Consider the following 57,671-nt stretch of genomic DNA (forward strand, 5'->3'; position numbering starts at 1 on the left):
TGAAAAATGCTGTGTTTGCTGTGTAAGGTGTGTATTTGCCGATTCTGCGTTGGTTATTTTACACAGCAATACACAGCAATACACAGCGCTTACACAGCAACGGAACAGCAGGTGTGTAAAAAGCTCCGCGATATATAGCCTTTTACACAGCATACACAGCAAACACACCGATTTTGAAATCCATTTCAGTTTTTTCGGAAAGGGAAAAATCAAAATTTCCGAAAAAGTTATCAGGCACTGAAGTGCATTTTGGAAGGGAGCAAGCATAGCCTTTGTAAAGACACTTCGGCGGTTTCTGAAGAAACTGTACTTGCTCTTTTGAAGGAGAGCAAGCAACGCCTGTGTCATTACACTTTCGATTTTACAAGAAAAATCTCATCAAAGGCAGCAGACATTACTGGGAGATTCCCAGACCCTTTTCGATGATGTTTATGATATTTTTCAAGGAGGGAAGATATGGCAAACCGTGTAAGGAAACACATGATTAATTTCTATGTTGATGACGATGAACTTGCAGCTATCAGGCTGAAAATGAGCAAAATGAATATGACCAATCAATCGCTGTATATGAGAAAAATGGCTCTTGAAGGTCGTATCATAAAAGTGGACTATTCCGTTTTCAATGATATCGCAAGTTCCATTTCCGGCGTATCAAGAAACATTAATCAGATAGCAAAACGTATCAATGCTACCGATAACATTTATGCAGAGGATATGCAGCAGATAGAACAGACTCAGGAGAATATATGGAAGTTATTGAAAAAGATACTTTCAAAACTTCTCTGAGCAAGCAGACATTGTTGATCGACAAAAACTGGCAGTTGTCCTTTCCATGTAATTCACCAACTGCAAGTATTGACTTTAAAGTGTAAAAGTGGTATAATCAGCGTGGAAAGGTACGCTGTAATATTATCGAGGAGGTAATTATTATGGCCAGTATCACAAAACGAGGCGGCAGTTATCTTATCAAGGTAAGCTGCGGCTATAATTGCAAAGGCAAGCAGATGGTTCAGACTATTACTTGGAAACCTGAACCAGGAATGTCAGCTAAACAAATAGAAAAGGAGGTCAACAGGCAGGCTGTATTATTTGAAGAAGCCTGCAATCAGGGGTATCAGAGTTCGGCAGTAAAGTTTGAAGTGATGGGAGAAGAGTGGTTTAAAAACTATGCAAGGATAAATCTCAGAAAAACTACGGAAGAGAGAATGCGCCGTTTGTGTCCGAGAGTGTATTCTGCAATAGGTCATCTCCGCATGGATAAGATAACGCCGCGACATATTCAGGCGTTTATCAATTCGCTTTCCGAGAAAGGCGCCAATATGCTTAACGGAGAGCCGCTCTCACCTAAAACGATCAGACACTATCACAGCTTTATATCGGAAGTTTTTACGTATGGTGAAAGAATGGGAGTAGTCAGCGAAAATCCGTGCGAGAAAGTGATCCTGCCAAAGATACAATACACTGAAAAGCAGATATACACATCAGAGGACATACAAAGAATACTGGTATTGCTTGAAAAAGAGCCGCTTCAGTTCAGAGTATTTTTCACACTGATGATATACAGTGGCTTCCGCCGCGGCGAAATGCTTGGTCTGGAGTGGAAAGATGTGGATTTCGAGAACAACATCATCAGTATAAGACGCACAAGCAACTATCTTAAACCCATCGGAACATACACCGATACGACAAAAACAAAGCGCTCACAGAGAACGCTGAAATTTCCCGAACAGATCATTGAACTTCTGAAACTTTACAAAGAAGAGCAGGATATGCAGGCGTTGAAGTTCGGTGATAAGTGGATCGACAACGACAGGCTGTTTGTAAAATGGAACGGCGAACCTATGTATAACGGAATACCGTATTCGTGGTTCAAGAGATTCTGTGACCGGAATGATATACCGTTCCACGGGATCCATTCATTCAGGCACACCTTCGCTTCGCTCCTTGTCAATCAGGGAGTGGATATTGTTACGGTATCAGGAGCGTTAGGACATTCAGTAGTTTCAACAACGAGCAATATCTACTGTCATATGCTTGATGAAGCAAGGGCGAAGATCACCGAAGCTATCACTGCATCACTGGATTTTTCGGACAAAAAAACAGAGCCACAAGGTGCTTGACCTATTGGCTCTGAAACGGTATATTGTTCGATTATTTAGTAAAGAACAAACAAAGAACAAATTGCATAAGAGCAAAATGTGAAATCACGGGAATGGCTATATATAGCCATTCCCACAGCTTAAAACTGTAAGAGGTACTCAAAAATGAGACAATTTAGTCGCTGTACTCGTTTAACTCATTATACTCATTTTACACGCATAATGTCTTGGTCTTGATCAATACTATCTTCTGACGACTTTGTATTCTTGAGTTGAATAGTTTGTAGTTCCTCTTCTTTTACTGGTTTTCCCTCGTAAAAGTCCGCTCCATAAACTGGAGCAGTTGGTTTAACCCATTTGCCATCAATATATTCCATGACACGATAATCGCTACTAAGGCCGACAATTCGGTCGTTTTCAAGTTTTACGATACTTTCCATATGAGATTTCATTATTTGGTACTCTTTTGGAATCAAGCTTCGAAATAGTCTGTATCGGCAATATATGAAACTACTTCTTTAACCTTGAAGTTGTACTTTATCATTAGATCAATGAGTTTATTGCCATCAATTAGCGTAACCGGCGTTCCACCCGCACGAGAACTTTCGATCGCGTCTTTAGAGTAATACGACGTCGTTATGAAGATTCCATAGTCTGCTCTATGAGTATCTACTGCGCCGCGTAAGTTGTTTATATCTGCAGAGCCGACTGGATTATCTCTGTATTTTTTGCATTGAATCGCAACGCGAGTAGTTTTTAGACTTTGCTCATCTAGACAATAAGCGAAACCGTCTATTCCTCCGTCTCCTGATTTGTTTATGCCTTTCACGAGATCTATGTCGAACCCCATTCTTTTTAATAAGCCTCGCGAGAATTGCTCGAACCTATATGGATTGAGATTTAGAATAGCTTCGAGGATATCATTGCGCCACCCCTGGCCAACTTCTTTTTCGAGGTCGCTAACGTCTTGTTCTCCAAGATCTTCAATCGTGCTTTCGTCTGCTTTTCTGTTTTTCCTCTCTTCGGCCTTCTTTTCCCAATAAGGTCGTGACTTGGCGTAGATATCCTGCTCGAAATTTATGGCGTTAGCGTCTATGTTAAGTCCGTCTGTAGTTAGCTTAATGGGCATATTGCGCCCATAAGTTAAGATTCCAGCAAGGGAAAGGTTTTTAAGTGCAAAATTGCGCCCAAACCAGTACGGAGTATACTTGTTGCCTTTTTCTGTTATTTTCGTGAAGTTAATTTCGTTTTCGGTGAAGTCCGTATATGACGGTATTAATTTATCTATTTGCGAAACGCCTTCTAGTTCTCCGCCGTTTTCCTGCAAGATTTTAATAATAGGAATAAAAAAGCTTTGCTCGTTCCTCAATGCCCTAATTCTTTCTTCTGATAGCTGATCCATGGATAATATTTACCTCTCAATTACGCTAGCACTTTATATAATTCTATCATGACAGAAAAGAATTAAGGTTTTACTATTTTAGCTCATGCTTGAAAATGTATCCCAATATGCTAGTTTTTAGTTATGGATACTAAATGGATTGTATTCTGGGCACTTTTTATTCCTGTGCTCATCTATAAGCCTATAAAGAAGGCTATTTCTTCTCGTGCGGATTTTAATCATAAACAACGAGCCATTCGATATAGTAAAGGGCTCGACAAAGTATGCTTAATAATTAGAGAAGATGCTCGTCTGTTTTTTGCTATGACTGATAGTAGGTGTAATACGCCTCTTTTTCATATTATTAAAGCTTATACTACTTTTGTTGATTGTTTTTATTCTTCCCTAGTTGAGATTTATGGCGATAGCATTATGGGAATGCCTTCAGCCTTGAAACGATATTTTAATAATTTTGGTGTAAAGGTATATGAACATAAAAATAGCAAGTATCGTTATAAATATTCGGCTCGAATCTACGGGTTTATATTTGGGCTTTTACTAGTAAAGAATTCTACGGTGAAGCGCTGCGGAATTAATAGAAAAAAGGCAATTTCATTTTTATCAAATAAAGTATTTTTAGGTGAATGTAATGAATATGCTACTAAGAGTTTTAACCGATGTTTACTGTATGTATCTGAATTAAACTCATTAGGCGAATCAAATGAAAAGTCCAAATACGAAATAAAAATAGCTGTTTCATTTTTAGGATTAAACGCAAAAGATCTTAATAAATATCATAATCTTGAAAGTGCATTAAGGACTTCTTTTGCGACGGCGACACTTAAGGCATTGAACGAGATTGATACCTCAAGTATTGATGATTTAATAAGCGAAAAGTTCATTAAGTAAAAAGGCTCCGCAAAGAAACGGAGCCTTATTATGGCATCAATAGTCGATTATTTGTCAGTTTTTTCATCAATAGAAATACTCATATCTGAGCCATCCTTGAATTGAAAACTTAGCTGGTTATCGGCGTAAATGGTTATTTTGTCTACAAAAGCATACCAAAGATCTTCGTTGAACTCTTCAATTATTCTATCGTCTGCTTTTAACGCGTCGAGATAAATAGCTATTTTTTCTTGTTGCGCTTTTATTGCGGCTATTTCGGTATTGAGTTCTGAGATTTCCTTTTCGATGGCTTGAAAGCGTAGCTCGGCTTCATTAAACCTTTGGGTATAATCATCTTGGTTTTGTAGTCTGCTAGCATTTGAATCAACCAAATCCTTGAGAGCTTTATATGCTTCGTCGTATTCGGCTTCTTTGAATTCTAGCTTTTTCTCCAAAACCGATGTATCGATTAAGCTATTAATACGCTTTTGCGCCTTACTTATATATGCTTCTTTGTCTTCTATTAAGCAATTGAATACTTCTATAAAAGCAACCTTTAGCTGTTCATCGCGAATATTTGGAGTTTTGCATATATGTTGGCCTTTATACTTTGAATTACAAAACCATATATGGCTTTTATATTTCGTTTTTGAATGCCAAACTTTGCGACCATAATAAGCGCCACAGTCCCCGCAGATGATTTTGTTCGAGAATGGCCCGGTATTCCTTTTGTGCTGATCTTTCCGTTTAGCGATTTCATTCTGCACTAAATCAAATACGGCAGGACTTATAATCGCTGGGTGTGAGCCTTCTATATAATACTGTGGTAATTGTCCGGTATTCTTTCCGCGCTTTTTATTAAGCCAGTCGACTGCATATGTCTTCTGAAGTAGTGCATCGCCTTTATATTTTTCATTCGATAGAATACTTAGTATTGTCCTTACGCGCCAGCACTTACCGTTCATTGGCGTAGGAATACCTTCTCTATCAAGAGTGTTGGCTATTTCGCGATATCCCATTCCCTTTAGGAACATGGAATATATTCTTCGAACAATTATAGCCTCTTCTTCGTTGATTCTAGGTTTACCGTCTTCGCCGCGTTCATATCCAAGAAAGCCTCTATAAGCCATGTATACCTTACCGTCTGCCATACTTTTACGCTTGCCCCAGGTTACATTCTCGCTAATGGAACGGCTTTCCTCCTGTGCTATTGATGACATTATCGTAAGCATGAGCTCGCCTTTAGAGTCCATAGAATAAATGTTCTCTTTCTCAAAATATACCTCGACACCTTTTTCCTTCAATTTCCTAATAGTTACGAGTGAATCTACGGTATTACGGGCAAAGCGAGAGATAGACTTAGTTAGTATGAGATCGATCTTACCGGCAAGAGCATCATCAACCATGCGCTTAAAGCCTTCACGATGTTTAGTATTAGTGCCAGAAATGCCTTCATCCGCATATATACCAGCAAATTCCCATTCTGGGTTGCTCTGAATGTAATTAGTATAGAAATTGACCTGTGTCTCGTAGCTAGACTGTTGCTCTTCCTGCTCAGTGGAGACACGGGCATATGCAGCAACACGTCTTTTACGCACAGTACCGTCCTTTTCCGATAGTAGCAATGACGGTTTCGCTTCAATCTTTCTAACGGTAGCCATACTTAGACCTCCTTTTTCTTTTGCCTATTTTCTATGGCTTTCTGCCTAGCTGCCTCGCGCATTTCTTCAGTCCACGAGCAGCTCCTAGATCGATAACGCCAGGGGATAATATCTTTGCGTCCGTCTTTATAACGTAACTCTATGGTTTGATTATTATTTACAACTATCTTTTCAAGCCGTTCTTTCATAGTTACAAGAGACTCATCTTTCAGCTGTTCGGCTACCAAAGATGTAAGCATATCCTCTCGAATCTGCTTTGAATCGCAATACCCCCTGCCAAAGTCGTTATACGTCTTGCATATCCAGATATATTTGCCGCTATTCTTTCGTCTGCGCAGCTTTTCGCCACAGACACCACAATACAGAATCCCAGAGAATTCGTAATTATCATGAGGTGCCATATGTTTCTTATGAGTGCAGCTGCGTCGACCTATTTCCGCCTGAACCTCTTCGAATGTCTTTTCATCAATAATCGCCTCATGGGCATCGATAACCTCATACATAGGCTTTTCTCCGTTGTTCATTACGGATTTCTTAGAAATATAGTCCTTATGATAGGTCTTTTGGAGCAGCAAGTATCCAGTATAGGCCTTATTCTTGAGCATTTCATATATTACAGCCGGTTGCCATTTCTTATCAAAGCGAGTCGGAACGCCTTCGTCGCGCAGGATTTTAGCAATCTTAGTTACGCCAAGTCCGGATAAGTACATTTCAAATATGCGCTTTACGACCTCTGCTTCTGCCGGAAAAATCTCAAATTTTCCATTTTTAAGCCTGTATCCGTAATGATGGCAAGTGTTGGGTTGTCCATTTTCGAACATTCTCCTAATGCGCCATAGCTGATTTTCGCTCGCAGATCGCGCTTCTTCCTGCGCATACGAAGCTAGGAGCGTAATCATAAACTCGCCCTCAGAGCTTAAAGTATGGATATTTTCTTTTTCAAAATAAACGTCTATGTTTAGGAGCCTTAACTCCCTAATGGCATTCAGGAGCGTCACAGTGTTACGCGCGAAACGGGTTATAGACTTTGTGAGTATCATGTCTATTTTTCCGTCACGGCTATCCTGCAGCATTCGCTGGAAATCAGGACGCTCTTCTTTTGTTCCCGAAATACCTTCGTCTGCATATATCTCGACAAGCTCCCAGTTGGGATGCATAGATATATACTCGTTGTAGTAGCTTATCTGCGCCGACAAGGAATGAATCATAGAATCCTTACCGGTAGAGACACGCGTATATGCTGCAACTTTCTTTTTCGCTATCGTTGGTATAATTCTAGATTCTATAACTTTTATCTTTGACATATCATATCCCTCCTTGTAGTGTGGCGGCCTCCTTAGAGACCGCCACTAATGTACTTATTCGTTGACTTTACGAATACTATCCACGCCGTAAGCCACACCGAGTCCAGAGCCGTTATCCCAAGCAACAAAGATTGTGCCCATGTCATCGATAATTTTTACTGTTCCTTTGAGTCCAGGAGTCAGCTTTGTATACGGATCGTCCATATATACAAGTTCAACTCTAGTTCCTGCTGGATAAGTTTCTTTCAGACGCTTGAGCGCGCTTTCGCTGATATTTCTATCTCGCATAGGTTTCACCTCCTTTTGATCATCATATCTATCACTCTTTTCAGAGGAGAAAGCAAGTCTTCTTTGTATTATTTTTGGTTACTAGAAATAGCATCATAAAGCCTCTGAACATCAAGTCCGCAATCTTTATATCCTTCGGCAATTACACGCGCATAATAAGGTGACGGATGATTGTATGAGAAAGCAGGATTATCGTTCATGATATAGGCCATGCCACTATACAGCTCGCCGTTTATATTTATTTCGATTGTTTCCTTGCGATAAAGATGCGGGTACCCCTCGTAAATATCGAGTGATTTCTCGTCTTTGGGGCGTATTTTCCATACCAGTACCGGAACGCTGCCTCCATTAGCTTTTTCTATAGTTGCGACGGCGGAGCCATATCTGCCATAAAAGCGTAGGCGATAATCTTTTATCTCGCCAACCGCAACGGCAACTGCTGTTCTGCAACGATGCCTCATCTGCGTAACATTCATGTTTGAACCATAGGCAACATAAAGCTTCTCGTTTTTCATATCAGTACCTCCGATTATTCGTCATCTTCGTCATCAACGGACACGATATTTACATATTCGCTAATAATACAAAGCGCTTCTTCATAGCTACTAGATGAGAATACTCTATTCCTCATTTCCTTAGCCTGCGCATTTAGTCCGTGCTTTTTGAGTGTTCTCGAGGCGATGCCTACGAGATTAAAGATATTACCGTCCGCACCAATTAACGGACAATTCGGCTTAGTAGTCATTACGCAATTCCTCCTTTTCAACGCCAAAAATATTACTAACGAAATCCAATATGTCTTCAACATATTCAGGATAATATTCTTCGTACTGTTCGCCGCCACGATATACTATTCTTCCGCAATCTGAACCATAGTCTTCATTGGCCCACTCGTGCGTTATCTCAAGTTCGGGATACAGAGTGGACAGTTTTCGAATAACGGGATGCGGAGCGGCCCAAGCCGTAAGAAAACTCATAGTGCCCGGCATATACGAACCGTATTCCGTACCGTCATATCCATAGGCGTTCCATTTAGTTCCCCAGTTGTCGACGCTCCAGTCATACCAATTGTTTTTGCCAAATTTACGGCGTTCCTTAACCCCGAGATTGCCGCGAAAGATATTGCGCGGCATAGGAATTATCTTGTTAAAGTCTATAGTTCCTAAGCCGTATTTCTTGTTCTTAACAGCTTCATGCATAGCCTCTATTTCGTCTTTATCTCCGACGAAAGTCAGTATATTCGTTACATGATTAGGCATATTTACCCCTCCTCGTTGTTTTCGTTTTTAGGTGGTCGGTGGCTCCTGCAGTTATCTTTTGAGCCATATCTCCAGGCGGCATTGCCGCTGAGATGCTCATAGAGATGAGCGCGGCAGCTTTTGAATTCTTCGCCTATAAAGCCAATCCTGTTGAGATATACGCGCATAGCAAACTTTTCGTTTTCCTCCTGAACCTTCTTGTATCTGGCGCTCTTTTGAGAGAGAGCCTGATGGTCGAGAGCGAGAGCAAATACTATGTATGCGCGGACCTTTCCGGCATGAAGATCGCTGTTGAAGCCCCTAAGTTCAACTGTATGGTTACCGTTGAAGAAACTATGAAGATTGAGGAAATGATATCTACTATCGTGATAGTGGTGCCATCTGCTCTCGGAATACCTGGAGTACCAGATATCTTCAATTTCTGTCATAGTTTTAGGCTTCTTTTGGTTGATCTGTTCAACCAGATACTCGTCCATTTTCTTGCAGTATCTCGCTCTAGCGGGCTTTATTTGCAGAGCCTTATAGAATAAATCGTTACGGCTTGCAACTAAATTGATAAAGTTTACGATACTGCGTGGAGTGTGCGGCTCGCCATCAAGATGGATATGTATGCCGCAAGTGCCATTAGTAAAACCGCCAGCTTTTCTGAGAAGCCTTACCATATTCTGCAAAGTATCAATATCTTCACGATAAGTAAGTATTGGTGTCACAAGCTCAACGGCGTGTAAAGACGAAGCGGAAGTTCTATGCCCATTTACCGTATGCATACATTCGATGCTTGAGTCATTCATGATTTTCCATTTACGTCCATCAGCGGCTTTGATTACATAAGAATCGTAGCCGTCACTCACGCGTTCCGTCGTGCCGTTGACGACCTTTGCGACTACTGTCGCAGCTCTGTTCCTGGTTATACCAGTGAACTCGATTTCTACGCCAAACTTGTTTGACAACATTTCTCTCGCCTCCATTCGAGAACCTTGATCGTGCGTTTATACCCGAAAAAGAGACCTGCGACGTGCGCAGATTTCTCGCTACGCACGTCGTGTGACTATTGATTTTAATGTGCTTCGGATCTTGTCCGATACCTATTTGAAAGCCCCTATTCCTCCTTTCGTGGGCTTTCCGTTGGATTGTTATCGTGCGTTGCCGAATTATCAGCTTCGCACAAGGAGCCGATTAGTGGTTTATATTCCTCGATCAGCATTTTTTTGACCTCGGCATATTGTTCCGGAGTAATCAGCTCCATAGCGAGAAGCTGCTTGGCGAGTGCCTTTTCGATAACATATCCAAGTTCGTGATCGTACTCTTTATTCTTCATATTTCTTTACCTTCTGGCAGTAGCATTTCCTACTGCAATATCTTTTATTTGGGTTGCCTTTGCTAATGAATGTCTTGCCGCAGTTTTCGCAGATTAATTCATACTCCTGCTCCATTTTCTGCTTGTTCCAGTAGCTGACGCGGCAGTGATAGGAACAAAAACCTCTTTTCATACCCCTGTTATTCCTTTGAAATTCTTTACCGCAGTACAAGCAGTAATTCTTGCCGTCGGAATATTTTTGTTTGCGACGGCGACGTCGAGATTTGACAGTATTTATTGAGATGCCGAGTATATCGGCTATTTCTCTATCCGTTGCTCCTTTAGTAATTAGGAGCTCCATTTCATTTGTCATGCTTTTTCCTTTCTACCCGAAGACTTGGGGCATACAAGCCCATAACATCGCCTAGGCTCAATCAGGCCTTTCCGCACTATTGCTAGGCTTTATATTCATAAAGCATCTCATTCGATTACAGAACCTAAGTAAGTCATTTGTTTCGACCATGACAGGTGCAAGCAATTCGCTAACATCTTCTCCATATTCATCAAGTACTGCTAAGACGCGTCTCGCATTTTCGCAATCTTCACGTAACATTTCTAATGTAGAGTTATATTCGTCATATAGCTCAAGAATGAAGATTTCTTCATTTGTCATTATTATTGTCGCCGTTTAGGATGAAGTTTAGATATGCAAGTCTGTCTTCCTCAATCAGCATCACGAGTTCGTAATACTCCTCGCGGTTAGCAATTTCCTGAACGGTACGGGTATCAAACATGTTAGTTTCACCCGAATCGCGGATAGCGATGATTTGTTCTTTGATTTTATCTGTGATAGGCTTTGTACTATCAGCTTTCTTTTTATTCATAAGATCCTTTCGGATTAAAGTTTGTATTGGGCGCAAAAACCTTACCCGCGCCTGCGGAATGCTATGGCTTGTATGCGCCAAGTCTTCGGGATTTTACTTAATAAAGCGTACTTGGATCGCAGCCGTTGATGATAATATCGCCGAGCTCGTCCATTGTTATTACGCGAAATAGTTTGGGTTTGTTTGAAAACTCACTTTTTATCTTTTCTTCAAGCTTATCTTTCCGGCTAATGTCCGGCACTATCCATAGCGTTATAGGGAATACTGCATTATTACGCTGTTCGAGCGAAGTATTATAGTAGCTATGGTAGCGCTCGCATTTGAATATGATAGTTGCCGGAGATTCCGTGCTTAAATCCACCTCAATAAACCATCTGTCTTCGAATCCATCGGAATGAGTAACTATGAACAGATCCGGGTTCAGGGATATTCGCTTGCCAGCGTACATATACTGACGCCAGCACTCAGGCTCAAATTCAACTTCTTTTAGAAATAGCTTGTCGGTATTTCTGCAGAGCTCAACTATCCTCGTATAGCACTCCGCTACTGATAGTGTGTGTCTCATAAAAGAATATGATGGTTCCACGAAGCGTTTCCTGGAAGTGTCTCCCGGAACGTTCATATTCACGAATCTCATTCCACCCTCGGTAAGGTGCCAGACGTATGATGCGGATCCTGCTCGAACTCCACCAATCCTACGTTCAAACGAAGATACTAAGCCGTTTAATCTGAGCTTCTTCATAGCTCTGGTAGTTGCAGACATAGCAGCCTTCTGAGACGCGGATTTATAGAAATGAAGTCGCTGAATCTGATTGGTCATTAGATACCGGCAGCTTGATAGGCTTGCAAGTATATCCTTGTCTTTTGAGGTAAGTGAGTCCCTGAGCATCTCCAGTCTTGATTGACTGAGCCTGATGGTCATATGCCTCGCCTCACTTGTTTTAATTACCGTTGGAATACGGTAGTAGTCGCTTCCGTTGTTGTCTGAATTTGCCGTTTTTGCGGCCATTGTGGGAATATTTGATTGGTCTCGAATATTCGGTCGAAGCTTCATCATATTTTACGGCGTCCTATTGGTGCTTGAGTGGCCTCTGGGGCAGGAGTCTCATCGCTGCGCCTGAGCAATTCGAGGAATTCTTCCTCAACCTCTTCAATAGGTCGACCGTAGGTGGTCTGACTTAACGCTCTCAGCTCAGCCGGATTTTTGAGGCTTGCCGGAGGCGGTAAAGTTTTACCATGAATCCATCCAGTACTCTTACCATCAGACATGACATTTGCATATACTTCATATCTTGGCAGCGTCATGAAATCCAGCGCTTCAAGATTAGGGGCCATAGCTGCAACTTCTTTTGCGTCTGATGAATTCAGTCCGAATATGATTTTGTTTCTTGCGTTCGCATCGATACCGGCTTTAAGCTCAGGTGGAAGCTGCGCTCTATACTGATGCGCCATCGTAATACTTACGCCAAGTCCACGAGCTTGAGCTAATGCATCTGCTAGATCTGTCGGTAGACTTAAGTAATCTTGAAGCTCGTCAATATATAGCGAAATGATATGCCGCTTCTCAGCCGGTATATTCGCGCGAGAAAGGGTTAGTGTCCAGGTTAGGCCAACTATAAGGGAACCGAGTAGTTTGGCGCTTTCTGCGCCGACTGTGCCCTTGTTGAGCGGTACTAGGACTATTTTTCGTTTGTAGAATAAATCGGTGAGCTGAAACTTAGGTTCACTCTGTCCGAGAATAGCTCTTAAGCCCGGACGATATAGGAATTGCCTGATCTTGTTAAGTACGGGTGCTATTTCTTGCTTGCGCTCACTATCGCGCATATTGTCGTAGGAGTTCCAGAATGGCTTTAAAGCAATCTGATCTTTTATCTTATCCGTAAGGCTATGCCTGAAGTTTTCGTCTGTGAGTAGCTGCGGCAGCCAGAGCAGCGAGGATTCTTTTACCTCCGCCAGCGTCAATAGAGCTGCGCTCAGTACGTCTTGACTACGAATACCCCAGTTTTCCGCAAATATCTCCTTAAATACTGCAAGTATTGCGTCTGCAATAAGAACAGGATTACCCGGCAGCGATAATGGATTGAAGCCAACCGGACACGGATCCGACGGATCAATAACCACTACGTCGTTATATCTGCTCTCGGGTATGCGTTCCAGAATGCTATTAACAAGATCTGCTTTCGGATCAATAACTAATACGCTTCGTCCGGCATAAATATCTGAAAGGATCAGATTTTGCATTGCTGTAGATTTACCGGAGCCTGTCGGTCCGAGCAGAATCGTGTGCTCGAGTCCGTCTTTTGGTGATATGCTTAGTTTCTTACTATTAATGCCGTCTTTGCTCATAGCGAATGTTCTATCATTCATGCGATTTGTAGGCTCGCGATACCATGACGGCGGTAATGTAGTTTTCGGATGAAGCCCATTTGTTCCCGGCAGTTCTTCGTCTCCGACTGGCAGCATGAGAAAACTTGCGACTTCTTTAACTGATAGCCGTAATGGAAAATGCCACGGAACATGAGCCATGTTAAGGTTTTGATTCTTTTCGCTGTCGGTATAGATTCTTACGCCGGCAGACTCTAGAGTTCTTAAGGCGCTCAATACGCCGTTAATGTTGCCTCTGGCATATTCGCCGCTTGCGCCAATGCGAATCAATGCCTGAAAGCAATGTTGTTCAGATTTCTCCTTGATTGACTTTCTGGCTTCATTGGTTATTTGCTCGGTGCTACCGAAAATAGTCTGAAGCCAAGAAGCGTGAGGATCGGGAAAAGTCTTAGGTACGATCGTCGGAGCATAAGAACCTCCGAGCACGATTTGGAGTACGGCGCTATCTTCGCCTCGTACATTAGCAAGCGCTGCTAGTCCTGCGCGAACAGTAGACGTCATAACATTTGTGTTTAGCGCCAGAGATGGTTTGGTTATGCTCACTTTGCGAGCTACTCGCATTGGAACGCGTGTATGCGCCGGGAGGGGATATATTGCTATATCCCCGTGAATCTTGATTGCCTCGGCGATTTTATTCATATATTTTCTGTCAGCGCCAATGATATTTTTAACGTATCCTTTGTGGCTGCGAGATTCCCATATGATGGGGCCGCGACCTTCGATAGTCGCAAGATGAGTGAGCATTTCGTAAACATTATCTTCATTGAACGGCCTTTGCCATGCTACTTCTCGCCATTCAATGTTGTCTATGCTATGCTTCGCCATCTACTTCGCCTCCTACCATTTGGTTTCGTTGTGCTTCTTCCAAATTCGGTAAATTAAGATACCTGTCAGTATAAGCGTAGCAATTATGACGAGCACAGGCCAAACCTGTACAATGTAGCAAACGCCTAATCTTATGAGATACGACGCTATCGCGAATATTATCGCAATTTCCAGGAATCTCGTTATTAAACTCTTCGGCTGCTTGTCCATGCATATCAAACCTCCTCATTGTCAACACCAGCCTTTTCGCTATACTTTGGAACAGGATAGCCTGGGATCTCGATATCGGAATCAATTTGATTACCCCAGGCGTCCCATCCGGCTTGATGACGTCTTGCGAACAGTTCAAGATATGGGCCAGGCGAACAGCGCTCAATAATGGCATACTGTTCCTCGGGTTTATGAGAGTGATCTTGTAACGGTGCGAACAGCCAGTTTGGCTGAGCCTTGAATTTTATAGGTGCTTTGCCGCGAGTGCCGAATAATACGGTTTCGCTTGCATTTCTTAGGTAGTTTCCGAGTCCAAGACGAGGCTTGATCCAGAAGAACGGCGACCTATATGTAAATCCCCATGCTTCCATTACCTCGATACCTTCCTTGAGGAGGCCATTGGTAACCCAGAGCCATAAATGTGCGTCTTCTGTGCAGAAGTCAGCTACCGGCATATTTTTAATGTCATCAAGTGTCATTAGGTCGTAATGACTGGCAGCGCCGCGTTTGCCTTGCTGATTTATGTTCCACGGCGGATCTGCCATGATGGTTGAGTATTTGGGCTTTTCTTTATTCAATATCCATCTTCCTTTCGTTTAAGTTGCTTTGCGGCAGAGTAAACCACACTTTTTGCTTGACATAAAGGACTTTTTATTGCGGAATTTTGAGCGATACAACAGGGGTTAACAGATATAGGCCGCTGTTTAATGGCTATCGAAAAACGGTGTTGTTTTTCTGCCGCAAAGATATTGATTTTACATTTTTATCAGTGTTGGCTCTTCGATAGAACCTTCAATTTTATATATATCGTCGTCGCTAGCATCGATGTTTGCAAAGGCTTCAATAAGCCGACCTTCAATTACTGCCTTGAACGATCTTACGGTGAGGCTGTTCTCTGAAGATACTTCATCTATGATGCCTTGCATTACGCCCTTTGATATATAGCCGATACGGACGCCATATTCGAATCCAGTTTCAATTATTTGCTTTGCAAGTATTTTTGCCTTAGCCTCGTTGCTCAGGGGCTTATACTCAACAAAACCATGAAATCTACTGGCAATTTCTGCGAGGGTGCCATATTTAATAAACTCGCGGCGAGCTTGTTCGGTTTGTTTATAGATGCGCTGAGTAATACTTTCTTCTATATCGACCGGCGCTTCTTCTTTCATATAAGCAACCTTAACAGCTCCGTCATCAAAGGAAATATCCTCTACGTCATTAGAAATTGAGAAACCGATGGGGTTCTTTGGGGTATCCTGATTATCGCCGGATAATATATAGTTGCTAGTGAAGAAGAATATGCAGTGCTTAAAGTCGAACTCGCGGCTTCCGTCAGGAAGTCTTGAGCGTGACGCGCATCTGCCTTCATCGAGTATAGCCATGAAAGTCTTTAGGACTTGTGGGTGAGCCTTATCTAGCTCATCAAAAATAAATACAGTGTAGGGATTATCGAGGACGGCCTCGAATACGGGCTTATCTTCGTAGCCGACATATCCGGGCGGAGAACCAATCAGTCTATATACCGTATGGGCTTCCGTGAAAGTATTCAGGTCTGTCCATACCGTTGCATATGTATGGCCGCTTTGCTTCGATAATATGCTCGCTAAACACTTGGCAGTTTCAGATTTACCTATTCCGGGCGGACCATATGCTAGTAGCGACAATGGTTTCTTAGGTCTTTTCTTCTTAGTAAATGCGGCTGTTTGGAAGCAGACCGTATCTACGGCGTCGTCTTGGCCTATAATAGACTTCTTCATTTCCTTGCGTAGACTGCCGAAGGACAATGTTTGCTCAATGGCCTGTTCGGGCGGAATCGTTATGTTGGACCAATCCGCGACTTCTGATTCTTCGTTAGATTCCCCAGAGCCTTCCGGCTCCGGAGAATCCTCCTTGAATTTTCGACAGAGCCTCACGAATGAAGCCCAATCCTTACTTGTGATCTGGTTGTACTTGAATAGCTTATAGAGTGACGGGTTATGTCCGCGATATCTTATGTCTTCATGGCAGTAGATAATATAGCTATCACCATCTGTTCCAATGCTTATTGTTGCTGTATTGGGTGTGCATACTTCCGGTAACTCACAGTCATCAAAAGTATAAACGCCTGGACTAGCAGAGTCGACTGCCGTCTTGAGGTCGTCAAAGTCTTCCTTGGGCGCTATAGAAAAATCCGTAATCTTCATATCAGACCCCTCCTGGTATCTTTGATTCTGTCCTTGCTTTTCAGAAGGTTGCCCTCGCCGCCGCATAACGGGCAGTTATTGTTGGGCTCCTGCGGAATCCATACTGTACTGTCGCAGAACGCAAACTCCTTATCAAAAGCGTCATCAAAAATGTCGTTCTTAATTACGTTATCGAATGGCGTTATATTGATCTGAATGAAGTTGCGATCTGCTACGCGCTCAAGTATCTTGCCGTATCGGCCTCTTTCGCAGCCATACTGGAGAAGCATTAAGCTTATCTGTCCGCATATAGCGTTTACGCGACCGGTAGAGAAGATTGTTGAGCATGAGCTGGTTACATTATTATTAAAGCCATGTCTGTAGGCCTGATATCGAGATTCTGTAGCACATCTATGACAGCTTGCCGTTACGCCTGGGTACGAAAAGAATACTTCGGCGGCATCGCCATTTTTATACATCTGTGCCGATATGAAGGGAGTGCCGAACTTTACTGCAAGTGCTGCGGCTCTTGCCTGAGCATAGAAATCATCAGTAAAAGCAGCGATTAGGTAGTCCTCCGGGTGTTTCAATATACCCTTGCCAACCAAAGAAACAAACTCCTCGTCGGAAATACTATCATTAAGGCGACGCTGAATAGCCTTAACGCTTGCCGATGGATTGACATCAAGGATCTTCTCCTTGGCTACTTCGACTTTACCTTTACCTAAATTGGATATCTCTGCGTACTGGTTAGCGATATTGGTGTCCTGATAGTAATCGTGATCGAATACTACATATTTCGATACGCCACATCGAGCCATGTCTACGTAATATAGCTGAGCTCCGCCGCAACCTAACGCAACAATAGTCTTATTCTTCATTACGTCCATATCGATAGCTTGTTCGATTCTGTCGTATTTATGGCTAGTAATGCGTTCGTGGTCTGACTTTAGTTTAGGCTTAAGCTCCGTCTCGTAGTCTTCTACTACTTCATACAGGACCTCTTCAGTTTTCTTGTGCGATTTTCTTGGATATACTCTGAAAAAGCGCATATCGAGAGAGTTGCCTTTTCTTCTTTGTCCTACGCCAACATCGAAAAACGGAATGTAATATGCATCAATGATTCTTTTCGCATATTCCTCATCTGCGTCCGAATAATAAGGGCAACCATCCGGGTGCGAGTGTACGATTCCTGTAACATACTTATCGCTTGCAATGGCTCTACCGATTTTAGGGCTCATTATTGCTGTATCGGGTGAGTAAGCAGCAGCTGAAGTGTTTGCGCTGAAGTCGTATATGAAGTCGTTGATGATTACTTTGTCGCCTTCGATATTAGATATTGTGTATCCGCCTTGTTCTGGAATCTGGGAACCGAGCGTCGCAATCATCTTCTCGAAGACTTCCTTTTTTATTCGTATTTTGGTTTTTGCCTTAGCTCTGCGGTTAAACATTAGAATCCCTCCTTGTCTCGCAGTTCTCTGCAAACTTCGTCGAAGGGCCGTCCCGTATTTAACATTATCGAAGTGGTATCTGCCCACAACGAAGCTACAGCTTTGGCTTGTTCGAATGTGTTGATTAATCCGCCCCAACAGATATAGTCGTAATCCTCACCGGCATCATGTAGACGATGAGTGGCATGAAAATTTCTTCTGAGACGAAAACCGTAGCGAATATGATTAATAATATATATTCGCCATGTTCGGAGATCTGGGTAATAGCAGAATAGAAATTCATATCTCATTCTTCCGTCACTGCTCAGATACTCCATAGGGATGAATTGCTGTTCCATGCGGAATCCTCCTTTCGGAGGACGCCAAGAAGACGTCCTCCTTGGCTATTTTTTGAGCTCCCTATTATCTGAAAGTTCCAGGAGGCAGCTCGCCCTGTCTGCCGCCTCTGAATGTGCCAGGGGGCAGCTCTCCCTGACGTCCGCCGCAGAAAGTGCCGTTCGGAAGCCAGTAAGTAAATCTTTTCATGACTTCTACTCCTTTCATACAAGACTAGAAGAATAACGCCTATTGATTATGTGGTAGAAATATGATATAATACTCTTACCAGCCTGTTTTAGGCGTTTTTCTTTCCGTGCTTATATCATATCAGTTTTGTCTAAGATAAAAAATGTCAGAAATACTGACAATTTTTGTCAGTATTCAAGGGGGGACACTATGACTGGGCCATTATCGCTATATGGACTCTTTTCGGATTTGATATATAAATATTGCAATACGAGCAGTAGCATGGTTAAGCTAATACTCGAAGTATTGTTGCCTGCCGGCTTAGAGTCGATAAATGTAGATGGATACGACATAATAGAACCTTACCGTCTAGATCCGAACCGCATCTATAAATTTCGAAAATTTGGCGGCGTTCGTATCAATAAGAACATAATTGATGAATATAGAAAAAGTAGCGCCATAGAGCATTGCATCAAGCGATTTAGTAGTTTTTTACCCTCAGACTTAAAAAAGCTATTCGAACTGAGGGATGACGTTTATTCGATTATGCCTATTGATACGTTCTCCGTACTTGGAAGAAAATACCTCGATTATCTCAAAAACCATATATGTAATGACGAGGATGAGAGTAGGAAACAGGCTATAAAGCTAATCTCCTTGTGTTATATTTATTGCGTAGTGGAGCAAGAACCCATTTCCTGGTCCGATGAATATCAAAAAATTGAAGAAACAACTAAACATTGCGCGATTATAAATGCGCCTATTTTTAATAAGCGACATTTCATCGGACGCGAAGAAATAGTTAGTGATATTCAGGCTGCTTTTAATAAAGGTAATCGAGTAAACCTGTATGGCACTTCCGGCTGCGGAAAAACTCAAATTGCACTTAAAATTGCCTCATTATTTGAGGAAAAACAATATGTTGTAGTTTGGTGCAATGCCTCAAGCGAAAGCACTTTATTACAGTCATACACATCTTTCCTTCACTCCGTTGGACGTGGTGAAGAAAAAATGAGCGCATATAGAATCGTTTTGCTTGTTAAGAATTGGTGTAAAGAAGTTAAAAACTGGCTTTTTATATTTGATAACTATATAAGCTATTCATTTGGAAATACTTTAAACTTCGAAGCCTTAATTCCAGACGGAAATGACGGAAGAATCTTATCAACATCACTAAAGTATGAGGATAGCCTCGAAACCGAAAACATTAAAATTTCGGCCTTTACGGATGAGGAATCAGCTAAATTTCTAAATACTCTTCTCCGTAGACCTATTTCTAGCGAGGATTGCTCATTATTATCTTTACGAATGGCTAACCATCCTCTAGCTTTGGCACAAGCAGTTGCTTATATTAATAAGAATAAGGATTTAAATATCGAACAATATATCGCCTTACTTAATGAGCAAGGACTTTCGTTTCATAGAAAGTCCGGAATTAGTTCCCATGAGGAAGCCGTATATTCTTCATTATTCCTATCTCTGAAACTAATTGGAGAACACTATGGCACTATCGGCGATTATGCTTTTTTCTTCATGTTTGTTCTTTCGTTCTTCCCAGATTTTGGCATAACGGGTTTATTGTTGAATAGATGCTTTTATAGGCCATACGTTTTTAGCGGTGATAACTATGATTTGATAGACGGATATATTTCTCCATATTTTTATTCTAAAGCTGGACCTCTAGCTATTGATGCTAATGCAAAAAGAATTTTCGATAAGGTATTATTACCTCTCTATGATAAAAAAGAGTTCTATGAAATAATTGAGCTTTTATCTGATTTTGCATTATGTGAGGCCATCCATGAAGAGGGATTTTGCCCGTATTACTACTTTAATGATATATCTTACGTAAGATCTCATGCTCTTGTATTAGAAATTATTCGGGAACGTGTTGTTACTCAAAAAGAATTCGAGGACCTTCTCGACACGACACTTTACACCGTTATAACATTTTTAGATCTAGCTTCAAATGCAAATAAATGCCTTTCTAATTATGGCGAAATACTTAACTTAACTCCAATTTACTATATGACAGTGAAACGCTTAAAAAAGTATAGAGACAAATTTAATGATAATACAAGATTTCTTTTTAGAAGATGCCTACTGTTTACGAGCACTCTGATTCAGATTACTACCAATCACTATATACAAGACTATACTAATAAATATATCGTTCCTGAGCAAAAATGGATATGGAATTATATTATAGACAATACACTACAATTCGAGAATGAGGCCTTTTTGTATATACGAAAGCTAGAATACTGTGCTCTTTTTGCGCCAAATTACTACCACGATTCTATAAATGCATTAAAAGACGCGCTACTGTTTTGGTATGGCAATATCGCCGATTCAGATTGGGAAGAATTGGTAGGACTATTTGCATACAATAAGGCAGCGGAATTTAGGGACTTTATTTATGATGTATTAAATCAGCTATATGAGAATTCCACGAATGTCAGCCGAATTCAGGCTCCTAGTTTTGGAATAGTTTGCGTGCTTGATGATTTTACTATTTCGGAAATAAAGAAAGCATTTGCGGCAGCAGGAATGAAATACGATAATATCAATTTCGTAGATAATTCTGATAATTTTTTATTCTTTTCATGTCCAGACAACTATTATCCAAACTATTTTACATATTAAAAAATACCCTAGCGTTACGCTAGGGTATTTGTGTTATATTTAGTTGTTTTCTTTGAAGCCTTCAACCTGTTCCATTACTTTATTAAAGACCTCTGGGCTATACTTCGGAGGGTAGCCATTTTTTACAAGGCATATTTTGATGTCCAACTTGAGCTTATTGCGAACGTTTCTGTTATTTAACCAGTCCGCGAATGACGATTGTGTATCGATGAGTTCTTTAATTTTTTTTGCTAGCGTCTTACAACGCTCATTTACAATGATGCCGTCAACTTCTTTATCTTCACCGTATTCAAAGTTAAACTTGTCTCTGAGCATCATCAAAATATCATAGAAAGCCTTTTCTTCAAATGTAAGTCCCATTTTTCTGAAGCTCTCGCGATCAGCTTGCATATCCTTTAGGATTTTCAATGCCTGCTCAGTCGCGTTTTTAATGATTTCTTCAGAGGTATGCTCTTGCGCTTCTCCGGCTTCTTCAGCAGATAAATGCTTTCTTCTTTCGTGATAAATACGAATGGTATCCTCAAGCATATCTTGATATTTCTTAGCTGCAGCCTGATTTGTTTTCATGTACTCTGCTATCTGTTTACGGAGGAGTTTAACGAGGATTTCAAGTTTAGAGGCTGGCATCTTTATATCTGAAAGCTTTTCGAAGTATTCTGGGCTGAAAATATCTTCTTCTTCGCCTTCTTCGAGAATGCTTTCGACTTTATTGTATTTAAGTGCTTCTTCCACCATTTGCGACACGGCTTTGTTCATGGATTCCGTATCAACTTCATTGGTGCCGCTCATTTTTCTTACAAATCCGGCAATGGCCATAAAGCATTGAGCTAACGCAGATTCTTCCTCTGTTAAGTTACCTGATGGTTGGCAAATATCGTAAGCCTTCCTCATTCGCTTTACTGTCTTTAGGAAATATGTTTTGAAAGAAACCTTATTGGTTCTATATTTACCCTCTACATTTAGCTCTTCGGTAGAATAAAAGACATATTCAGCCGCACTCGAAAGTAACTTATATCTTTCGAATGGGCTGCCATTTGGATCCATAAATGGCGCAAGATCAAAGTTGGTAAACTGATCTATTAGCAAAGATAGGTTATCATGGAATATTTCTGTAGCCTGATCAATATCGTCAACAGTAGGTGCTACAGTTGTATCGCCGCCATACACCTTTAATGCCTGGCGCATATTATCTCTAATACCGATATAGTCGATAATAAGGCCGAAATCCTTGCCTTCGTATTTTCTATTTACGCGGCTAATGGTCTGAATGAGCTGATGTTTTTGTAGTGGCTTATCATTGTACATATAGGTAAGGCATGGTACGTCAAAGCCGGTAATCCACATATCAACTACGATAACGATGCTAAGATTAGATTTTTCAGCCTTAAATGCAGCGTCCAATTCGTCTGAGCGTTTACTATTCTGTGTTCCACCGAGATAGTCGTACATCTCTTTTTTGTCATTTTTCCCGACACTTGCAACCATTGCCATGAACGGAACCTTTTTAAGCTTCTTGATTTCTTCTGGGGTTGCATTTGAGTTATCTGGTACTTTCTTTTCTATGAACCACTCAGGATACTTATCTTTGAAAATCGATAATAAGTCATATGCGATTTCGCGTTTCGAGCATACGATCATTGCCTTCTGGATACGCTCTGGATCGTTAGCGCAAGCGGAAGTATAGTGATCGTGAATATCGACAGCCAGACGCTCAAGCCTAGAATGCTCACCGATAATGATCTCCAATGAGCTCATGGCCTTTTTACTTGCCTCTATGTCTTCCTTGGAAGCTCCTTCGTCTGCGCATAGACTATAGTATTCTTCGATGAGTTTAACCTTCGCCTCATCGAGAAGGACTTTGGCTATTCTCGGATGGTATTTAATGGATACAGTTAGGCCATCAGATACGGCCTGATCCATTGTGTAACGATCAATTTCGTCGCCAAATGTCTGATATGTTTCTGCTATCGGTGTACCAGTGAATCCAACAAATGTCGCATTTGGGAATGCTTCTCTCAAAACCTTTGCATAAGGCTTTGATATGAGCGCCTTCATATTTTCGTCGGCATCTTTACTAAATTGGATTTTCTTTGAATGAGCCAATTGCGTTCTGTGTGCTTCATCTGAGAAGCAGATGATATTGGATCTATTATTGATTAAGCCAATAATATCGTCTTTCCTGTCGCAGAATTTCTGGATGGTGCAGATGTAAAAGCCGCCGCTTTCGCGTCTTCCCAGTTCCTCTCTCAATACTGCGCGACTTGGAACTACACTAACTTCGCCTATATTAAGGAATTCCTTACTTTTAGTGAACAGTTTTGCTCCTTGTTTTTGCAGATCTTCACGGTCAACAATAAGAACAATGGTTGGTGAGCCCATTTCCGCAATATCTCCACAACGCATAGAGAGCTGACGTGCAAGGAATGCCATCGTATATGTTTTGCCGCAGCCTGTGGCTCCAAAGTATGTTCCGCCCTTACCACTTTTTGTTTGAACGGATTCTACAATGCTTCTCTTTAGAAGACGAGAAGCAAAAAACTGAGGGTAACGGCAAACGATTTCTCTTTCTTCGTTATCATATATTTCGTCCTGGAAATAGATATAATCTCTAAAGATTTCGAGGAAACGCTCAGGCTCGTACACGCCCTTAATCATTGTCTCGGTTTCTTCGAATGGCAAAGTGGAAACCTTATCTCCATCATTAACACGTCTCCATGCATAAAAATGCTCATACGGAGTACGAACCGTTCCTAGTCTTGTCTGAACGCCATCTGAAATACAAGCAAGGGGACAATAATGCAACAAATGCGGAATATCTCGCCAGTAGCGAATGTTGATTTGTTTCCATGCCTCAAAGATGGTTGCTTTTGCGTCAGTAGGATTCTTTAATTCTATAATACAAACAGGAATGCCATTAATGTAAAGCATTACATCTGGACGGCGATTATATATTTGTCCATTGTTTGTATAGTCGATACTAAGTTGGTTTATGACCTTGAAGATATTGTTACTAGGTTCCTCAAAATCTATAAGTGGAATCATTTTTGGCTGGCCATTTTGAGGTGTAAACTGTATGCCATTAACAAGCCAGTTATATACCTTATGCAAGGTTGCAAAGTCGCTTTCGGCGCCAACAAGTTTTATCGTATCAGAGATCTTTTTGATTTCGTCTTCAGTTAGCTCAGGGTTAGTATTCCTAATAAACGCCTCTAAGTCGTCAGTATTTAAGACGTCACGTCCATATACACGATTAATCTGGTCACCCGGGAGATATGTCCAACCTTCTTGTTCAAGGAATGAAATGAAGGCATATTCGTAATCGGATTCACAAAATCTTCCGTTAAAGTTTTGTAGTTTGGCCATATTATCACATTCCTTCTATATAATTTATAGTACTCTATTTGGCTTTTTGGTTCTCGAAAGCGGTTATCATATCAGAAAGGTTCTTAATGAACCACTTGATTTGCATTTTCTGTATTTTATCATATTTATTATATTCTTTAAGGCCACTAACGGCTTCATGGATTGTCTTGAGTGCCGTTAGGTCTTCTTCTACTATTTGAGAATAGTGTACATCCCTATACAAATCCATAAATAGGGAGCGAATTCGACTTATAGTTTCTGAAGAGCATTTCTTAAGCATAGATATAAAACGATTCACATCTATGTTATTAGCAAAACCATTTTTTCTAAGCATTTGTTTGGCAGCACTAGTTAGATTTTTGCAGTATTCTTTTATTGCAATAGGAGAGTAAGGGAAATCTTCCTGCTCATGCACTCCTGTTAGTGCTTCCTGCATCCTACGTTTAATCTGTTCGAAGTATTCAATACCATCTTTATTGAAAAGTGTATAACCCGAACTGAATAGAGACTCGAAGTCAATGTTTTCGTCTATCGTTTTTAGACTATCAATCATCGGGTTAGTTATGTTTTCAATATCAAATTCTATTTCGGCATCGTATTTAATAGCGACGATATAATTAGCAAGAATTCCATAATCATAATACGGAATAGAGCCGTTCTTTATCTTATCAGGGATATTAGCAAGAGCTTTCTTTGTTTTTTCTTCCGTGCTAACATGATACTCTCGTATAGCCTGAAGATCCTTGTCTCTTCCTGAATTCCATTTTCCTTTTTTCATATAATCCGTGTAATATGAAACCGATTTCTTGATCTCTTCTTCTGAAATGATCTGATAGGCTATGTAGTCATAGCAAAAGCGGAATAAAGGTAAACTGTCATTTACTCCTAAGCTCCCAGACAAATAGGCTTTTGTATCAAATCTGAGATCTGAACTCTTACTCTGCCTTTGCGTAAATGCGATGACACCATAAAAAATCATTTCCTCTATTTTCTCATTAACGGTGATGCCATGATCGGAAATAAATTCAAAGATATCTTTGCACTTTTGGCAGCCATAAATAAAAGCTCTCAAATTATATGAATTCAATCTCGTGAAGACATTGACTATATCATCCGCTTGTGTTTCAGTATTGAATTTACTAAGATAAATACCGAAGTTTCCAATAATGGTTTGTATAGCGGTTTTAAAGTCGCAGACAAAGCATATTGTATCTCCAACAGTCTTTTCTTTGACTCGTTTGTATGCAATTGCGGATTCGGTATAATATTTTACAGCTTTTCCTTCGCTATTAGTTCCGTCGTATGTTGTTAGTAGTTCATCTTCATTTGTGATAAGTAGAACTTTGGCATGATCATTTTCGCAAAGATTATTAATGTATCCAAGCAGCTTAGTAATCTCAATTTGAGTTCTTTCAATATCTTCAAGAATAATGAGCGTATCTGAAAGATTTATGGACTCATATAGCTGTTTCAATGTTTCTTCACTAGGATTCTCAATATCGAAACCTATTTTGCTTGCTGCTGCATTTAGAAGAGTTTTACCAATTACTTTTGCTGTGTTTTTGGCAGGAGATAGTTTTTTTATAACTGGGTGAAGTTCAAGGAAAATAGCTTTGCTTATTTCAGTCGTATCAGAAAGGCCGTATAAGGAAACGATTACGCATTTCTTATTTTTCTTTACAAGATAAGGTTTTAACTCGTTTTTTACATAGTGGCTTTTTCCTGATCCCCATTCGCCGGAAAGCATAATAGCTCTACCGGTAATATCATTTTTTAGATAATTGAGTAAAAAGCTATTAAGCTCGTCGTAAGTCATTATTCTTCACACTCCTCCAAAGAGCCTTTAATAAGAATCGGGCAAATATCTTTTATCTGTGATTTGAGACGTTCATTTATTTGCTTACGCATATTATATACGGTGAATATTTCAGCAATTGCTTTCTGTATAGATATGTCAGGAATAGGAATTTTGACTTCTTGCATCTCATAAAAATCAAATGTGTCCCTTACAGAACCTGAAGCATAAAATAAAGTACTACGCTGAAATTCTTTTCGACTAAACCACATCATAAGATAATCTGGAATCAGTTGATCTTTATCTTTTACTTCAAATACTGTATACATTGGAGATATAATACAGTCTTTATCTCGCAATAAGGCTATTGAGCCAAGATTGATTCTTGAAGGATTATATGCAAATTGTCCTGTCCTTACAATCTTATAATTATGAAGATCAATGCCTGTCATATTAGCTTTTGTTTCATCAAATGTACTTGTGCTGTTGACGCCTTGTACTAAGCCGACTTCGAGATTAGTATTTCGTTTATTAGATTCGGATATGTAGGCTCCGATTTTGGAGCATGGCATTTTTCTCCGCAAATCCTCGATATAAGCATCACAAACGAGCTTCAAATCCTCCAGCCCGCGTTCATAGCTCTGCTGATTAGCAATCATTGCATTATAAATAGCTACATATTTTTGCTGAACAGAGAGTGGCGGGAGTTCCATATCGACATCACATAAGTCATCCCAATTATAGAACTCTGTGGAACTGCCCCATGAGTTTGTGATGACATATCTATCAAACTCCGGACGATTGAAAAACATATATAGCCATTCCGGAAGAATGTACTTTTTTCCATATTCGCTGATTCGGAATACAACATAATCCTCTGTGCATATAATAGTAGAATCCGTGTCGTTATAAGTTACACTGAATTTGCTGCCATTTCGTGAAGTACGGTGATTGAAAAAGAAAACTCCCGGCTCAACAATTTGAAATTTACTGAGGTCACGATTGTTCAGATCCGCTTTTGTTGGCATCATCTGTTTTGATGTGTTGACACCTCTAACTTCATCTACACCGTACCGAAGATCACTATTTCTGATTTCAAGAAGTTCAATATACTTTCCGAGCTTTTCCTTAATCAATGCCATAACCAATCCCCCTGAATGCCTCTGCCAGCATCTGCTGAGACTTCTTTTCCTCAATCATCACAGCACGCATTTCGTCCTGAATTCGCCTCATTTCTGCTTCATAGTCAATTTCCAGATCATGGTCAATAAACTCAATGTACTTGCTCGGCGTAAGTGCGAAATTACATGATTCTATCGTATTAACATTGTTCTGCTTTTCCTCGGGAGAAAGATCTTTGTTCCAAACCTTAACAGAGCGGTACAGCTCAGGAACAGCATAATTTGCCCCGTCAGTACCAACATTCTGCCAAGTGTGGTAAATTTCAGCAGCCTTCTTAATCTGTTCTTCGTCGAGACGAACTTTCTTTTTCTGTTCGCCCTTTACGGCATTTTCAGTCCAAGTTCGCAAATCCATAAACAAAACTTCGCCGGAACGGTTGCGGAGCTCGCGGCCATGATAGTTTCCACCTTTTTTATCCTGATTAAGTATCCAGAGCGTTACACTGATATCTGTCGTAATAAATAGCTCACGAGGGAGAATGATAATTGCTTCAACTTTATCGTTCTCAATCAGTTTTTGACGAATATTCTGAGCAACATCGTCGTTTAAGGCACCGTTGGCAAGAAGGAAGCCAGCAACGCCTTTAGACTTCAAATGAGAAAGAATATGAAGAATCCATGCATAGTTGGCGTTACTATCCGGCGGCGTTGAATAATCTGCCCAACGAGCATCATTTTCAAGTGCGCTATCATACCAGCTCTTCAGATTGAAAGGCGGATTAGCCATTATGTAGTCAAAATTGATTCCCTTATGAAGGTCGTGCGTAAATGTGGAGTCAGCTTCGTCGCCGAGATTATGGCTAAGGCCGCGGAGGGCGAGATTCATTTTTGCAAGACGATAAGTGGCAGGCTCTTTCTCCTGACCATAGATATTGATACGGCTAATATCGCCTTGTTTTGACTTAATCAAATCTGCGCTCTGGATAAACATACCGCCGGAACCGCAGCAGGGATCATAGAGCGTACCATCAAATGGCTCTATCATAGCTGCGATAAGCTGAACGACATCGTGAGGCGTGTAGTATTCGCCCTCTTCTTTGGTTGCGTTTACGGCAAATTCCTTTAGAAAGTATTCATAAACTCGTCCAATAAGGTCTTTTTCTTCGCCGAATGCCTTATGGCTGATTTTATTAACTTCGTCAACAACCTTTTTAATATCGTTAGGAGCAAGGTTTCTTGAAGTAAACGTACCCTCAATAAAACAGCCCTTAAGCTGCTTATTTGTCGCCGCAATACTGCTCAAAGCAGTATCAAGTGCAACATTTAGCTGCGGAGCAGGGGTATTTATAATAGTAGACCATCTTGCCTCTACGGGGAGATAATATGTACCGTCGGTAAAAGTGGCGTCCTCGAAGAATGCCGCCTGGATATCAGGATCATCAGGATCAAGTTCTTCTTCAATAAGTTTCTGACGCAGTTTCTCTATACCATCATCAAATTTTTCACCGATGAAGCGTAGGAAGACTAAAGTCAGCATCATATCACGCTTTTCAAAGAATGAACCTGAGTTCCTAGCCTGACGAAGATGATCGCGGCATTTAAAAAGTATATTTTCAAGATTTATAGTTTCTTCTTTTTTCTTTGCCATTATTTTTACCTCTTATTCGCATATTTTGTTATCGGGCGCTTCTACAAGATTATTTGAATGCCATAGCGTCTTTTAGCTATGGCTACTATTAGTATTATTATACCATATTTCACCAAAATAATCAAGCTTACAACTTGCAATTCTATCAATATTTTTAACTCAGGCCACACCCGCACAAGTTCTAATTAAATTTTATCACGAAAAGTAAATCCAAGCTTGGTGCATCTGAGGTGCATTTGGGTGCTATTGGGTGCATTTGTTTTTTTGTTGTAATAAAAAATCGGATCAGCATATTCATACTGTCCGATTATTATTCTTATTATTTTTAAGGCTATAAGAAAAACACCCCTATAAATAGCGGTGCTTTTCTACGGGTACTACAAAGTTTTGTCTCATTTGTGAGTACCAAATATGGTGGAGGCGAGGGGAATTGAACCCCTGTCCGAAAATCCGTTCATGCAACTTTCTACGAGCGTATTTTACCTATTATGATTCCCTGTGTCGGCCGCCGATAAACGGGCTGAGGTCACAGGTAGTCCGTATACAACTGACGGACACGGACACTTCCGACAGTCGTTCACCGCTCATCGATGCCCAAGCGAGAGCCGCGGTACTCCCTCGGTGGACAGAAGCTGACTTAAGCAGCTACCAGTTCGCTATTTCTAGAAACTGTAATGTTATTTCTTGCGTTTATATTTAAACGTGGCGCAGGTTATGGAGATCACGCCATTCTCCGCTCGCTTATCACACTTCGAGACCCCCGTCGAAACCTTTACGCCCCCATATTGTGAGGGAGTGAGGTGGGGAGCTGAAAAGTGCTCCGAATAATATTATACAATGTTTGCAGCCGTTTGTCAACTGCAAACATTGTCGTTATCTGCTATAGCAGGGTGATTTCCTGTTTGTATGCGTCAACATGAGCCACAGCTCCGTATGGGAGTATCGCTCTCGGTGATGAATGGCCGAAGTTCACATTATAAAGTATGGGGAGCTCACTGTTATTGACGATATCGCGCCATACAGACTTGTATTCCTCGTAGTATCTCTCATTCATTGGCTTTCCGACTATTATTCCGCATATGTTGTCGAAAACGCCCTCTTTTTTCAGAGTGCCGAGGTATTCCGCAAGCATTTCGGGAGTCGGCATTACTTCACTTGTCTCCGCGAATAGTATCCTGCCCTTCCATTCTTCGGCAGCAGGGAAGATGCTGTATCTTCTTGTAATTTCTGCCTGCTTTGCGAAGTCCTCTTTGAGCTGAGGGCATTTCTCGAATTCCTCGGAGAGCATATCGCCGAAGCTTTCGATATTGTCCGTCATGAGCATTTCTCCCATGCTGTCGATACAGCCGCCGAGAAGCTCACCTTCAAATACGGGCCTGCCCTGCAAAAGCTCATAGCCGTGCTCTTCCCTGTGAGAAACAGGCATAGTTCCAACAGCAGCTGCGGAGAAGTCTGTCCTCTCCTCGTACCATACGTCGGAGGGAGTTATCTTCCTGCCGTGATAGGGTGCAAAGCAGCTCTCAAACTGCGCCTTTGAATATGGGAGCATATCACCCGAAAGCTCTGCGAGGTCGCACATGAAAGCCTGACCGTAGAAGGTCTGCAAGCCCAGCCTGCGGAACATGAAGTGGTTATTGGTGGTATCCGAAAAGCCGAGGAAGAACTTGGGGTGCTCCTTTACGGCGTTTTTGAACTCCTCGTCCTCCATGAGATACGGGAAAGTGCGGAATGTTTCTATACCGCCGATAGCGCAGATGATACCCTTTACCGATTCGTCGAGAAAAGCGGCTTTCAGGTCTGCGGCGCGGGCTTCGGGGTGAGACATGATATATTCATTTCCCATGAGGGCGTGTTCTGTGAAAACGGGTTCAAGACCGAATTCGCGGAGCTTTTTTATGCCCAGCTCTTTTTCGTGAGCGCAGTACGGTTCACCGAGTATACCGCTTGAAAGACATATTACAGCGACCTTATCGCCCTTTTTCAATGGCTGTGGGTATATCATAGGGAAGCCCCTCCATTAGCAGAAAATCTTGATAGATCTTATTTTGTCACCGTTAAAACTGAATACGACCTGTTTATCTGAGTTTTCGCCGTAAATTAATGTTTCTTCTGTTTGGTCAGTCGGTTCTCCATAGGCTTGAAGAATATCATCTTTGAATGAGTCATAACCGATATCGCAGATACTGAAATCGCTGCTTGGAACATCATTGTCAATGTATAATCCGTGCAGCTCGTTGTTTGCGGAGAGGTCAGCAAAGCCTATATTCTTTTCTTTGTAGTATAGCTTATATAGTGCTATATCAGTTCCTTCATAAGGGATAGGCTCAGCCGCAGTATAATCATCTGAGAGCAAGTCGAATGACGAAGGTAATGAGAGCTTTTCGCCGTAAAGGATAACATTATCAAGCATTTTGAGAACAATATCCTGTTTATCAGCAGAAGTTGTCCCGATTATTTCAGATGTAGTATCAATATTGCTGTTATTTGCAGACGGCTTTATATCTTGTCCGCAACCGACCGATAATGCAGCAGTTGCGATAAATATTGTTAGAAAAGATTTTCTCATAAAAAATATTGCCTCGCAGAAATTCGTTACTTATTGCGTGATTTGAGATTGCGGTCTATTTCGCGGTTGGCGTCGCGCTTTGCGATGTCGGCGCGCTTGTCGTAGAGCTTTTTGCCCTTGCAGAGTCCCAGCTGCATTTTAACTCTTGAGTCCTTGAAGTAAAGGCTCAGGGGGATAAGTGAAAGTCCCTCCTGCTTAAGTGTTCCGTATAATTTATTTATCTCGCGCTTGTGCATGAGGAGCTTTCTGACTCTCATGGGATCGCGGTTGAAGATATTGCCTTTCTCGTAAGGGGAGATATGCATACCGCGGACGAAGAGCTCGCCCTTGTCGATAGAGCACCATGAGTCCTTGAGGTTCACGCCGCCCTGACGGATGGATTTTACCTCTGTTCCCACGAGCTCGATGCCTGCCTCGTAGGATTCAAGCACGAAATAATCATGTCGTGCCTTGCGGTTTTCGGCAATAGTTTTAGTACCTTTTGAGCGCATATTATCATCTCCTGTCTGTAAAAAATTATACACTATCCCGCACCAAATGTCAACAGCGGGGATATTGCAAAACCACGGGAATCATGGTATAATGTATATGAAAAGGTCAGATAACAGGGGAGGAAAGCCATGAACAGACTGATAATAAGGCTCTTGGAGCTGATAGTGAGTGCGATACACGGATTTGTAAGATACGCTGCGGATGAAAGGCGTGAAAAGCGGGGCGAGCCCATGAGGAACGATCAGTATTACGGCAGTATCAGCGGTAATCGTTCCCTTGATTACATCACCGAGCTCCGCGAGGATATGGAGGAAATAAAACGTGCCCGTGAGAGCATGGAACAGCAGCAGCGCGAAAAGTACGTTTTCAGCGACAGTCGGGCTGATATGGACGATATTTATTCGGACAGGAAATAAAAGCACCGGGCGGCTGACCGTTCGCCGTGTTACAATACGATAATTAAAGTCTGAGAGCAGTAAAAGCTGCTTTCGGACTTTTTTGTTTCCGGATGAAGAATATGAACTGAAATGTCAATATTATGATTATTTTAAAAATATTATGCGGTAATTTATACAAAAGGTAACACGATATGTGTTTTGTCCACCTAATCTTCAAAAAATCGGTTGAACAAATCATAATGTAATGGTAAAATAAACAAGGAATAGTGTTGAAATAGGTGTCAATATGTCGAAATGCTCAAAAAGATACACATTGAGCATGAAAATTCATTTGTGTTAACAGGGGATATGTCAGACAAACATGATGAAAAAGAATTCAGGAGGTATTAAAATGAGATTTGGCAAAAAAGCAAAGGCAGCTGCGGCATTATTGCTGACTGCGGCTGTCGTTATGCCGTCTGCTGCGGGAGTAATAGGCGCTCCGCGTACAGAGGCAGCGGCGGCATCAACGGCTTCAAACCCTATAATATGGGCGGACGTACCTGATGATGATGTCATCAGGGTAGGCGATACATATTATATGGTAAGCACGACTATGTTTTTCAGTCCCGGGGCTCCAATTATGAAGTCCAAGGACCTTGTTTCGTGGGAGATATGCAATTACGTATTCGACACCTACGCAAACGGCGACGTTCAGAACCTGAAAAACGGCAAGCATGACTACGCTCACGGACAGTGGGCAACAAGTCTCCGCTACAACGAAAAGGAAAAGAAGTATTACGCTTTCTTCGGAAGCTACGGCTCGAACAAATCCTACATATGCTCCACGGACGATATCGAGCACGGTGAATGGTCCCGTGTTGAGCTCAACGGTATGTATCACGACGCTTCTATCCTCTTCGACGACGACGGCAGGAACTACCTCGTTTACGGTGCAGGCGGTACCTGCAACATCAAGGAGTTCAACTCCGATATGACGGGCTGGAAGTCAGGCGGACTCGAAAAGCAGCTCTTCAAGACGAATTTCGATAACCTTGCGGGCGAGGGCTGGCATATCCATAAGATAAACGGTTACTATTATATACTCGGTATCGCATGGCCGTCAGGTCACGGCAGACTTGAATTCTGCTACCGTTCAAAGAGCCTCACAGGCAGCTGGGAGAACAAGACTCTTCTCGATTCGTCACTGGGCTCATACGGCGCAGGTGTTGCACAGGGCGGTATCGTAGATACTCCCGATGGAAAGTGGTACGGTCTGCTCTTTCAGGATCACGGCTCAGTAGGAAGAATACCTGTACTTGTACCCGTTACATGGCAGAACGACTGGCCGATGATGGGCGTAAACGGAAAAGCTCCGCTTACACTTGATCTCGGTTCGGGTGTAGGTACCGACCTTGCAGGCGACGACAGCTTTGACTATTCGTCCAACGATCTCGCACTGGAATGGCAGTGGAACCATAACCCAGACAACAGTGCATGGTCAGTTACCGAGCGTGAGGGCTGGCTCAGACTGAAGAACAAGAATATCGCCACAAATCTCCTCAACGCAAGGAATACCCTTACTATGCGTACAGAGGGACCTGCCTGCAGCAGCTACATAAAGCTTGACGCTTCAAATATGAAGGCGGGAGACTATGCGGGACTTTCCGCATTCCAGCTCATGTACGGCTGTATAGGCGTCCGCGTGGACGACAGTGGTTCAAAGAAGGTATATATGTCCGTCAACGGCGGAAACGATATCGGAAACAGCTCCAATAAGATAGTTGCCGAGGAGAACATGAGAGGCGACGAGGTATACCTCAAGGTGGACTTCAAGTTCGCAAATGTAGGCTCTGACGGAAGCTCCTCCAATAACATCGACAAGGCTAATTTTTATTATTCATACGACGGTATGAACTGGACAAAGCTCGGTCAGGAGCTCTCCATGTCATACGACCTCAAGCTCTTCACAGGCTACCGCAGCGGTATCTACAGCTATCCCACAAAGAACACCGGCGGCTATGCTGATATCGACTTCTTCGAGTACGACCGTCAGACATGGAACGGCAGCAGCGGCAGCAAGGTCCTCAGCGGTACACCTGTTGTCATAGAGCCTGACGAAAACGGATATTACTTCCATAACACATTCGAGAGCGGCACAGAATCATGGGCTGGAAGAGGCTCCGCAAAGGTCGCAGCAGACAAGAATGAGGCTTATGACGGCAGCGGCTCGCTTTACTGCTCGGGCAGAGAGGCAAGCTGGAACGGCGCTTCAAAGAGCCTTTCATCAAGCGTTTTCAAGGCAGGACAGGAGTACAGCTTCAGTACTGTCGTAAAGTATACGGAAGGCCCTGCTTCACAGAAGTTCTATCTTACCCTCCAGTATGAGGCTGACGGAGAGGTGCAGTACGACAAGATAGCTATCGTTGAGGATGTTCCGAAGGGCGAGTGGGTACAGCTTGCCAATGACAGCTACAAGATACCCGAGGGAGCTTCAAGTTTACAGATGTACGTTGAGACGGATTCCGACGATTACAGCTTCTATGTTGATGAAGCCATAGGCGGCGTTGCGGGAACGGTCATAGACGGCCCCAAGGCTGTAAAGGCGATACTTGGCGATATCAACGGCGACGGGAAGATCGACAGCATGGATATGATAGCTGCAAGAAAGGCGGTAATCAGTCAGAAATTTGCCGACAGCAGAGCTGAAAGAGCTGCCGACGTTGATAAGAACGGCAAGTTCGAGACTGCCGATCTGGTGCAGCTGCAGAAGTTCATACTCGGCAAGACAAGCGATTTCACGAAGTCCGAAGCTTCGCAGAATGACGACGGCGACACCAATGGCACAGCCACATATACTATGGAGGCTTATACAAAGCTCATAGAACCAAAGGTCGCCAACAAAGAGCCCGATTCCTCGCATCAGGAAAGAGGTGGAGTACAGTACGGCACTGTAAAGAGCGGCACTTACTACTCCACGACCTGCAAACGCAGCAAGCCGTACAATATACTTCTTCCCGCCAATTACGACGAGAACAAAAAGTATCCTGTCCTTTATGTAATGCACGGCTACTGGGAAAATCAGGACAGAATGATAATCAAGGGCAACGGCACTATGTATACCCGTCAGATAATCGGCAATGCCATAGCAGACGGCGAAGCTGAGGATATGATAGTTGTGTTCCCGTACATATACTCCAGTGCGACGCAGGCTGACTGTACGGCAATGGACGACGCAAACAATGCAGCGTATGACAATTTTATAAACGATCTTACAAAGGATCTTATGCCTTATATCGAAAAGACATACAGTGTAAAGACAGGCAGAGATAATACTGCGATAACAGGCTTCTCAATGGGCGGACGCGAATCCCTCCTTATCGGTATGCAGCGCCCCGACCTGTTCGGCTATATCGGAGCTATCTGCCCTGCCCCCGGCGTTACGGGAGACTTCAAATGGAAGAGCGGAGAAGAACCGTATCTTGTGTTCCTCACAGCAGGAAGCAATGATGAGGTAGTATACTCAACGCCGAACGGCTATCATGAGAGCTTCACCAAGAACGGAGTACCTCATGTATGGCACTATGTAAACGGCGGATACCACGGCGACAATTCCATTCATGCACACCTTTACAACTTTGTGCGTGCGGTTTTCAAGGCATGAAACATACCTGTCAGACATTTGACTTACTTTAAAAGAAACACCGCAGCTTTCGTATAAAAGTTGCGGTGTTCTGCGTTTATATATCGTTTACGATGTTTTTTACCCACACATTGCTGCGTACCATGAAGTAGCCGATAGCAACCTTGACTACCTCCGAGAAGGTGACCACGGCAAAGACTATCCGTATATCAAGGTCGGTGAAGTAGGAGAGGACTGCGGCAAGTGGTATCATCAGGAACCATGTGAAGCCGAAGTCGAAAAGGAAGGTTATACCCGTTTTACCGCCGCTCCTCAGAGTGAAATAGCAGGCATTGGTATAGCTCCACAATGGCATCGCAAGAGCCTGTATGATTATCATGTAAGCGGCGAGACTGCGTACAGAGACCTCGGTGTTGTATATCCTCGGGAAAAACGGCGCCAGAGGCAGAGTTATGAGCCCCACAATCGTCGCAGCGGTGACCGCGAAGAAAAGCAGCTTGTTGTCAAGGTCACGGGCTTCACCGAGTTTGTTTGCTCCCAGCCTTGCGCCTACGATTATGGCTATGCAGGCTCCCATCTGTATGTATACGGAGCTGAACAGGTTCGTAATGGTGCTTGATATGTTTCGCGCAGCCACCACCTCGGTGCTCCTTACGGAATAGCACTGCATGACTATGGACATACCCAGCGACCACAGGAACTCGTTGACAAGCATGGGGATACCCTTTTTGGTGATGTCTGCCATGAGCCTTGCAGGTATGCGGAAGCCGCGGAAAAGTCCGATTATATACTTGTTTTTGTCGGGGTGAGAGTGAGTCCATACTATGACCACCAGCGCCTCGAAGGTCTTGGCTATGACAGTTGCCCATGCAGCGCCCTTAACGCCCATTTCGGGCATACCGAGCCTGCCGAATATGAGGCAGTAGTCAAGGAGCACGTTGATACCCACAGCCGACATTGCGGCAGCCATGGGAGCTTTTGTGTTACCGCACTCACGGGCAGCGCTGGAATATGCCTGTCCTATGCCGAATGGTATAAAGCCGAGGATCATTATCCTCAGATAGTCCGTTCCGCTTTTGAGTATAGCCGAAGCCTGAGCAGCTTCGCTCTCCCTGCTTATGAACAGCGATATGAGCGGAGCTCCGAACGCAAGGCAGATGAGAGAAGCTATACCGATAATAAAAGCACAGACGAGAAGTCTGAACCTGAATGTATATTTCTGTCCTTCGTGGTCTTCCTTGCCGAAGAACTGTGCGCCGAATATGCTCGGTCCCGCAACAGCTCCGAAAATAGTGACATTGAAGACGAAAACGAACTGGTTTATTATGGCAACGCCGCTCATGGGTCCGGTTCCGAGTCTGCCAACCATTATATTGTCGATGAGACTGACGAGATTGGTAACTGCCATTTGCAGTATCATAGGCACGACCATTGACATTACCATTTTGTAAAAGCCTTTATTTCCGATGAATTTTTTTCTGAAACCCTTTAACATAAGTACCTCCGATGAAAAGTGCTTATTAATGTCTGCTCAACAATTAAAAATTGGCTTTATCCATGTTTAAAAGCCAATTTTTAATTGTCAAGGTGCAAGAAAAAATAATGATATTTCACTTTTTCTTGCACCTTGTTTTGCCCTTTGGGGCAAAATGAGCATGACATAAAGAAATGTGACGCGCAAATTCACTTTTTTATAAAGAATTTGCGCTCCCCGAAAGAAGTTCGGGGCAATAACTGCCTTGAGGCAGTTATTGAGTAAGCATTTATTATACCACAGGTTCGGAAAAAAATCAAGGTCTTGAGGATATAAAAAGAAAAACTGTTATCCTGAACGATTGAAGTGATAACATAGCAGGGGAATTAAAATCGAATATCATGTCTCAGAAGAAAAAACGGGACAGGTATAGAAGGAGGAATTACTTATGAGCATCAGAAAAAGAGGGACAGCTCTTGCCGTAAGCGCGGCAGCGGCTGTTTCGGCACTGAATATGGGAGGTCTCACGGGCATTGCCAATGCCGAGGACGGAGTGCAGGCAGTTTTCTATGTATCTCCCGACGGAAGCGACAGCGGCAGCGGTACAGTCAGCTCTCCGTTTGCGACTCTTGAAAGGGCACGTGATGAGGTAAGGAAGATAAACGGAAGCATGACAGGCGACATCATCGTTTATCTCCGCGGCGGTGATTACCGCATCACAGAGCCTGTGGAGTTCGGCACAAGTGACTCGGGCACAGGGGGACATACCGTAAGGTATGAGGCGTTCAACGGCGAAACGCCTGTTATCAACGGTGCACAGAAGGTCACGGGCTGGACTAAATTCAACGACAAGCTCTGGTCTGCGCCCCTTGACAGGGATATAAAGCTCCGCAACCTTTATGTCAACGACAGACGCGCGGATATGGGAAGTGTTCAGGTGCAGGCCAAAGGCGGCTGCGGAGACTACTACGTTACTGCGGGACAGGCTGACTGGGCGTGGGATTCGGGCAGAAAGAGCGACGGAATAGTTTACGATGCAGGCTCGATGCCGCGTATAACCTCGAATTTCGACGATCTTGAGGTAGTCAACGGCACAACGTGGAACGAGAACATCGTCTGCTCCCGTGATATAAAGTACGACGGCGGCAGCATGATACTTCTGATGCAGCAGCCCTACGGCGCAATAGCTCAGACTCCCGGCTGGGGCGCAGGATTCACAACGAGCGGAACTCATACTATCTACAACGCTTTCTCCTTCGTTGACAGCGAGGGCGAGTTCTTCTTCGACAAGAGCGAAAAGGTGCTGTATTACTATCCGAGAAGCGGTGAGGATATGACCTCTGCAGACGTTGAAGCTCCTGTTGCTGACTGTCTTATAAAGATAGCGGGAAAGTCCACCAGCGACCGCGTTGAGAATATCTCGTTCAGCGGTCTGACCTTTGCGAATACGGATTATCAGCTTACAGATGTTGCGGGCTCCCACGGCAAGACCACCTGTCAGGCCGCACAGTGCTATACGGCTTTTGCAGACTCAAACTGGCACAGCAAAAATTACGAAATGGTCGATACTCTCCCTGCGGCTGTACATATCACAAGCAGCGACAGCATAAAGCTCACGGGTAATGTTGTCAAGCATACGGGAGCAGACGGTATCTCAATGACCAATGACGTTATAAATTCGGAGGTAAGCGGAAACTTTGTTACCGATATCACCTCCAGCGGTATAACATTGGGACATCCCCAGCACATTTACATCGGTGACGGTGACGGTACGAACCGTGAGAAGTTCCCGCGCGGTGTTGAGGGAGTATGTAAAAACGACCTTATCACGCAGAATCTCCTTTACGATATCAGCGTTGTACACGGTTTCGGCGGCTGTGCTGCCATAACTGCATATTTTGTGGACTCGGTGAAGATACTGAGCAATACCATTGAAAAGACCGCTTACAACGGCATACACCTCGGCTGGGGCTGGTGCAACTTCAAGGACAGCACCACCTGCCGCGACAATCAGATATGCTATAACAGAGTTATCAATTCCCTGAACCGTCTCCACGACAGCGGCGGTATCTATACTATCGGTCAGATGCCGGGTACAATAATCAATGAGAACTATGTTCAGGGAATACCCGCAGGCGGCTTCGGAGCACCTACATACGGACTTCACAACGATGAGGGAACGACCTACATCGAGGAGAACGACAACGTCCTTGAAATAAGCCCCGATGTTACTTATACAATCAACTGCGAGGAATACGGCGACAAGCACCACCTCACTATCAAGCGCACATACGCCACAGTCAACAAAATGGGCAAAAATCCTCCATACAGCGATATTGATACTCCTATTGTAGTATCTGATAACGTATGGCCGTTCCGTCAGTACAAGGTCTGCCTCAACTCGGGCATATCCGATGAATACCGCGGACTTGTGCCTGCATGGCTCACATCCGCAGCTGACTATGTATTCCCTGCAAGCTGTGAGACTTCCTGCGGAAGCACTCTCCCTGTAAGAAAGACCGACGGTACAGTATGGATAGCTCCCGACGGCACGGATACATTCAAAGCGGGAACTGACATGACAAAGGCAGGCGGCAGCAAGGGTTCCATAAAAACTCCGTCAAAGGAGGGCGAGTACAGGATATATGTTCTTGACGCAGGCGGCAAGGTGCTCAGCAAGTCCTCGCATCTTCTGAGGCTCAGCGGCACAGGCAGTACAGAGCCTGATAATGTTATACAGGCTGAGGACTGTGATTACAGATCGGGCATCGAGACCGAGAACTGTTCTGAGGGCGGACTTAACGCTGCTTTCATTGAAAACGGTGATTATATCGGCTTCAGGGACGTTGACCTCACAGACGCAAAGGACGCTGACTTCCGACTTGCTTCAAACGGCGCACAGGCTTCACTGGAGGTACGTCTTGACGCTCCCGGCGGAAAGCTCATAGGCAGCATTGACGTCAAGGGCACAGGGGACTGGCAGAAATGGTCGACTCAGACCTGCAATATCGCGGAGACCACGGGCAAGCATGATGTTTATCTGGTATTCACGGGTGAAGAGGGATACCTCTTCAATATAAACTGGTGGAAGCCGAACACTCCTGCCGAGGAGTACATACTCGGCGACCTCAACGGCGACGGAGCTGTTGATATCTATGACCTTACACAAATGCGAAAGGCGGCTCTTGAGGGCGATGCTGAGCGTTTTGAAGCTGCCGATATAAACGGCGACGAAACTATCGACAGCGACGATCTTACTCTCCTTAAAAGGTTCATCATGGGAGAAATAAGCACATTCTGAGCCTTATGAAAAGAAGTCCGAAGGCGGTCAACGTGACTGCTTTCGGACTTTTTTTATCTGTATTCAACAACGTCCCCGAAGTCTTTACGGGGTCTTGCGGCAGGAGCTTCATCTGCGTAGCCGAGAGCAACTGCGCCTATAAGCTGAGCGGTGGTGCCAATGTGATCGACAAGCTCATTGTACGCATAAGAGGTGTTTGCAATCCATAGTGTACCGATGCCGAGCTCTGTGGCTTTCAGGAGCATATTCTCAATAGCCGCTCCTATCGACAGGCTGTCGCATATTTCGGTGATACGGGCAAAAGTGCCGATATCCATGAAAGGTGAGCTTCCGTTTGTGTTCAGTACCATGATAATTACAGGAGCTTCACGCATTATCCTCAGCGTATTGAAAGCGTCTGACAGCATATATTCCGAGTCGGGCAGGTGAGCGAGCTCTTCCCTTGTCTTGGTGAGACCTGTTTCCATTTTTGCAAGGAGCTCATCCTTTGAGCTGCCGCTGTAGACTATGAATTTCCACGGCTGTCTGTTTTTTGCCGACGGCGCAAGGACAGCTGCACCGAGTATTTCGCCGATAAGTTTTTTGTCCACTGTTTTTGAGCTGTATTTTCTGATGCTTCGTCTTTCTTTAATAGGGTCCATAGTATTCTCCTTGATAATTTATATATTTACAATTATACATTGATATGATTTCTTTGTCAATGGCTTGGGGATAAGAATATTTTCTGTTGACGCTGCGTGAAAAAAATGGTATAATCATTACGCATGAAAAATTGGAAGGACGGTTTTATGGAGAAGATCCGGAAGTTTATAAAGGCTCAGCCTGTAATGGTGATATCATTTTTGCTTGCGGTGGCTACGATGTTTATAGTTCCACCTGACAGCGAGTACATAGGCTACTGCAACAGGACAGTGCTTATTGAATTATTCGCACTCATGGCAGCTGTAGCGGGGCTGCGGAGCATAGGTATATTTGACAATGCCACAAGAGTAATACTTCAGAAGGCGGGAACTGTCCGCAGGCTCGGCGCTGTGATGATACTCATATGCTTTTTCAGTGCGATGCTTGTTACAAACGATGTTGCGCTGATAACATTCGTGCCGCTGACGCTGCTGATCTACGGCAGCATTAAGGACGAGAAAAGCCTGATACTTACGATAGTACTTGAATCGGCGGCGGCAAATCTCGGAAGCATGATGACTCCTGTGGGAAATCCGCAGAATTTGTTCCTGTATGATAAATACGGACTTACGGCAATGACATTCCTGAAAACAATGCTCCCCGTGGGCACTCTCGGACTGGCGGCAGTTCTTGGACTTACTCTGTTCCTGCCGAAGGACAGGTGCAAAGCTCCCGAGCGCAGGGACGTGAAGCTGCCCGTATTCAAGGCGGCGGTGTATACAGGACTTTTCCTGCTTTGCATAGCGGCTGTATTCAGACTTGTTCCCGACTGGGTATGCCTGATAGCAGCACTGCTTGCGGCATTGATATGCGATGTGAAGCTGCTTCTTAAGGTAGACTACATACTTCTTGCCACATTCGTGTGCTTTTTCGTTTTTGTGGGGAATATCGCACGTATCGGAGCGGTAAGCGACTTCTTTTCCCATATCCTCACAGGCAGGGAGCTCATAGTTGCAGCTCTGCTCTCACAGCTCATAAGCAATGTGCCTGCGGCGGTAATGCTTGCCGAATTCACAGGCAAGGGTACAGATCTGCTCCTCGGAGTGGATATCGGCGGCTTCGGAACGATAATAGCTTCAATGGCGAGCCTCATAGCGTTTCAGATATACAGAGGCTCAAAGGAAGCTCATGCGGGAAAGTACATGGTGATATTCACGGCAGTAAATATAGCGCTTCTCATACTGCTTCTCGGATTTCAGTTACTTATAATGAAAATATGATAAAACGGCAGCAATCGAAAGCTTGCTGCCGTTTTTATGTACATCAGTCGTAATTCTTGAAATAAAGCCCGCCGAAAAGGCTGAACATGAGCTTTTCGAGAAATTTCACATCGGCTTTTCCGTTGGTAAGGATATAATTCTTGGCGATACTGTTCATTCCGCTTGCGATGAAGTCCACAATAAAAACGCGGCTCTCGTCGGAAACGTCGCTGATGAAGTATTTACAGTCCATGAGCGAACGGTACTGGACATCATAAAGAAAATGTATCATGTCGTTTTTTACGAGCAGAGAGATAATATTCTTTTTATCCACGATATATCTGCTGTAGCCCTCGCAGAAGCCGCGGAAGATCGCAGAACGGCATGAAGCGGGATTTTTCTCGGGCAGAAAACAGCAGTTATTGCTGAGCTCATATATTATAACATTTTCCTTTGTACCGAAAAGGGAATAGAAGGTCTGCCTTGAGACCTGAGCTTCGCGGCAGATGCAGCTGATGCTTATATCGCTGAACGATGTGCTTTCAAGGAGCTTTAGCAGTGCGTCGGAGATAAGCTTCTGAGACAGGAGAGCAGATTTGTTGCTGCCTTGGTACATGGACAAAACACCTCGCTTTGTAAAAGTTTAAAGCACGTCATTGACAAATGTCAAAGACTATGATAATATTATAACAGCAGAGCTGACATTTGTCAAGCTCTGTGAATAACAAAACGGAGGAAAAGGTATGGCACAGGTTACAAAGGAAACAAAGATAGGAGAGCTTCTCCAGCTTGATAAAGACGTATCACCGATACTTTTCAGCATTGGAATGCACTGTCTCGGATGTCCGGCATCGCAGGGCGAAACAATAGAAGAGGCAGCAATGGTTCACGGCGTAAATGCAGACGAGCTTGTAAACGCTATCAATCAGAAGCTTGCTGAATAATTTAAAGAGGTACACCATTATGAGTGTACCTCTTTATTTTATATGATATTATGGTCGAAAACGAACAGGGTATAGGTTATACCGTTAGCAACGGTCTCTGCCTGTCGGACAGGTTCATGCACTGTGAAGAAGTCTGAGGCTGAAAGCTTTTCCAGCTCGGAGCTTCCGAGAAGCAGGAAGTACTCGTTCTGCGAGGGATCATCGTCGTACCATAAACTTGATGACTGATAGGCGCGGCGTCTTGCACCGCCCTCGTCCACGTAGATATCGCGGACCTTGACTTTTTCTCCTGTGATGACTGTTATCGAGTTGGCGTTCCAGAAAGTGGAGTAGCCCTTTGTCACGCCTTCGGATTCAAGGAAATCGGCAAGGATAAACTGTGTATTTTTCTTGTAGCCGTCCTTATCCAGTTCAGTAACCATGCTGCAGCTGATGATACCGCTTGCGATAACGGGAACCATGAGAAGTACGGATAATCTTGAAAACTCCGTATTTTCCGAGACAGCCCAGAATACAAAGAGTATGCTGACGATGATGGCAGTTCCGAGCATAGGGATGATGCGCCAGTCAGCGGCTGAAAGGATACCGAAGATATAGCCTGTGAGGATAACTGCCGTAACAGCCCAGTGTATCCATATCCATATCCTTATCATTCTGCCTTTGCGGTCATTGCCGTACTTTTTGAAGCAGCAGGTGGCGATGATCGGTAAAACAGCTATTATAATTGATGTCATGATATAAATGATATTGTAGATACCCTTTTCGTCGGTGAACATCACATCGGGGAGACTTTGCACACCGATGAGCCTCATCCATGCCAGAGGCAGATTGTGAAGATGTTCTGTCCATGAATCCATTCCTGAGAATTCGGTATTTGCGTCCTGATAGCTTGCGACAAGCTTACCTACGCACTTGTTGTTGATAATTACTCCGATAACTGCCATTATCAGGAAGGATACGACTCTGAAAAGTATTATCCCCGATTTGCTGCTGAACAGTCTGTGCTTGCTGTTGATGAACTGCTCTGCAAAAACAGCTCCAGTGAACGGGATAGTAAAGAGCGTAAGACCTGTAACTCCGTCCATGCCTGTAAGCAGCATAAAAATGCAGAGTATCAGGAAAACGATGATCTTCCGTATGGTTTTTGAGCGTGAGCTCTTCCCGTTTTTTCTCAGAGTCCTGCCCTGAGAGTCAAGAGTGAGTATACGGAAGTACATGAATGTGCCCGCTGCAAGGAAGAACAGACCGAGGGAGTAATAGATAGTATGTCCCCAGAATATCTCGCGCATTTTCTCTGTTGAAAGAGTCATTGCAAGGAACAGGGAAGTACCCGTCAGAGCGGCAGGCAGACTGCCCGTTACCTCGCGCATCATCAATACCATGAACAGCGTGAGCAGTACGAAAAAGCAGGTCATGCCGATTATGTGTGTCGTCATGCTGAGTCCGTAGAAATGCATCAGGAAATGCATGATATTGCTTGTGCCTATAGGGAGAAAGCAGGCGTATTTGAAGTTCTGATCGTACAGATGACCGCTTTCCGCCGAAGCGTTTGCCCACATTATGGTATCTGTGCAGTCAGCGTGGAATTCAGTTTTTGAAGCAGTCGTAACGTAGTAGCCTGTTATAATGAAAACGCTCAGAAAAACTGCTATGGCAGCTACCCATACGGCGGTTTTTCTCATTATATCGGGTCTGTATTTTTTTATCGCTTCCGGGCTTGCGGCACTGCTTTCTGCGTGGGACCTTTCATCGCCTTTTTCGGGAGCACTGTCGGCTTCGGTTTTTCCTTCGTCGGCAGCAGCCGTTACGGCTTCGCTTTCTGCGGTCACTTCCGAAAGATCCACGATATCCTCGGTGTTTACGGAAGGAGCCTCCGTAAGGTCTGTGACAGCTTCCGCGTTTTCGGGCGGAGCCTTTTGTTCTTTTTCATTGTTCATTCTATACCTCCGATAATATGCAGAGCGCAGATAACTGCGCTCTTTTTGTTATTTTTCTTCCTTTTTGGTATACAGGAGTATCTTTCTTGCGAAGAAGTTCCACAGGAAAGATACAGCTGTTGAAACGACCTTTGCGATTATCTGGAAAAGGCTCGTAGTATCTCCCAGCCATATTTCAAACAGCTTGGTTATGCCGATGGTTATCAGCAGACCGACCACGCCTATGGCTGCAAAGCTTATGAACTCCACAAGCTTGTTATCGACCCTTGAGGTCTTGAATATCCAGAATGTACTTATGACGTAGTTAACGATGAGCCCCGCAACAAAGGAGAGAGCATTGGCTATCCAGCCGAATTCCTTCTGTTCATGGAAAGCAAATCTGAAAAGGATATACGACAAAGCGAAGTCAACGACGAATGCAAGTCCGCCCACAAAGAGATAGCGGAAGAACTGGATAAGCGTGTTGTCGGTGTCACCCACGAAGAGCTTTTTGAACTGCCTGTCGCGGAGTATCTGCTTTATCTCGTCCATTACTTCTTCTCCTCGTGGTATTCCTTTTCCGTATTGACGTTCCACAGCGCGGACTTGTCAGTGCTGCCGCTCTTTATAGCCTTTACAGCTTCAAAGGAAGTAACCATTGAGTGGTCGATATTGTTGTATCTGTGCTGACCGTTTCTGCCTACGCAGTAAAGGTTCGGGATAGTATCGAGGTAAGCGATGAGCTTGTCCATTTCCTCGTAGGTATCAAAGTAAGCAGGGTAAGCCTTCTTTACCTTTTCCATATGAGTGTCGATGACCTCGTCTGCACTGCCGATAAGGCCGAGCTTTACCATTTCCTTCACGCAGAAGTCCGAGAACTGCTTTTCTGTCATGTTCCAGAACTTATCGCCCTCGGTAACGAAGTACTCAAGACCTACCCATACGGTATGACCGAGATCCTTTACCATATAAGGCGACCAGTTGTTGTATATCTGGAAACGACCCATTTTAACACGTCTGTCCTGAACGTATACCCAGCAGTCGGGAACAATATTTCCCACAGTTTTCATGGCTGTCTTGTTTTTGAGCCTGAGCTTCGGAACAAGTACGCCGAGAGTCATATAGTCACGGTAGGGGAGACCTGCTGCAATGCGGGCAGCCTCCTCGGGAACATCGTTCATGCCTGCAACGAGATCCTTGACAGGCATTGATGAGATAACGCAGTCGCCGCCGAGAGTGATCTCCTGACCGTCCTTTACGTAGGTAACGCCCGTGAGATTGTTGTTTTCGTCCTTATGGAGCTTCTTTACGGCAGCTTCCATAATGATAGTGCCGCCAAGCTTCTTTATTTCCTCGGCAGTGACCTCCCAGAGCTGTCCGGGACCAAGCTTAGGGTACTTGAATTCCTCGATAAGGGAGGTATTCACTTTGCGGTTCTTGACCTTGAACACTTTTCCGAAGAAGTCCTTGATTATACCGACTATGGAGAGACCCTTTGTACGCTGAGCTCCCCATGAAGCGTCTATCTCACTGGGGTGTCTGCCCCAGAGGTTCTCGGTGTAGTACTCGAAGAACATGGAATAAAGCTCCTTGCCGAAGCAGTTGATATAGAAGTTTTCGAGATTTGTCTCGGGGCGCTTGTGCAGAGCCGCTTTCAGGTAGCTGAAGCCTACTTTCATTGTAGTAAGGAAACCGAAATTCTTGATAGTCTCGGGCTTCAGTGAAACAGGATAGTCGTAGAACTTGTCGTTGAAGAGTATGCGTGAGACCCTGCGCCTTTTGAGCATTACGCGGTTTTCTTTCTGAGGGTCGGGGCCGCCGCTTTCAACATTAACGTGTCTTTTCAGGTATTTATCGTCAGATGAGGGAGCGCCCTGAGTAGGGAGCATATCGCTCCACCACTGATTTACCTCGGGTATTTTTGAGAAAAAGCGGTGACCGCCCATATCCATGCGGTTTCCCTTGTAGTTTACGGTCTTGGAGATGCCGCCGATAGCGTTTGTCTCCTCAAGAACTGTAACGTCGTACTCGCCCGAGCCGTCCTTAAGGAGCTCATATGCGGCGGTAAGACCCGCAGGTCCCGCACCGATTATTATGACTTTTTTCATTATAAAATGTCCTTTCGATGAAGTGCTGTGATAATATCAGATATATTTTATGTCTGCCCAACAACTAAGAAAGCGGCTTTTTGATATATAAGCCAATTTTTAGTATTCATTACTTGTTAGACGCTGTCAGAGCATAAAAACTCTAAGTTAAAAAATAATTATTTGTATTATATCTCAAACGACCGTTTTTAAATAAGAAAAACGGCAAAACAAGACTAAATAAACATGATCTGATCCATTATGATATGATCGCCCGATTTGTGTATCTGCATGGGCGTATAAATAATTATATCATATTTTAAATAAGTAATCAAGAATAACATTGCTAAAAAATATAGTGCACATCCCACAAATAGAAACGGCTTGAATTGTACATATATACGAAATTCAAAAAAACTTTTTTGAAATTAAACGGTTTTCCGTTTAAAAATGGTGTATTTCAGCCCCCTTATGAAAGGCGGTTTCAGAGCCGGCGCTTCATGATAATGAAAAAAGGCGCACAGTTCATGTACGCCTCTGAGTATTATTTTTCTGTGCAGAATTCGACTTTTTCGCCGTTAAGGATCATATTTGTAGTCCTTACGGCGCACATTTTTCCGCACATAGAGCAGGTGTGCCTGTCAGCAGGGGGAGTGCTCTCGAAGTAAGCGCGAGCCTTTTCGCCGTCAACGGCTATCTCGAACATCTTTTCCCAGTCCACCTCGTGACGGGCTTCAGCCATAGCGTTGTCACGGTCGGTCGCATGGGGTACACCCTTTGCGATATCCGCAGCATGAGCGGCGATACGGCTTGCTATGATGCCTTCCTTGACGTCATTTGCGTCAGGCAGGCGGAGATGCTCTGCGGGAGTAACATAGCAGAGGAAGTCAGCACCGCTTGCAGCAGCGATAGCGCCGCCGATAGCGGAGGTGATATGATCGTATCCGGGGAATATATCCGTAACGAGAGGTCCGAGAACGTAGAACGGAGCGTTGTGGCATATGCGCTTCTGGAGCTTCATATTGGTTGCTATCTCGTTCATTGCCATATGTCCGGGACCTTCAACCATTACCTGAACGTCCTTTGCCCATGCTCTTTCGGTGAGAGCACCCAGCTCGATAAGCTCCGCTATCTGACCGCCGTCTGTGGAGTCGTCGATACAGCCGGGACGGAGAGCGTCTCCGAGAGAGATAGTGCAGTCATATTCGCGGAGTATATCCAGTACCTCGTCGTAGTACTCATAGAACGGGTTCTCATTGCCTGTCATCATCATCCATGCAAAGAGAAGCGAGCCGCCGCGTGATACGATGTTCATTTTTCTCTTGTCCCTGCGGAAGGCTTCAACTGCACGGCGGTTTATTCCCGCATGGATAGTCATGAAGTCAACGCCCTCTTCCGCATGAGCGCGTACAACGCGGAGAAAGTCCTCGGCGGTTATTTCAAGAAGGTCTTTCTCAAGATAGCCTATAGCGTCATACATAGGAACAGTTCCTATCATGGCAGGGGACTTCTCTATGAGAGCCTTGCGGAAGGTATTGGTCTTTCCGTAGTTGGAAAGGTCCATGATAGCTTCAGCTCCGAATTTAAGAGCCATATCTACCTTTTCCATTTCGATGCCGTAGTTCTTTGCGTCACCTGAGATACCGAGGTTGACGTTTATCTTTGTACGCATTTTAGTACCGATACCCTCGGGAGATATAGACTTGTGGTTGATATTGCAGGGAATGCATACCTCTCCCTTTGCCACCAGTGCGCGAAGCTCCTCAGCGTCGATATATTCCTTTTCAGCGACTGTTTTCATTTCGGGTGTGATGATACCATTTTTAGCCGCTTCCATCTGTGTATAATAATTCTTCATTTATATTTCCTCCAAAAAACGATTTATTCGGTCTGTGTTCCGACACTTCCGCGGCTTCCGGCGAAGAGCTTCTTTGCTGCTGTGCAGAGTATGACAGTTGCCGCCATATCGGGCAGAGTATTGCCTACAGGTATATCCTTTGTCATAAGGAATCTGTACAGAGCAAAGCCGAGTACCCATACGATACAGCTTATGATATCAAAGCTCTTGTCCGAGCTGTCCCTTTTCAGTATGAAATAGTCCGCGATCTGAACAGCTATCATAGGTGCAAAGACAGAGCCTATAAGGTACATGAAGTCAGTGATATCGTCCATAGGGAAGAGCGCAGCTCCTGCAGTACCTATTATTGCAGCCGCAACGGCTACCCATTTGCCTTTGAGCTTTGAAAAAATTGATTCTCCCGAGATGCCTGCCGAATAAGCGTCAAGGAAGGTAGTTGTGACAGTTGAGAATACCACGATAAGAAGACCTGCTATTCCGAGACCTGCCTTTACCATTATCTGAGCTATGTCAGATTCCGCGGTAAATATAGCAGCTCCCATGCCTATAGCGTACATCCAGCAGCTTATTATGCCGTATACTATGGCGCTTACAGCTGTTGCAGCAGCGGGCTTTTCCGCTTCTCTTGTGTAGTCGCTTATGAGCGGGAGCCATGAAAGCGGCATAGCCACGGACAGCTCAACAGCAGCGCCGAAGCTCATGCTTTCCTCTGATACGGGGAGCTTGCTGCCGTCAAAGAATATGACCTTGCAGAGTATGAGCGTGAGTATGAAAAGAGCAGCCATAGCGACGGTATTTATCTTGCCGAGGTTCTTGATGCCTATGAGTATCCAGAGTATGATAAGTCCGCCGATAACAAGGCACCATACCCATTTACCCGCGCCGAAGATACTGTTTGCGGCAAGTGCGCCGTCGTATATCATGATAGCAGTCCAGCCTACGAGCTGAAGTACGTTGAGTACCGAGAAAAAAATGCCGCCCTTGCTGCCGAAGCTCATTTTTACGGTCTCCATAGCGCTTTTTCGCGCCATTCCGCCGATAAGTCCCGCAAGGAAGAGCAGTGTGCAGCCTATGATATGTCCGACTATAACTGCAAGAAGACCCTTTCCGAAGCCGAGGGGAGCAAAATATGTTCCAATGATTATTTCGGCGATCGAAACACCTGCGCCGAACCAGATAAGTCCGTTTTCGTATACGGAAGTGCGTTTCTGTTCCATTACTCCGCCTCCTTTGCAAATTCTCCCGAAAGAGCGAAGGCATGAGCCATAGGACCGCTGCCTTTTCCGAGGTCCAGCATGGCGGCAAGAGCGCCGGATATGTAATCCTTTGCGCGTTCTACCGATTGTTCAAGTGTGAAGCCCTTTGCAAGATTTGAGGCTATGGCACTTGAAAGAGTGCAGCCTGTTCCGTGGGTGTTTGGATTGTCGATGCGCTTTCCGTTGAACCATGTGCAGCTGCCATTGTTCCAGAGCAGGTCGTTAGCGTCGTTAAGACTGTGACCGCCCTTGCAGAGTACGGCACAGCCGTATTTTCTGCCGATGATCTCTGCGGCGCTGATCATGTCCTCCCGTGAAGCTATCTTCATGTCCGCAAGTATCTCTGCTTCGGGGATATTGGGAGTAACGACAGCGGCTATGGGAAGAAGCTCTGCCTTGAGAGTTTCAACAGCTTCCTCTGCGATGAGCCTTGCGCCGCTTGTAGCTACCATAACGGGATCGACAACTATATTGTCAGCCTTGTACTGACGGAGCTTTTCCGCAATGGTGCGGATGAGTTTTTCGGAGGAGACCATGCCCGTCTTGACTGCGTCGGGACGAATGTCCGTAAACACAGCGTCAAGCTGCATAGCCAGAAATTCAGGCGATACCTCCATAATACCTGTTACGCCGGTCGTGTTCTGTGCGGTGAGAGCTGTAACTGCGCTCATAGCGTAAACACCATTCATGGTCATTGTTTTAATGTCCGCCTGAATGCCGGCGCCTCCGCAGGAGTCGCTTCCTGCGATCGTTAATGCTGTTTTCATTTTCATTTCTCCTTTTTGGCAAATTCGGGCTTTTGCCCCAGCATTAATTTTGTATAGCGAGACAAGGTGGTGCCCCCGATGTCACGCTTTTGATAATTCATAATTCTTAATGCATAATTCATAATTAAATGCTGCCGATACAAATATGTAAGCCATAATTATATTCTTTCCCCACAAGCGTACGGCAAAATCATGAATTATGAATTCTTAGTTATGAACTGAAAAAGGTGTGCCCGCAAAGAGACACACCTACACTTCATAAGTATTTCCCTCCGTTGGCATTATCCAAATCAGGTAAGGTCGGAGTTTGAAACTCCCTCTCAGCCTGTTACACAAGCTCCCTTTTTCATATTAATTATACCACTTTTGCGGCAAATGTCAAGGAGTGGGATTGTTTACAAAATATACTTGAATGTCTAAGCAGATTTTGGTAAAATTATTATAGGACAATTTGACGCAGAACGCTGTATCTTTAACGTAATACACAGGAGGTATGAAATATGGATAAGAAAGCAATGTACAGAATAAGCTACGGACTTTTTGTCGTTACAGCCGTCAGTGACGGAAAGGACAACGGCTGTATAACAAATACTCTCGCACAGGTAACGTCCTCGCCGAATAAGGTGAGCCTTACAGTTGCAAAAAACAATTATACCCACGATCTTATAATGGCAACGGGAAGGTTTACAGCTTCTGTTATAAGCACTGAGGCTGATTTTGAGCTTTTCAGGCACTTCGGCTTTCAGTCGGGAAGAGATGTGGACAAGTTCGCCGAATTTAAGGACTGCAAACGCGGCGAAAACGGCTGCCTCATAGTCACAAAGGGGACTAATGCCTATATATCGGGATCTGTATGGCACAGCATTGACCTCGGTACTCATACCATGTTCATTGCGGAGGTAACGGATATGGAAGTCCTCAGTGATAAGCCCTCTGCGACTTATGAATACTACCAGAGCCATATCAAGCCGAAGCCCGAGGCTGTGGGAACTGCTCCCGACGGACAGACCATATGGAGATGCAGTATCTGCGGCTATGAGTACACAGGCGAGGAGGTTCCCGATGACTTTATCTGCCCTATATGCAAGCATGGAAAGGCTGATTTCGAGAAGGTCTCGGGCGGCAGTCACGAGGCTGTTCCCGTCGGAAAGACAGAAAGCGGAGAGACTGTATGGAGATGTACGGTCTGCGGCTATGAATACGTGGGAGATGAAGTACCTGCTGACTACGTCTGTCCTATATGCGGCGTAGGGGCTGATATGTTCGAGAAGGTCTGAGCTTTGCATCAATGCCGTATAAGGGGGATATAATGTATGATAGTTTATTTTTCGGCTACAGGAAACAGTAAATACGCAGCGGAGCGCATTGCTGCCGCACTCAATGAAAAAACTATGTCCATTGAGGAGGGATGCTATGATATAACCCTTGAGGACGGGGAATGTTTCGGTATCGTCACTCCTACTCACTGGTGGGCTCTGCCTGTACCTATGAGGGAGTTCTTACAGAAGCTGAGACTTCACAGGCAGGGGAAGCACTATGTTTTCATAGCGTCCACCTACGGTACTACAGTCGGCTGCAGCGGCGAGGAGGCAAGACATATCCTGCGCGATAACGGTATCCGCCTGAGTGCGGCATACGGCATAAAAATGCCCGATAACTGGACGGTCACCTTTGACCTCAGCAATAAGGAAAAGGTAGCCCGTCAGAATGAGGCTGCTGAAAAAAACATAAACAATGTCATAGCAAAGATACTTGACAGGAAAAAGGGCTGTTTCCAGACTATCAGGACTCCATACGCTATTCATAAGTACACGGACAGGGTATTTGCAAAGGTGAGAATGACAAAAAATCTGAGCGTTGAGGACAGCTGCAATGGCTGCGGTCTCTGCGCGAAGAAATGTCCCGTGAAAGCCATTGAGATACGCGACGGGAAGCCGGTATGGGTTAAGGAGCGCTGCGCTCTGTGCTTCCGCTGTCTGCACCATTGTCCGCAGTTCGCTATACAGTTCTGGAACGGTGCTACAAAAAAGCACGGGCAGTATACTAATCCCAATGTAAAGGTATAAGGAGCTGGAATAAACTCGCTATGGGCAAATCTGACTGCAATTACAGAATATTCAACCGCGACATGATGAAGTATCTTGCCATATTCATCATGTTCTGGGGACATCTTATAGGCTGGGCCGTGCAGTATAAGTACGGTGATGTCGAAGCTTACTATACTCTCCCCATGTGGGAATATATCATAATATACACTTCACTGTTCTGTCCGCCTGTAATGTTTTTCTTTATAGCGGACGGCTACAAATACACACGTGACAGGAAAAAATATGCACAGAGGCTTCTGCTCTTTGCCTGCATAACTCAGCCCTTTGACTGGCTGTGCTGTCATAAATTCAGCGGGTGGTGGCACACCAATGTTATATTCACGCTGTTTTTCGGACTTCTTGCCATAATGGCATGGGAGAGCAAATTCAAGCTTTGGCAGAGGATAGCGCTTGTCATACTGTGTGACGGAATGACGCTGCTTATATATTCAGACTGGATCATATTCGGAGTTCTGTTCATACTGTTCCTGCATATCTTCCGTGAAAAGCCAAAGGCGAGGTTTATAGCCTATATGAGCCTAACAGCTCTGCATTTCCTTCCCAACCTTTTCAGTCTCGGCAAGATACCCACAGACAGACTTATCATACAGATAGCGGTCATGATGCTCATGTTCGTACTGGCATATCTGTGCATGACTGTGTTCTACAACGGCAAAAAGGGCAAGCACCCGACTCTGGCAAAATGGTTCTTCTACGGATTTTATCCGCTGCACTATCTCATAATATGGATAGTCGGCGTTATCATCAGTACATAAGAAAAGGCACTCTCAGGAGTGCCTTTTTGATGTTTATTGGCTTATGAGAAGCTTACGCAGTGCTATGAGGTCAAATACATCTAAAACAGCATCATTGTTGATATCTGCATTCTCGGCACTGACTTCTCTTTCGGAACCGAGAAGGTATTTCTGCAGCTTTACAAGGTCTGAGACGTCTGTGCTTCCGTCGCTGTTAACGTCGCCTATAAGTGCTTTCACACCTGCTGCGCCGTATACTGCTATCTCGGCTATGTTGCAGAGGTATACGCTGTCCTTGTTGAGCGAGCTTGCGGGAACTCCAGTGGGTACTTCATAGCGGATATATCGTGCAGTGAGGCTTTCGGATACGTCGATGTAATTCATCTGGTGTGAGGGTACGGCTTCGACCGTATATACCTTTTTCCAGTTTGTCCCGTCGGAGGAAACACTGAAAGAGCCTCCGACCATTCGGTATTCGTAGCCCTCGCGCGGACAGTATGCGATATTCCCTATAGTGCAGAGTTCGCCGAGGTCAATATCAACATAGCCGCCCTCAAGTCCGTCAAAATAGGTGTTGATATCACCGTCACAGGCTTTTTCGGCAGAGGTTACTGAGGATTCGTGCCATGAAAGGGTTCCTGTTACTTCCTTAGCGCTGAGCCTGTCATACTTTGGCCGTGCCGACTGGCCGTGCGGAGTTCCGAAAAGAGCTATTTCCGCGATATTCGCACAATAAGCGCTGTCGCTGTTGTACTCGTTGTTAGGAGCGCCCGTGGGAACTTCATACCTTACATAACGGGCTGCTGTGCCGCCCGAAAGGGCTGTGACATAGTGCATTCCCGAGGTCGGCTTTCCCTTGACGGTGTAAATTGTCGTCCAGTTCGTACCGTCTGCGGATGCTTTGAAAATGCCGTCTGCCATGCGGTATTCATAGCCTGCGCGGGGAGCGTAGCCTATAGCCGTAAGGTCATAGAGCTGTCCGAGGTCTGCCTGTACCCATCCGTCGGAAACGCCGTCAAAATATGTGGATGTGCTGCCGTCAAATGCATATGTATAAGCTGTTGAAGCGTCGCTCTTCCATGAGTCGGAGCCGCTGAGCATATCCGATGTGATGTTGATCTTGTCTGTGAGAGCTCCGCCGCCCTTTACTCCGTCAACAATGAAGGTGGTAACGGACTGCTTTGCCAGAGATACGGTCAGAGAGCTGCCTGATACGTTCATTCTACCTATGTCTTTCCAGTTTTCGGAATTGCTGGTGCGGACAGCTTCAGCGGAAGCTCCGACACTGTCAAAGCCCGAAAGGTCGAATACCATATCCTTGCCATATGAGCTGTCGTTCGTTGCGACTATCACGAGCTTGTTGTTCTTGGTATCAAGGGCTGCCATGCAGCTGCCGCCGCATTTCAGCATGGTCATTCCAGGGCGTATGTAGCGTGAGAATTGTCCCATTGCGTAATACTTCTTTGTGAGAATTATATTGTTATTATCATGGTCTGCGACTGCGAGTCCCCAGTAGCCGCCCTGAGTATTTACCATGCCCTTGTCCTTGTTTCCGTTCATTCCCACGGAGGAAATGTGGTTGTCGATGACCTGCCACAGTATCCACGCGGAGCAGTTGAGCTCGTTGCAGTCGAGAGTTATGCGGTCTGCAAGCCATAGTGCCGCACCCATCTCTCCTGCGTCCGTACCTGCTGTCGAGCCGCCGTCGACCTCGCTCATCCATAGGTTCCTGCCTGCCTTTATGGCAGTATTTTTCAGCTCCGCACGTTGGCTGCCGCCGTAGGTGTGAGTGTCTATACGTCCTATAAGAGCCTTTGTGGTATCGGACATCTTGTTCCACGAGCTTATTGCCGTATCTATTACGGATTCGTCGCAGGCGCTTATGATAATATCGTTTATGTTCCGCTTTTTCAGGGACTTTGAAAGCTCCTGATATATCTTGTCCATTGAGGAGCCCTGATCGAAGTGGCAGCCCTCCTGCTTGTTGCTGTAAGCTCCCCAGTAGTTGGTATAGGGCTCGTTCATGGGGGTTATGCTCTGTACGTTTATGCCCCAGTCGTTTTCGTAATGGGCTGTGACTTCTGCTAAATACTCGGCAAAGTCGGTATACTTGTCATCGCGGAGGTTATTGTTGCTGGAGTCCTTGGCTCCCGAGCTGCATCCGCTGTTTGTCATATAATACGGCGGAGAGTTCGAGAACATTTCCACTATCATATCATCGCCTGCGGCTGCGATACAGCGTTTGAGTACATTGCGCTGGTTTGTGTCGGCGCTCCAGTCGTAGGTGACACTGCCGTTATTGTACTTGGTATAGCCCGGCATATTGGAGTCGGTCCTTGTTATGTGGGTATGTGAAGGATCGTCGCCGCCGCCGATGTTGAAGCGTGCGATATTAAGTCCAAGTCCGTCGGTGCTGAAAAAGGTCTCGGCTGCTTTCTGTGATAAGGCGTCCGAATAGCCGATGCGGTTTGCCCACCAGCACAGGGACGTTCCCCAGCCCTCGAATTTTCCGCCGTTTATGTCGTATACGTCATATGGTGAGATGCTGACCACAGAGGCGGCTCCTGCTTCTGAGACAGGGAAAGCCGCAGCTGTTGATGACAGCAGAAACAGCGAGGCTGCTGCCGAGATGATACGTCTGAATAGTTTCATATCAGATACTCCTTTCGGATAGTTTTCTCCAAAAACATTATGTTACTAACATTATAGCGCCTTTTTTGTCTGTTGTAAACATAAATTATGATATTTTTGATGAAAATATGACGTTTTCTTGCCTCGTATCCCTTTTCACTTTACACAGCGTATCAAATGTGTTATAATCTTAAAGTGAGTTTCGGGTCGTTTTGCAGCCGCCGTGCATAGGCGGAGCTTTGCTCCGCCTGACGGTTTCGCTGCAATTACCGAAAATACAGTCAGCAATGCGGGCGAAACCGTCGGACGCCTGCGTCCATGCACGGCGGCGTACCGCTTCCGTAAAAATTGTTAAGGAAAGGGATACTATGAGCGCTTATGTTGAATTTAAAAATGTGAAAAAGACATATAAAACAGGCGAGGTGGAGATACACGCCCTCAATGACGCCAGCTTTGAGATAAATAA

48 protein-coding genes, 1 other RNA gene, 2 pseudogenes and 1 riboswitch (1 of these 52 running past the window's edge) are annotated in these 57,671 nt (G+C 44.2%); of the genes and pseudogenes, 13 read left to right on the forward strand and 38 right to left on the reverse strand.

The window, feature by feature from the left end; translation table 11 throughout:
• Nucleotides 1-456: 456 nt before the first annotated feature.
• Both mobC and Q0R37_RS00010 read left to right on the forward strand, forming a co-directional pair.
• Nucleotides 457-786, forward strand: a complete 330-nt coding sequence (gene mobC / locus Q0R37_RS00005; RefSeq protein ID WP_294749822.1) for a plasmid mobilization relaxosome protein MobC — start codon at nt 457-459, stop codon at nt 784-786.
• 143 nt (nt 787-929) lie between these two features.
• Complete coding sequence (locus Q0R37_RS00010; RefSeq protein WP_294749824.1) at nt 930-2,120, forward strand: site-specific integrase; 1,191 nt, start codon at nt 930-932, stop codon at nt 2,118-2,120.
• Between the two features lie 185 nt (nt 2,121-2,305).
• Here Q0R37_RS00010 and Q0R37_RS00015 read toward each other — a convergent pair whose 3' ends face one another.
• Both Q0R37_RS00015 and Q0R37_RS00020 read right to left on the reverse strand, forming a co-directional pair.
• On the reverse strand, nt 2,306-2,539 hold the full coding sequence (locus Q0R37_RS00015) for a hypothetical protein (RefSeq protein ID WP_294749826.1): 234 nt from the start codon (nt 2,537-2,539) through the stop codon (nt 2,306-2,308).
• Nucleotides 2,540-2,571: 32 nt separating this feature from the next.
• A complete protein-coding gene (locus Q0R37_RS00020; RefSeq protein ID WP_294749827.1) occupies nt 2,572-3,501 on the reverse strand; it encodes a restriction endonuclease in 930 nt (309 codons plus the stop codon).
• A gap of 123 nt (nt 3,502-3,624) precedes the next feature.
• Here Q0R37_RS00020 and Q0R37_RS00025 point away from each other — a divergent pair, with 123 nt between their 5' ends.
• Nucleotides 3,625-4,389, forward strand: coding sequence for a hypothetical protein (locus Q0R37_RS00025; RefSeq protein WP_294749828.1), 765 nt, complete (start codon nt 3,625-3,627; stop codon nt 4,387-4,389).
• A 47-nt stretch (nt 4,390-4,436) separates the two neighbouring features.
• Here Q0R37_RS00025 and Q0R37_RS00030 read toward each other — a convergent pair whose 3' ends face one another.
• From Q0R37_RS00030 to Q0R37_RS00110, 18 genes and pseudogenes are all read right to left on the reverse strand, one after another.
• Nucleotides 4,437-6,029 (reverse strand): recombinase family protein, encoded by a 1,593-nt coding sequence (locus Q0R37_RS00030; RefSeq protein ID WP_294749830.1) that lies wholly within the window; start codon nt 6,027-6,029, stop codon nt 4,437-4,439.
• Between the two features lie 2 nt (nt 6,030-6,031).
• Nucleotides 6,032-7,333, reverse strand: a complete 1,302-nt coding sequence (locus Q0R37_RS00035; RefSeq protein ID WP_294749831.1) for a recombinase family protein — start codon at nt 7,331-7,333, stop codon at nt 6,032-6,034.
• A 54-nt stretch (nt 7,334-7,387) separates the two neighbouring features.
• A complete protein-coding gene (locus Q0R37_RS00040) occupies nt 7,388-7,621 on the reverse strand; it encodes a DUF4314 domain-containing protein (protein WP_294749832.1) in 234 nt (77 codons plus the stop codon).
• A gap of 68 nt (nt 7,622-7,689) precedes the next feature.
• Nucleotides 7,690-8,136: a gamma-glutamylcyclotransferase family protein gene (locus Q0R37_RS00045; protein WP_294749834.1), complete on the reverse strand. Its 447-nt coding sequence runs from the start codon at nt 8,134-8,136 to the stop codon at nt 7,690-7,692.
• 14 nt (nt 8,137-8,150) lie between these two features.
• A complete protein-coding gene (locus Q0R37_RS00050; RefSeq protein ID WP_366517380.1) occupies nt 8,151-8,366 on the reverse strand; it encodes a hypothetical protein in 216 nt (71 codons plus the stop codon).
• Nucleotides 8,356-8,880, reverse strand: coding sequence for a hypothetical protein (locus Q0R37_RS00055; RefSeq protein WP_366517381.1), 525 nt, complete (start codon nt 8,878-8,880; stop codon nt 8,356-8,358). Before Q0R37_RS00055 ends, Q0R37_RS00050 begins: the two co-directional genes overlap by 11 nt.
• A gap of 2 nt (nt 8,881-8,882) precedes the next feature.
• Nucleotides 8,883-9,833 (reverse strand): amidoligase family protein, encoded by a 951-nt coding sequence (locus Q0R37_RS00060; RefSeq protein WP_294749835.1) that lies wholly within the window; start codon nt 9,831-9,833, stop codon nt 8,883-8,885.
• 146 nt (nt 9,834-9,979) lie between these two features.
• A complete protein-coding gene (locus Q0R37_RS00065) occupies nt 9,980-10,198 on the reverse strand; it encodes an SHOCT domain-containing protein (RefSeq protein WP_294749837.1) in 219 nt (72 codons plus the stop codon).
• Nucleotides 10,188-10,370: a hypothetical protein gene (locus tag Q0R37_RS00070; protein ID WP_294749838.1), complete on the reverse strand. Its 183-nt coding sequence runs from the start codon at nt 10,368-10,370 to the stop codon at nt 10,188-10,190. Before Q0R37_RS00070 ends, Q0R37_RS00065 begins: the two co-directional genes overlap by 11 nt.
• Before the next feature lie 75 nt (nt 10,371-10,445).
• A pseudogene (locus Q0R37_RS15605) lies at nt 10,446-10,550 on the reverse strand (LuxR C-terminal-related transcriptional regulator); the annotation flags it as partial.
• Between the two features lie 57 nt (nt 10,551-10,607).
• Nucleotides 10,608-10,850, reverse strand: coding sequence for a hypothetical protein (locus Q0R37_RS00075; protein WP_294749840.1), 243 nt, complete (start codon nt 10,848-10,850; stop codon nt 10,608-10,610).
• Complete coding sequence (locus Q0R37_RS00080) at nt 10,840-11,061, reverse strand: DUF5049 domain-containing protein (protein WP_366517382.1); 222 nt, start codon at nt 11,059-11,061, stop codon at nt 10,840-10,842. The genes Q0R37_RS00075 and Q0R37_RS00080 overlap by 11 nt, the downstream gene beginning before the upstream one ends.
• Before the next feature lie 97 nt (nt 11,062-11,158).
• Nucleotides 11,159-12,118: a replication-relaxation family protein gene (locus Q0R37_RS00085; RefSeq protein WP_294749841.1), complete on the reverse strand. Its 960-nt coding sequence runs from the start codon at nt 12,116-12,118 to the stop codon at nt 11,159-11,161.
• Entirely contained in the window at nt 12,115-14,271 is a 2,157-nt protein-coding gene (locus Q0R37_RS00090) for a type IV secretory system conjugative DNA transfer family protein (protein ID WP_294749842.1), read from the reverse strand. Before Q0R37_RS00090 ends, Q0R37_RS00085 begins: the two co-directional genes overlap by 4 nt.
• Nucleotides 14,272-14,486: 215 nt before the next feature.
• A complete protein-coding gene (locus Q0R37_RS00095) occupies nt 14,487-15,059 on the reverse strand; it encodes an MT-A70 family methyltransferase (protein ID WP_294749844.1) in 573 nt (190 codons plus the stop codon).
• Between the two features lie 177 nt (nt 15,060-15,236).
• A complete protein-coding gene (locus tag Q0R37_RS00100; protein ID WP_294749845.1) occupies nt 15,237-16,664 on the reverse strand; it encodes an AAA family ATPase in 1,428 nt (475 codons plus the stop codon).
• Nucleotides 16,661-18,094, reverse strand: coding sequence for a ThiF family adenylyltransferase (locus Q0R37_RS00105; RefSeq protein ID WP_294749847.1), 1,434 nt, complete (start codon nt 18,092-18,094; stop codon nt 16,661-16,663). Before Q0R37_RS00105 ends, Q0R37_RS00100 begins: the two co-directional genes overlap by 4 nt.
• 402 nt (nt 18,095-18,496) lie before the next feature.
• Nucleotides 18,497-18,619, reverse strand: coding sequence for a hypothetical protein (locus Q0R37_RS00110; protein WP_294749849.1), 123 nt, complete (start codon nt 18,617-18,619; stop codon nt 18,497-18,499).
• Between the two features lie 189 nt (nt 18,620-18,808).
• Between Q0R37_RS00110 and Q0R37_RS00115 the strand changes: the two genes are divergently transcribed.
• The gene (locus Q0R37_RS00115; RefSeq protein WP_294749850.1) at nt 18,809-21,244 is read left to right on the forward strand and encodes an ATP-binding protein; all 2,436 of its coding nucleotides are present in this window, start codon (nt 18,809-18,811) and stop codon (nt 21,242-21,244) included.
• 39 nt (nt 21,245-21,283) lie between these two features.
• On the opposite strand, the gene Q0R37_RS00120 is transcribed toward Q0R37_RS00115, so the two are convergent.
• From Q0R37_RS00120 to smpB, 8 genes are all read right to left on the reverse strand, one after another.
• Complete coding sequence (locus tag Q0R37_RS00120) at nt 21,284-24,607, reverse strand: HsdR family type I site-specific deoxyribonuclease (RefSeq protein ID WP_294749852.1); 3,324 nt, start codon at nt 24,605-24,607, stop codon at nt 21,284-21,286.
• A 34-nt stretch (nt 24,608-24,641) separates the two neighbouring features.
• Complete coding sequence (locus Q0R37_RS00125; protein ID WP_294749854.1) at nt 24,642-26,423, reverse strand: P-loop NTPase fold protein; 1,782 nt, start codon at nt 26,421-26,423, stop codon at nt 24,642-24,644.
• Nucleotides 26,423-27,544 (reverse strand): restriction endonuclease subunit S, encoded by a 1,122-nt coding sequence (locus Q0R37_RS00130; RefSeq protein WP_294749855.1) that lies wholly within the window; start codon nt 27,542-27,544, stop codon nt 26,423-26,425. The genes Q0R37_RS00125 and Q0R37_RS00130 overlap by 1 nt, the downstream gene beginning before the upstream one ends.
• A complete protein-coding gene (locus tag Q0R37_RS00135) occupies nt 27,531-29,171 on the reverse strand; it encodes an N-6 DNA methylase (RefSeq protein ID WP_294749857.1) in 1,641 nt (546 codons plus the stop codon). The genes Q0R37_RS00130 and Q0R37_RS00135 overlap by 14 nt, the downstream gene beginning before the upstream one ends.
• A gap of 412 nt (nt 29,172-29,583) precedes the next feature.
• Nucleotides 29,584-29,953, reverse strand: a transfer-messenger RNA (tmRNA) gene (gene ssrA / locus Q0R37_RS00140).
• A 98-nt stretch (nt 29,954-30,051) separates the two neighbouring features.
• Entirely contained in the window at nt 30,052-31,173 is a 1,122-nt protein-coding gene (locus Q0R37_RS00145) for a S66 peptidase family protein (RefSeq protein WP_294749859.1), read from the reverse strand.
• 15 nt (nt 31,174-31,188) lie between these two features.
• Nucleotides 31,189-31,737 (reverse strand): hypothetical protein, encoded by a 549-nt coding sequence (locus Q0R37_RS00150; protein ID WP_294749861.1) that lies wholly within the window; start codon nt 31,735-31,737, stop codon nt 31,189-31,191.
• A 26-nt stretch (nt 31,738-31,763) separates the two neighbouring features.
• On the reverse strand, nt 31,764-32,228 hold the full coding sequence (gene smpB / locus Q0R37_RS00155; RefSeq protein ID WP_294749863.1) for an SsrA-binding protein SmpB: 465 nt from the start codon (nt 32,226-32,228) through the stop codon (nt 31,764-31,766).
• A 129-nt stretch (nt 32,229-32,357) separates the two neighbouring features.
• Here smpB and Q0R37_RS00160 point away from each other — a divergent pair, with 129 nt between their 5' ends.
• Both Q0R37_RS00160 and Q0R37_RS00165 read left to right on the forward strand, forming a co-directional pair.
• Nucleotides 32,358-32,645, forward strand: a complete 288-nt coding sequence (locus Q0R37_RS00160; protein WP_294749865.1) for a hypothetical protein — start codon at nt 32,358-32,360, stop codon at nt 32,643-32,645.
• A 373-nt stretch (nt 32,646-33,018) separates the two neighbouring features.
• Nucleotides 33,019-36,270: a family 43 glycosylhydrolase gene (locus Q0R37_RS00165; RefSeq protein ID WP_294749866.1), complete on the forward strand. Its 3,252-nt coding sequence runs from the start codon at nt 33,019-33,021 to the stop codon at nt 36,268-36,270.
• Nucleotides 36,271-36,346: 76 nt separating this feature from the next.
• On the opposite strand, the gene Q0R37_RS00170 is transcribed toward Q0R37_RS00165, so the two are convergent.
• On the reverse strand, nt 36,347-37,744 hold the full coding sequence (locus tag Q0R37_RS00170; RefSeq protein WP_294749868.1) for an MATE family efflux transporter: 1,398 nt from the start codon (nt 37,742-37,744) through the stop codon (nt 36,347-36,349).
• 427 nt (nt 37,745-38,171) lie between these two features.
• Between Q0R37_RS00170 and Q0R37_RS00175 the strand changes: the two genes are divergently transcribed.
• Nucleotides 38,172-41,024 carry a carbohydrate-binding protein gene (locus tag Q0R37_RS00175; RefSeq protein WP_294749870.1) on the forward strand — a complete coding sequence of 951 codons (2,853 nt, stop codon included), beginning with the start codon at nt 38,172-38,174 and terminating at the stop codon, nt 41,022-41,024.
• 53 nt (nt 41,025-41,077) lie between these two features.
• Here the strand turns inward: Q0R37_RS00175 and Q0R37_RS00180 are convergent, their stop codons facing one another.
• Nucleotides 41,078-41,665, reverse strand: a complete 588-nt coding sequence (locus Q0R37_RS00180; protein ID WP_294749872.1) for a nitroreductase family protein — start codon at nt 41,663-41,665, stop codon at nt 41,078-41,080.
• Between the two features lie 147 nt (nt 41,666-41,812).
• Between Q0R37_RS00180 and Q0R37_RS00185 the strand changes: the two genes are divergently transcribed.
• On the forward strand, nt 41,813-42,925 hold the full coding sequence (locus Q0R37_RS00185; protein ID WP_294749873.1) for an SLC13 family permease: 1,113 nt from the start codon (nt 41,813-41,815) through the stop codon (nt 42,923-42,925).
• 43 nt (nt 42,926-42,968) lie between these two features.
• On the opposite strand, the gene Q0R37_RS00190 is transcribed toward Q0R37_RS00185, so the two are convergent.
• On the reverse strand, nt 42,969-43,520 hold the full coding sequence (locus Q0R37_RS00190) for a TetR/AcrR family transcriptional regulator (protein WP_294749875.1): 552 nt from the start codon (nt 43,518-43,520) through the stop codon (nt 42,969-42,971).
• Between the two features lie 127 nt (nt 43,521-43,647).
• Here Q0R37_RS00190 and Q0R37_RS00195 point away from each other — a divergent pair, with 127 nt between their 5' ends.
• Nucleotides 43,648-43,848 carry a DUF1858 domain-containing protein gene (locus Q0R37_RS00195; protein WP_109725356.1) on the forward strand — a complete coding sequence of 67 codons (201 nt, stop codon included), beginning with the start codon at nt 43,648-43,650 and terminating at the stop codon, nt 43,846-43,848.
• 38 nt (nt 43,849-43,886) lie between these two features.
• Here the strand turns inward: Q0R37_RS00195 and Q0R37_RS00200 are convergent, their stop codons facing one another.
• From Q0R37_RS00200 to thiD, 6 genes are all read right to left on the reverse strand, one after another.
• Nucleotides 43,887-45,785 (reverse strand): hypothetical protein, encoded by a 1,899-nt coding sequence (locus Q0R37_RS00200; RefSeq protein WP_294749878.1) that lies wholly within the window; start codon nt 45,783-45,785, stop codon nt 43,887-43,889.
• 48 nt (nt 45,786-45,833) lie between these two features.
• Nucleotides 45,834-46,316, reverse strand: coding sequence for a GtrA family protein (locus Q0R37_RS00205; protein ID WP_294749880.1), 483 nt, complete (start codon nt 46,314-46,316; stop codon nt 45,834-45,836).
• Nucleotides 46,316-47,872 carry an NAD(P)/FAD-dependent oxidoreductase gene (locus Q0R37_RS00210; RefSeq protein WP_294749881.1) on the reverse strand — a complete coding sequence of 519 codons (1,557 nt, stop codon included), beginning with the start codon at nt 47,870-47,872 and terminating at the stop codon, nt 46,316-46,318. Before Q0R37_RS00210 ends, Q0R37_RS00205 begins: the two co-directional genes overlap by 1 nt.
• Before the next feature lie 523 nt (nt 47,873-48,395).
• On the reverse strand, nt 48,396-49,709 hold the full coding sequence (gene thiC, locus Q0R37_RS00215) for a phosphomethylpyrimidine synthase ThiC (RefSeq protein WP_294749883.1): 1,314 nt from the start codon (nt 49,707-49,709) through the stop codon (nt 48,396-48,398).
• 23 nt (nt 49,710-49,732) lie between these two features.
• Nucleotides 49,733-50,926: a putative hydroxymethylpyrimidine transporter CytX gene (cytX, locus tag Q0R37_RS00220; protein WP_294749885.1), complete on the reverse strand. Its 1,194-nt coding sequence runs from the start codon at nt 50,924-50,926 to the stop codon at nt 49,733-49,735.
• Entirely contained in the window at nt 50,926-51,732 is an 807-nt protein-coding gene (gene thiD / locus Q0R37_RS00225) for a bifunctional hydroxymethylpyrimidine kinase/phosphomethylpyrimidine kinase (RefSeq protein ID WP_294749887.1), read from the reverse strand. The genes cytX and thiD overlap by 1 nt, the downstream gene beginning before the upstream one ends.
• Before the next feature lie 250 nt (nt 51,733-51,982).
• Nucleotides 51,983-52,086: riboswitch (TPP riboswitch) on the reverse strand.
• A gap of 146 nt (nt 52,087-52,232) precedes the next feature.
• Between thiD and Q0R37_RS00230 the strand changes: the two are divergent.
• The 3 genes and pseudogenes from Q0R37_RS00230 to Q0R37_RS00240 all read left to right on the forward strand — a co-directional run.
• Nucleotides 52,233-53,006, forward strand: a pseudogene (locus Q0R37_RS00230) (flavin reductase); the annotation flags it as partial.
• Between the two features lie 39 nt (nt 53,007-53,045).
• Nucleotides 53,046-53,798 (forward strand): EFR1 family ferrodoxin, encoded by a 753-nt coding sequence (locus Q0R37_RS00235; protein ID WP_294749891.1) that lies wholly within the window; start codon nt 53,046-53,048, stop codon nt 53,796-53,798.
• A gap of 20 nt (nt 53,799-53,818) precedes the next feature.
• A complete protein-coding gene (locus tag Q0R37_RS00240; RefSeq protein WP_294749893.1) occupies nt 53,819-54,595 on the forward strand; it encodes a TraX family protein in 777 nt (258 codons plus the stop codon).
• Nucleotides 54,596-54,628: 33 nt separating this feature from the next.
• On the opposite strand, the gene Q0R37_RS00245 is transcribed toward Q0R37_RS00240, so the two are convergent.
• Nucleotides 54,629-57,226, reverse strand: coding sequence for a discoidin domain-containing protein (locus Q0R37_RS00245; protein WP_294749895.1), 2,598 nt, complete (start codon nt 57,224-57,226; stop codon nt 54,629-54,631).
• 347 nt (nt 57,227-57,573) lie between these two features.
• Between Q0R37_RS00245 and Q0R37_RS00250 the strand changes: the two genes are divergently transcribed.
• Nucleotides 57,574-57,671 carry the 5' portion of an ABC transporter ATP-binding protein gene (locus Q0R37_RS00250; RefSeq protein ID WP_294749897.1) on the forward strand. Its footprint extends 607 nt past the window's final position, so the window shows 98 of its 705 coding nt (coding positions 1-98); the start codon lies at nt 57,574-57,576; the stop codon falls past the right edge of the window.

The sequence above is a fragment of the uncultured Ruminococcus sp. genome (assembly GCF_946415235.1).
Taxonomy (GTDB): domain Bacteria; phylum Bacillota; class Clostridia; order Oscillospirales; family Ruminococcaceae; genus Ruminococcus.

Coding starts and splice junctions, on each gene's coding strand:
- Q0R37_RS00085 (WP_294749841.1), bottom strand. CDS start 12,118: ATGATGAAGCTTCGACCGAATATTCGAGACCAATCAAATATTCCCACA.
- Q0R37_RS00180 (WP_294749872.1), bottom strand. CDS start 41,665: ATGGACCCTATTAAAGAAAGACGAAGCATCAGAAAATACAGCTCAAAA.
- Q0R37_RS00070 (WP_294749838.1), bottom strand. CDS start 10,370: ATGAAAAGAGGTTTTTGTTCCTATCACTGCCGCGTCAGCTACTGGAAC.
- Q0R37_RS00080 (WP_366517382.1), bottom strand. CDS start 11,061: ATGAATAAAAAGAAAGCTGATAGTACAAAGCCTATCACAGATAAAATC.
- Q0R37_RS00185 (WP_294749873.1), top strand. CDS start 41,813: ATGGAGAAGATCCGGAAGTTTATAAAGGCTCAGCCTGTAATGGTGATA.
- Q0R37_RS00245 (WP_294749895.1), bottom strand. CDS start 57,226: ATGAAACTATTCAGACGTATCATCTCGGCAGCAGCCTCGCTGTTTCTG.
- Q0R37_RS00020 (WP_294749827.1), bottom strand. CDS start 3,501: ATGGATCAGCTATCAGAAGAAAGAATTAGGGCATTGAGGAACGAGCAA.
- thiD (WP_294749887.1), bottom strand. CDS start 51,732: ATGAAAACAGCATTAACGATCGCAGGAAGCGACTCCTGCGGAGGCGCC.
- mobC (WP_294749822.1), top strand. CDS start 457: ATGGCAAACCGTGTAAGGAAACACATGATTAATTTCTATGTTGATGAC.
- Q0R37_RS00040 (WP_294749832.1), bottom strand. CDS start 7,621: ATGCGAGATAGAAATATCAGCGAAAGCGCGCTCAAGCGTCTGAAAGAA.
- Q0R37_RS00055 (WP_366517381.1), bottom strand. CDS start 8,880: ATGCCTAATCATGTAACGAATATACTGACTTTCGTCGGAGATAAAGAC.
- Q0R37_RS00105 (WP_294749847.1), bottom strand. CDS start 18,094: ATGTTTAACCGCAGAGCTAAGGCAAAAACCAAAATACGAATAAAAAAG.
- Q0R37_RS00035 (WP_294749831.1), bottom strand. CDS start 7,333: ATGTCAAAGATAAAAGTTATAGAATCTAGAATTATACCAACGATAGCG.
- cytX (WP_294749885.1), bottom strand. CDS start 50,926: ATGGAACAGAAACGCACTTCCGTATACGAAAACGGACTTATCTGGTTC.
- Q0R37_RS00165 (WP_294749866.1), top strand. CDS start 33,019: ATGAGATTTGGCAAAAAAGCAAAGGCAGCTGCGGCATTATTGCTGACT.
- Q0R37_RS00190 (WP_294749875.1), bottom strand. CDS start 43,520: ATGTACCAAGGCAGCAACAAATCTGCTCTCCTGTCTCAGAAGCTTATC.
- Q0R37_RS00240 (WP_294749893.1), top strand. CDS start 53,819: ATGGGCAAATCTGACTGCAATTACAGAATATTCAACCGCGACATGATG.
- Q0R37_RS00120 (WP_294749852.1), bottom strand. CDS start 24,607: ATGGCCAAACTACAAAACTTTAACGGAAGATTTTGTGAATCCGATTAC.
- Q0R37_RS00030 (WP_294749830.1), bottom strand. CDS start 6,029: ATGGCTACCGTTAGAAAGATTGAAGCGAAACCGTCATTGCTACTATCG.
- Q0R37_RS00210 (WP_294749881.1), bottom strand. CDS start 47,872: ATGAAAAAAGTCATAATAATCGGTGCGGGACCTGCGGGTCTTACCGCC.
- Q0R37_RS00235 (WP_294749891.1), top strand. CDS start 53,046: ATGATAGTTTATTTTTCGGCTACAGGAAACAGTAAATACGCAGCGGAG.
- Q0R37_RS00065 (WP_294749837.1), bottom strand. CDS start 10,198: ATGAAGAATAAAGAGTACGATCACGAACTTGGATATGTTATCGAAAAG.
- smpB (WP_294749863.1), bottom strand. CDS start 32,228: ATGCGCTCAAAAGGTACTAAAACTATTGCCGAAAACCGCAAGGCACGA.
- Q0R37_RS00125 (WP_294749854.1), bottom strand. CDS start 26,423: ATGACTTACGACGAGCTTAATAGCTTTTTACTCAATTATCTAAAAAAT.
- Q0R37_RS00150 (WP_294749861.1), bottom strand. CDS start 31,737: ATGAGAAAATCTTTTCTAACAATATTTATCGCAACTGCTGCATTATCG.
- Q0R37_RS00195 (WP_109725356.1), top strand. CDS start 43,648: ATGGCACAGGTTACAAAGGAAACAAAGATAGGAGAGCTTCTCCAGCTT.
- Q0R37_RS00145 (WP_294749859.1), bottom strand. CDS start 31,173: ATGATATACCCACAGCCATTGAAAAAGGGCGATAAGGTCGCTGTAATA.
- Q0R37_RS00170 (WP_294749868.1), bottom strand. CDS start 37,744: ATGTTAAAGGGTTTCAGAAAAAAATTCATCGGAAATAAAGGCTTTTAC.
- Q0R37_RS00015 (WP_294749826.1), bottom strand. CDS start 2,539: ATGGAAAGTATCGTAAAACTTGAAAACGACCGAATTGTCGGCCTTAGT.
- thiC (WP_294749883.1), bottom strand. CDS start 49,709: ATGAAGAATTATTATACACAGATGGAAGCGGCTAAAAATGGTATCATC.
- Q0R37_RS00090 (WP_294749842.1), bottom strand. CDS start 14,271: ATGGCGAAGCATAGCATAGACAACATTGAATGGCGAGAAGTAGCATGG.
- Q0R37_RS00100 (WP_294749845.1), bottom strand. CDS start 16,664: ATGAAGATTACGGATTTTTCTATAGCGCCCAAGGAAGACTTTGACGAC.
- Q0R37_RS00200 (WP_294749878.1), bottom strand. CDS start 45,785: ATGAACAATGAAAAAGAACAAAAGGCTCCGCCCGAAAACGCGGAAGCT.
- Q0R37_RS00060 (WP_294749835.1), bottom strand. CDS start 9,833: ATGTTGTCAAACAAGTTTGGCGTAGAAATCGAGTTCACTGGTATAACC.
- Q0R37_RS00025 (WP_294749828.1), top strand. CDS start 3,625: ATGGATACTAAATGGATTGTATTCTGGGCACTTTTTATTCCTGTGCTC.
- Q0R37_RS00130 (WP_294749855.1), bottom strand. CDS start 27,544: ATGGCATTGATTAAGGAAAAGCTCGGAAAGTATATTGAACTTCTTGAA.
- Q0R37_RS00050 (WP_366517380.1), bottom strand. CDS start 8,366: ATGACTACTAAGCCGAATTGTCCGTTAATTGGTGCGGACGGTAATATC.
- Q0R37_RS00010 (WP_294749824.1), top strand. CDS start 930: ATGGCCAGTATCACAAAACGAGGCGGCAGTTATCTTATCAAGGTAAGC.
- Q0R37_RS00175 (WP_294749870.1), top strand. CDS start 38,172: ATGAGCATCAGAAAAAGAGGGACAGCTCTTGCCGTAAGCGCGGCAGCG.
- Q0R37_RS00110 (WP_294749849.1), bottom strand. CDS start 18,619: ATGAAAAGATTTACTTACTGGCTTCCGAACGGCACTTTCTGCGGCGGA.
- Q0R37_RS00075 (WP_294749840.1), bottom strand. CDS start 10,850: ATGACAAATGAAGAAATCTTCATTCTTGAGCTATATGACGAATATAAC.
- Q0R37_RS00205 (WP_294749880.1), bottom strand. CDS start 46,316: ATGGACGAGATAAAGCAGATACTCCGCGACAGGCAGTTCAAAAAGCTC.
- Q0R37_RS00135 (WP_294749857.1), bottom strand. CDS start 29,171: ATGGCAAAGAAAAAAGAAGAAACTATAAATCTTGAAAATATACTTTTT.
- Q0R37_RS00115 (WP_294749850.1), top strand. CDS start 18,809: ATGACTGGGCCATTATCGCTATATGGACTCTTTTCGGATTTGATATAT.
- Q0R37_RS00160 (WP_294749865.1), top strand. CDS start 32,358: ATGAACAGACTGATAATAAGGCTCTTGGAGCTGATAGTGAGTGCGATA.
- Q0R37_RS00045 (WP_294749834.1), bottom strand. CDS start 8,136: ATGAAAAACGAGAAGCTTTATGTTGCCTATGGTTCAAACATGAATGTT.